The following is a 53,929-nucleotide window of genomic DNA, read 5'->3' on the forward strand; positions in this document are numbered from 1 at the left end:
CCGCGTCTCGCCTCGCCACGCTCGCAGTGAGGATCTGTTTCAGATCACGGGCTATCTGCGGGCAGTGCCGGGTAGTTGGGTGTCGCCGCCAGCTTGCCGGGCGATCAGGCATTCACCCAGGCCACGACCTTGCGTACGTCCGCTGGTCCTACTACTGGCAGGGTCAGGTTAGGGTGCGTCCGCCCATGGATACTCAAGTGATGGACGCACTCCCCGAACCGGTGCGCGAGCCCGCCGCCGGCGCCTTGGACCCGCGTGTCGAGCTCAGCGAGTTCCTGCGTACCCGGCGGGCCCGGCTGAAGCCCCAGGACGTGGGGCTCCTGGAGTTCGGGCGGCGTCGCCGGGTGCCGGGGCTGCGGCGCGAGGAGCTGGCGCAGCTGGCCGGGGTGTCGGTGGCGTACTACACGCGCCTCGAACAGGGCGACGGGCGAAACGTGTCGGCGGAGGTCCTCGACTCCATCGCCCGCGCGCTCAGGCTGAGCGAGGCCGAGCATGCCCACCTCACGCACCTGGCCAAGCCAAAACACAAGCAGCCGGGCGCCCACGGCCAGCAGGTGCGGGGCACCCTGCGGACACTGTTGGACGCCATGGACGGCGTCCCGGCGATCGTCGTGGGGCGGCGTTCGGACATCCTCGCCTGGAACCAGTTGGCCGCAGCGGTCTTCGGCGACTGGGCGGAACTTCCGGCTCAGGAGCGCAACTGGGCGCGGCTGGTCTTCCTACGGCCCGAGTTCCGCGACCTGATCGTGGACTGGCAGCAGAAGGCCATCGACACCGTCAGCCAGCTACATATGGACGCCGGCTCCCATCCGGACGACCCCCAGCTGTCCGCGCTGGTGGGCGAACTGTCCGTGAAAAGCGAGGAGTTCCGGCGGCTCTGGGCCACCCACAACGTCAAGGAGAAGTGTCACGGCATCCAGCGCCTGCGGCACCCGCTCGTCGGCGACCTCGATCTGCGCCTCGAGTCGTTCCACCCGGCCGACGACCACGAACAGCAGCTGCTGACCTACCACGCCGAACAGGGGTCACCGTCGGCGGAAGCGCTGCGCCTGCTCGCCAGCTGGGGCACGGACGCGACACAGGCAGGAATGGGCACGTCACCGGCGGGCAGGGATCGATGAGTCGACCGCACGTCATCCACATCGTGCTGGCCGCCCTCGTCGCCTCCGCTTCTTGGATGCTGGTCGAGGGCTGTTGAGGTCATGGCTGGCCGTCCGACCGCGACCGATTGGGCCAGGACCGCCGAGGTGGGCGGTAGCTGCGTAGCCGTGGACGTCACCGCGCAGGAGCCGGCGGACGTGGCCGGCGTGGTGGCCCGCGAGCACGGTGCCGGCCTGGTCGGCCTGGGCGAACCGAACCGCAGCGTGCAGGTCCCGCAGGTCTGGGTGCCGGATTCGTCGATGTGGCGGCTGCGGCTACAGGCCCAGGCACCGAACTTCCAGCCGGCGGACACGACGTCGATCGCGGCCAGCCCGGTGGTGCTGGCGATGCCGCAGCCGATCGCGACCGGCCTGGCGCCGGCCGGAACGGCAGTGACGTGGGAATCGGTGGTACGGCGGATGCAAACTGGTTGTTGCGCGACGTTCGGCATGAGCATGACGGCGACATTGCTTTTGAGCAGGAAGTAGAGCTGTTTGGTGCTCGTGCTGTCGGCGTGCCGCTCGTGGTGTCGCGGGTCGTGTTCACGCTGTCGCGGTGCCGCTCGTGGTGTCGCCGGATCACGGACGCAGACGTGCCGCGACGGTCGTCCTCGATCAGCCCGCGGGTGCCGTAGCGAGCAGCCGGCCGCGGACGAGCACGACAATCAGCTCCCCCTGGCGCCGCGCATGAGAGCCATCAGCCCGGACTGCACGCGCTCCCCGGCAACGACGCAGACCCCCTCCACGTCCTCATCCTGAGCGTCGTTCAACAACTGGTACCCGGTTGAGCGCCGGTACCGTCGACCCGACCATCACCAGGTTGCGGACCATCTGAGTCACCCACGCGGCGGTGGGATGCGCGGTCGCGCCGAGGATCCGGACACGGCGGCTCCTCGTCGACGCGCCCCTGCCCGGCAAGCACCCCACCAGTCGCTCGGCGGCAACCTATCGCGGGAGAGATGCTTCGGAGTCGGCCATGCGGCCGGTCTGACGCAGCACGTGAGCGATGAGGTCGGCGCACCGGATGTGAGCTCGACGTACGGCGGCACGTGGTTCTTTCTTACGTACGACCACAGGGGGTGTGACACGCTGGTTGGTTATCACTCCCAGGGGAGATCTTCTTGGGAGTGTATGTGCCACCCGTCGGACCGCTTGACCAGGACGAAGGCGGTAGGCTCCACAGTGTCGTAGTACCCGGAGTCCGGGTCATGGCCGGATGTGTACCAGCGCGCTACGACCCGCGCCGTGTCCACGGTCTCGCTGACGACGGTCACGTCTTCCAGCACGGACATCTCGCCGAATTCATCCTTTTTGTCGCGGCTGGGGGCTTTAGCGTACTCGGCGCAAAAGTGGGCAGGGCTCTGATAAAGCATCGGAACCTCTCGGGTGCGGTTCGCGGCCGGTTTATGAGCATGATGGCATCCCGTGTCGCAACAGGCAGGCCGCCGCTGTCGTAACCCACCGCAGGATCGGCTGCAGGATCTCGTGATACCGGGTGATCGTGGCCTGTGGACAGCCGAACACCTTAGCGACGTACCGGTGCGAGCCATCCGGGCGGCGCATCGTGGTCGCATCGAGCACCTGCCGCGTGGGAGGTCGGGCCGTGGTCCCGGTGTGGCGACGGCCGTCGCCGGGATCGGAGTCAGTGCCTGGCAAGGGTGTCGCCGGTACTCGCAGGTGGCCTGGCTGTGGACCGAGGGCCACAAGGTCAACATCCTTCGGTGCGTCAGTCAGGCCCTGCTGTGGACCACCAGACGCACCCGCGCCGGATCCTCCGCGACTGCCGCAGCTCAGCCGCCAGTTGCGCAACCGGCCCCTCCAGCCCGTCCAACGGCCGCTCCAGCCTCGGCATCCCTGACCTCCCCCGCACCACCCAAGCCATCCATCGGTCACCGTCATTGTCGCCGCGTTATCCAGAGTTGTTTGTCTGACAACCCCGAGCAGGGGCCAGACAACTCTCACCCCGCTAGACAGAGGTCTCGACAACCAGCACTGGCGCAGGTCGCCAGCGAGAAGGAGCTTCATGAAGACACTCAGAAAACTCGGCACACTCGGCGTCGCGATGATCGTCGCGGTCGCCAGTCTCATGCTGGGCGCCACGCCGGCGTCCGCCGCCGGAGACACACACTACGAGAACGTGGGGAATCCCGGCTGGTGCCTGGACGGCGACGGGACCGGCAACAAATTCGAGGCCTACCTCCACCGGTGCGGCTCTGACTTCCAGGTGTGGACCGTGGGGGACTCGGGCTGGATGTTTGTGAAGCAGAAGGTGTCCGGCAAATGCCTCCAGGCTCTGCCGACGACGAGAGTCGCCCTCGGCTTCTGCGGCGAGACGGGAACCAGCTGGTACGCGACGGGCAAGAACGGCTGGGTGAAATTTATCAACTACCAAGTCCCCTACTACCCCAAAGGCCTGTGCCTCCAGCCCACCGGAACCGGGACGGGAGGACAATCGACGTATGACCTCGTCGTGGGCTGGTGCGACCCTAACAACCACGACGCCGACCCAAAGGACATCGAACACAATGTCCCGAATTGGCTCGCCTGGCGGTTCCACTAGGACGAGCCCTTTGGGCTCGGAAGACCAGGAGTAGAGCCCTCCAGGCATGCGACCAACCTCAGCGGGCCTGGACTGCGGAAAAGCGGTTCAGGCCCGCCGTGCTGCCCGTCACTGATGGACGCTGTGCCGCACCGCGCTCTATACCTTTGTAATATAACGATGATATGCTCTACAGGTGAGTCCTCGAACCGCCGACCCCAGGGTGCGGGCAATGCTGGTCGAAGCGGCCGCGCGGGTGCTTGCCGAGGAGGGACCAGCCGCGCTGACCAGTCGCCGGTTGGCCGCCGAGGTCGGTTCCTCGACGATGGCTGTGTTCAGCCGATTCCAGAACATGGCCGAGGTTCGCCGGGCGGTCCGGGAAGAGGGCTTCGCCCGCCTGGACGCACGGCTGGACACGCTGCCGACCATGGACGACCCGGTTGCCAACCTCGTCGCGACCGGCGTGATGTACTTCGCCGCCGGCGTGGCGAACCCGCACCTGTACCGAGCAATGTTCCTCGACCGCCCGCCGCAAGACGACGACCTCGGCGCCGGGACCTACCAGCGGCTGGTTGCGCTGGTACGCCGATGCGTGATCGCCGGCCGCTTCCCGGCTGCACAGGAATCCCTGGTTTCCGTTTGGGCGGCCCAGCTGTGGAGCATGCGACACGGCATGGTCATCATGAGCGTCGCCGAGCTGCTACCCAACGAGCAGGCGCGGTTCGTCCTCGACGACATGACCTTGCGACTGCTGATCGGCTACGGCGACGACCCTGATCAGGCCAGGAGGTCGATAGAACATGGGAACCGCGCCGCGGCCGAAGGCGAGCGGCCATAGCTGACACAAGGCTCCATGAAGGGAGATCCCGATGCGATCCGACAGCGCAGACAGCGATCCCGCTCCGCGGACCTCGGCGACAACGCTGTGGGAGCGCACCGGCGGCCCGACCGGGCTGATCCAGTCGTCCATGCCACCAGTGTCGATCGTCCTGATCGGGTCGATTCTGCTCCGCCGTCCGCTGGTCGGCGTGCTCTGGAACGCCATGCACGGAATCGGCATGTGGTGGCGCCACGACCACTCGTCACTTTCGAAGATCGCGATGAACTATCCACTATGGGCGGCGGCGCTGGTCGTCATCGTGTGGGCCGCACGCCACGCGGACACCGGCTACTGCGGCAAACCAATGAGCTGCGACCAATCCCCGAGCCCAGCACCGGACATGCCACGACACCTCGCGACGTCCGCCGCGAGTGCCCGGCGGCGAACCCGGATGTCGCCTGGGTCAGGCCCGGAAGTTGCGGGACAGCGGCGCCTGGCGTCAGGCAGTTGAAGACAATGGCAACCGTCGCCTTCTTCGCCCCTTCCGCCGCCGGACATGTCAACCCCACCCTGGGCCTCGCCGCCGAGCTGGTGCGGCGCGGTCACCGCGTCACGTACGCCACCACGACGGCGTACGCCGAGCGCGTCGCCGAGACCGGTGCCGAAGTCGTCCCCGTCACCTCCACCTGGGAGGGCCGCGATGACATCGAGACCCCACAGATGCACGGCAAGGAACTCGTCCGTGCCATGAACCTGCTCCTCACCGAGACGAAGGCGATGCTGGCGCAACTGAGCGGCGGCGAGCGGCCCGACATGGTCGTCCACGACGGGCCGATGTGCTGGTGGGGCCGGATCCTGGCAGGCCGGTGGCAGGTCCCCTCGGTGGAGACCTGGCCGAACCTGGTCAGCAACGAACACTGGTCGATGGCCGAGAAGTACACGACGTTCAACCCGCTGAGCCCCGGCTTCCTGTTCATGGCCGTCCGGCTGAGCCGTTTCCTGCGCAAGCAGGGTGCCGGTGGCTTGGAGGCGTTCATGCGCGGCGACGGTGCCTCGCTCAGGCTGGTGACGCTGCCGCGTGCCTTCCAGTACGCCGGGGAGACCTTCACCGATCGGTACGATTTCGTCGGCCCGCTCCTGTCCGAGCGCGGCTCGCAAGGCGGCTGGGAGCCGTCCGGTGATCTCCCGGTGATGCTGGTATCGCTCGGCACGGCCTACAACGACCGGCCTGAGTTCTACCGCACCGTGCTGCGGTCGGCGGCGGACCGGCCCTGGCAGGTGGTGCTGGCCATCGGCGAGGTGGACACCGAGGCCCTGGGAGCGGTGCCTGCCAATGTGGAGATTCACCGGCAGGTGCCGCAACTGGCGGTGCTGCGCCACGCGCGGGTGTTCGTCACGCACGCCGGGATGGGCGGCACGATGGAGGGCCTGCACTTCGAGGTGCCGATGGTGGCGATCCCGCAGATGGCCGAACAGCGGGCCAACGCCGATCGGATCGCCGAACTCGGTCTCGGCACGGTGCTGCCGCCGGACCGGATCACCACGGACACGCTTTGGAACGCCGTCGAAGACGTGGCCAGCGACAAGCACGTACGCGAGCGACTGGCCTGGATGCGCCGGGAGATGACGGCCGCCGGCGGGGTCCCGGCGGCAGCCGACGCGGTGGAGCGGGTCCTCGGCTGACGCAACCGCTCGTGGACCCGAGAGCCCGACGGCAGGACTCGCGAAGATGCGCGGATCGCAGAGGTAGCCGAGGACTGCTACGGCAAGCAGACCGACCATCCCCGAATGCGAGGTAACCCACGGCGCATACTGCGGCCGGCGCATCCTCGGCTATCCCGGCCCGTTGTCACCCCCTCCCCCCCAAGGGGCTGTCGTCACTCATCACCGAGTTACCGGACGAGCCGGTCGGGCTGACCGCCGACGTGGTCGTGGTGGGGTCCGGTGCCGGCGGCACGAGAAGAACTCCGACCTCAACATCCCCCACTAACGGATCGCCGCCGCCGAGCAGCTTGGCTGGAGCTGTTCCCGCGCGAACCGCAACTCCGACCCGGCGAAATACGACGAGGTGTCGGCCGGTTACATCGGATTCGGCGACCAGACAGGCGCCAAACAGTCGGTGGTGCTGACCCATCTGGCCGACGCGGTCGCCGCCGGCGCCGTCGTGATCGCGCCCGGTGCGCCGCTTCTTTGCCGCCCCTTCCTTGATGCGTTGCGGAAAGGTCCGTCTGATGTGCACAAAGGGCGGTCCGACTTCGTCTTCCTGGATGTGTTCACACCCCGAAGAAGATCACTGGCATTGGCATTGGCATTGGCGCTGGTCCTGGCGCTGTCGATGGCAACAGTCCCGGGCAGCCCGGCCGGCGCCGCGCAGGACAACACCGGCGGCGCGACGCGGACCGTCACGCTGATCACCGGTGACCGGGTCACCGTCGCCGGTGGCGCCGTCACCGTGGCTCCCGGGCCCGGCCGCGCCGGCATCCCCTTTGCGACCAGCACTGTCGACGGCCGCACCCGGGTGGTCCCGGCCGACGCCCTGCCATTGCTGCGTGCCGACAAACTCGACGAGCGACTGTTCGACGTGACCGGGCTCATCGCGGCCGGCTACGACGACCGGCGCACCGACCTGCCGCTGATCGCCAGTGGCGGCGCGGCCACGAGCGGCACCCGCGTGCGCAAACTGCCCGACATCGGCGCGACGGCCGTGCGTACGCCGAAGAAGGATCTTGCCCGGGTCTGGAAGGCCCGGACGAACCGGGGCAAGCTCTGGCTCGACGCCAAGGGGAAGTTCACCGCCGCCGAGGGCGTCCAGCAGATCGGCGCCACTTTGGCCTGGCAGGAAGGGCTAACCGGCGAGGGGGTGACTGTCGGGGTCATCGACTCCGGCGTCGATGTCACCCATCCCGACCTGGCCCCGATCGTCGCCGCGCAGACCGACTTCTCCACTGGCGCCCCGACCACCGGGGAGGTGCACGACACCATCGGTCACGGCACCGCGGTCGCCTCGATCCTGGCCGGCAGCGGCGCGGCGTCCGACGGCCGTTACCGGGGTGTCGCCCCCGGAGCGCGGCTGGTCTCGGCCAAGGTCGGCGACTGGGAGGTCACCGAGTCGGCGGTCATCGCCGCCATGGAGTGGACCGCCGGCGTCGAGCACGCCAAGGTCGTCAACATGAGCCTCGGCTTCCCGAACACCGCCGGGAGCGATCCGATGGAGACCGCGGTCGAGGAGATGACCGAGAAGTACGGCACCCTGTTCGTGGTCGCCGCCGGTAATGACGGCAACAACGGCAACAACCCGAACAACGGCGACGACTACCTCATCGGTTCCCCGGCCGACGCCGCGGCCGCGCTCAGTGTCGGCGCCGTCGATCGGGACGACCAGCTCGCGGCCTTCTCCAGCCGCGGGCCGGGACTGGACGGCGACACCATCAAGCCGGAGATCACCGGGCCGGGCGTCGACATCACCCATGCGCTGAGCAGCGACGCCGGCAGCGGGTCGTACGCCTCCGGTAGCGGCACCTCGTTCGCCGCGCCGCACGTCGCCGGCAGCGCCGCCATCCTCGCCCAGCGGCACCCCGACTGGACGCCCGCCCAGCTCAAGGCCGCTCTCATGGGCGCCGCCCGGCCCACCGAGGGCCTCGGCGCGTACGCCCAGGGGGCGGGCCGTGTCGACGTCGCCCGCGCGGTGGGCGCCACGCTGCTGGCCGACCCGCCGAGCCTGAGCATGGGCACCCAGACAGCCGGCCAGGCGATCACGAGGACCGTCGGCTACCGCAACCACGACACCCGGCCGCTGACGGTCGCCCTGCGGGTGACCGCGCCGTTCACGGTGAACGCCTCCACGCTGACGGTCCCCGCCGGTGGCACCGCCACCGCCCAGGTCACCGTCCCGGCCACGACGACCGGCGGCGCCCACACCGGGCGGCTCACCGCCACCGCCGGCGGACAGGTAGTCACCACCCCGGTCGCCGTGGTCCACGAGAGCGCGAAGGTCGATCTGAACCTGCACGTGCTGGGCCACGACGGGCTGCCCACCGACGGGCATTACACCCAGGTGATCGGGCTGGACACGCCGTACCTGCACGACACCGTCTACGACTACCCGTGGACGCCGGACGTCGAGCTGCGCGTCCCCAGCGGCCGGTACGCGATCATCACCCAGTACTTCCGGGAGGCGGCGGACGGTACCTGGGTCAGCGCCACGGTCGCCCAGCCCTCGGTGTCGGTGACCGCCGCGACGGACATCACCGTTGACACCCGCATCGCCAAGCCGGTGACTGCTACCGTCCCGGACCCCGGGGCCCGGTTCGGCGCCGGTTCCGTCGCGTTCGGGGTGCGGACTCCGAACGGCTGGGCCTCCTATGCTGTCAACAGCTACGGTGGCGCGCTGAGCAGCGCACAACTCGGCGGGGACGGCGACGACGCCTTCCTCTCCGTGGTTAGGATGGCGTACACCTCCGGCGCCGACGCGTATCACCTCGCCTGGCCGGTCAGAGGTCGCGTGCCGACCGGCTTCACCGGCGCCGTCACCGCCCGGGACCTGGCGGTGGAGAGCGGCGAGATGCACCGGCAGGCCGCCGACAGCGCGTTGTCCCTGGTCGCGGGCGTGCACGTCCCCGGGAACCCGCTGATCTTCGCCCCGCTCACCACCGAGCCCTCCGCGACCCGCTACTTCAACACCACCGGCGGCATCAGGTGGAGCACGGGGATGTTCGAGTGGCGCGAGGAGGGGAACTACGAGGAGATCCGGACCGTCGGCGAGCCGCGGCGCTACGAGCCGGGCAAGCGCTACACGGCCGGCTACGGCGCCCCGGTCATCGCGCCCTGCCTGACCGGCGACGGCAACACCTGGACCGGTGATCGGTTGCGGATCCGGGTCGCGATGAACTGCGACAGCGCCGGGCACATCGGTACGACGAGCAACGTCCCGGGCAGCACCACGCTGTTCCGCGACGGCAGTCAGGTGGCGCTTTCCGCAATCGGCGGCGAGGCGAACTTCCGGGTGCCGCAGGCCCGCGCCGACTACCGGCTGCACCTGGAACAGAGCCGCCCGGGCGTGTTCGTCACCTCCACGGCCACCACGGTGGACTGGACGTTTACCGACCCGGCTGCGGTGCCGGCCCTCGGCGCGGTCCGCATCGAACCGGCCGGCGCGGCGGTGCGCATGACGGTCCCGGCGGGCGCCAGGTCGGTGGCGCTCGACGTCTCCCATGACGACGGTGCGACGTGGCAGACCGCCACGGTGCACCGCAACACTGACGGCACCTATCGGGCAGCCGTCTCCCGGAACGGGTACACGTCCCTGCGAGTGACCGCGAAGGGCTCCAGCGCCACGGTCGTCGAGACCGTGATCCGGGCACTCCCGCCGACCTGACGGCCCGGCGCCGGGGCGCGGTGGAAGCCGCCCGCGGCTGGACCATCGCCGGATGAACATCGAAGGGGCCGGTCGTCGACCGGCCCCTTCGCTCGTACTCAGCGGATCACTCGGTGTAGGTGAAGTAATTCCAGGCGCCGGCGGAGTTCAGTTCGTCGTCGCCGGACGACCCGCTCAGGTACTCGGCCCTGCGGGTAGCCGCACCGGCCTTCTACCGCCGATGGTGCTGGCGCGGCAGGCCAGTTCAATGCGAAAGGTCGCAGGGTCCGCGCCACGTCCACCGAGGTGATGTAGGGCTTGGACCTTCGCGGGAGTGCCATCGGCGGTAGTGGGGTTGGGGCCGCGAGGGGAACGCTGTACACCTCGAGGCGACCTGGGCCGTGGAGGTAAACCTCGACGGCGATTCGATGACTCTGGAACAGATGTTCGCCTTGCTGCAGGTCGGTGTTGATCGTGGTGTCGTTCGCACTCGTGCAGGGCGTGCAGCAGGTGTGCCTGGTTGAGGATCAGGGTCCGGTCGAGTAGTTCGTGGCGAAATGCCGGGATCCAGGGTTCCATGATCGAATTCATGCGGGGCATCCGGATCCCGCTGAGAAGGTTCCGGGCCACCTGGGTCACCCACACCGCGGTCGGGTGCGCGGTGACACCGAGGACCCGGATCCGACGGGTGGCGTGCCCGATGACCGCCAGGGACGTACAGCCGGGCGCCGGTCAGCGGCGGCCCAGTAGGACCTGCAGTGCCTCCTGCGCGGCGGCCGCCTCAGCCTGGTCCGTCATGGTACGACCGCACAACCTTTGAGTTCGACTGTGCCACCACTTGTATGGTGGGCCGGCGGATCGAGAACCGTGGGAGCCGATCAGTCCGCCGGTACGCCGGTCGGCCAGTAACGTCGCGAGCAGTGGTGACGGGTTAGGATCGGCGACGATGACCGGCCTGAGGGTGGCACGTCTGGGGATCGTGGCGCTCGGCGTCACGGCTCTTGCGGTGCTGGCATCGTTGCTCCTGGTCACCGGTCCGGCGCTGGCGCACGCAAGTCTGAAGTCGTCGACTCCGACCAATGGGGCAAAAGTTGCCAAGGCCCCTCGCGACGTGGTGCTGCGGTTCACCGAGGCGGTCAATCCGGGCAGTGTCGTCGTTGCCGTGCGCGGCTCTGACGGTGTCACCGCGGTGGCAGGCATCCCGCAGGTGACCGGCGCCGTTGTTGAGCAGCCGTTGCGTGCGACGCTGCCCGTCGGGCACTTCACCGTGACGTTTCAGGTGGTGTCCGTCGACGGTCACCGCATCAGCGGGACCCTGCACTTCGCGCTCGTCTCGTCGGGCGCAGCGCCGTCAACCGGTGGCTCATCGGCGCCGGCCGATCATGGGGCGCATCAGCAGCCGGCGCCCGAGGCGGTCGAGCCGCCGCCGGCCGGCAATGATCCGCCCGCCGTCGCCCTGGCGACCGCCGCCGGGACCGCGTTCGGAGCGATCGTGCTGCTGTGGTGGTGGTTGGGTCCCCTGGACCGGGGCCGCCGCCGGCCACCGAAGAGCGCCCATCGCCTCCTCGGCCCGGTGCCCGAGACAGGAACGTTCCTGGCCGCCGCCGGGGTTCTGGCGGCGGCTGCTGCGGCTGTGGCGGGGCTTGCCTTCGGTGGTGGCGCCACCCGAACCGTGCTACCCGGGCTGCCGGACCCGGGGGCGGCCACCGCGTGGCTCGTCCCGGTGGCCCGGCTGGGGATGACGGTTGCGGCAGTGACGACCGTCGGCCTCCTGCTCGCCGGGGTGTTCTTTTCTCCGGTCCGCGCCCCACTGGTGAGGCACCGTCGGGAGTTGACGGCCCGGCGAGGGCTGTCCGACAGCGGTCAGGGCTGGCTGCGGGCCGCGGGCTGGGCCGCGGCGGCGTGGTGCGCGACCGCGGTGGTCACGCTGTGGCTGTCCTGCGCCGACATCGCCGGTCATCCAGCGGCCCAGGCACCGTCGATGTCGCAGCTGGCCACCTTCGCCACCGGCACACCGATCGGGCTGGCACTTGCCGCCGTCGCGGTCCTGGCCGGGCTGCTCGCATGGGCCTGCCGGGTGGTGCGGGGTCCGGCGGGCGTCTTCGGGGCGCTGGCACTGGCGCTACTGGCCGTGGTGCCGCCGGTGTTCACCGGGCACACCGCGTCGGGCCGCTTGCCGCAGGTGGCCACCTCCGGACTGGTGCTGCACGTCGTGCCCGTCACGCTGTGGGCTGGTGGCCTGCTCGCGTTGGCGCTGTCGATGCGGGCGCCGGTCGGCAACCTCGCGCTGGCGGTGAGTCGGTTCTCTCCCCTGGCCGGGACGTGTTTCGTGGCGGTCGGCGTGTCCGGACTGTTCGCGGCGTGGTTGCACCTGCCCGATCTCGGTTCGCTCACCGGGACCTCGTACGGGCGTCTGATCTTGGCGAAAGCAGGGCTCCTCGCGGTGATCGCGGCGGTGGGGTGGTGGCACCAGCGATGGTCGATGCCCGCGTTGCGGGGCGGTAGCCGGCGCGGTTTCGCCCGGCTCGCCGCGGTCGAGGTTCTGCTGTTCGGCGCTGTGGTCGGCCTGGCGATGGCGTTGTCGCGGACCGCTCCGCCCCGGCCGACGCTCGCCGGCCAGACAGGCCATGCCGGGCATGTCATGGCCACGGGTGATCACCCGCTGCTCGGGTACCCGATGCCGCCCCGGCCGTCGGTGGGCTCGCTGTTGTCCTGGTGGCTGCCGGAGCCGCTGTTCGTCGTCGCCGCTGTCGGCGCCGCCGGGTTGTATCTGGCCGGGGTGCGGCGGCTCCGCCGTCGCGGCCCGGGGTGGCCGCTGCGCCGGACGGCGGCCTGGGTGGCGGGCTGCGCGGTCGTCGTGGCAGCCACGAGCACGGGCGTGGCTCAATACGCCCCGACCATGCCCAGTGTGTACTTGATCCGGCACGTGCTCATCGCGGTCGTGGTACCGCTGCTGCTCATCCTCGCGGCACCGACCGAGCTGGCCCGGGCGGTGCTGCCGCTGTCCGACGACGTCGAGTGGCCCGGGCCGCGAGAGTGGTTGGCGGCGGCGGTCCACTCGCGTGCCGTGCGGCTGATCGACAGACCCGTCCTCGTGGTGGTGGCCTTCGCGGCCGGGTTCCCGGTCGTGTATTTCGGCGGGTTGTACGAGGCGGCGTTGCGTTCGCCGGCCGTGCATCTGGGACTGCTGTTGTGGTCTGCGCTGGCCGGGATGATGTTCTTCCGAGTGCTACTTCCGGTCGGCTCTGTGCGGATGCCCGCTCCACGGTGGCTGGCGTTCGCGGGCGCGGGTGTGTTGGCGGCCGTCGGCGTGATTTTCCTGGCATCGGGTGTCAACCCGGCCGCTGGTTGGTTCGCCGAGCTGGCGCGGCCGTGGTACGTGCCCGGCGAGCGCTACCGCGCCGGGGCCGTGGTGCTGATCCTCGGTGCGCTTCCCGTGCTGATCACCGGCGTGGCCACGACGGTGCGGCGAAGGACAGCGATCTCGGCGACGGCCTCAGCGATCCTGCCCGCCCAGCGCGACCCGGTTCGCGCAGGCCTCGACGAGGTCTACCGGCCTGACGGCGCGATGCAACCGCTGTCGATCGGGCGACGATAGCGTCGCATGCCGCCCTTGCCGATGGCTAGCCCGTGGGCGGTGGGGTGCCCGGTCACAGATCTCCCCACCCCGACGATCAGCTTTGGCAGCCTTGAGCTTGTCGACATCCTCGGTTGACATCACTCCGGGCGTGCTCTGGCCGCAGTAGCCGCCGGCCAGACGGTGGGCTTGCCCGGGGGCAGAGACGGTCGGCCCGACACGGTGGGCCACGCGCCCCTACCCCGTGCGGGTATCGCGGCTGACACTGGGGATGAGCCGGTCATCCGGCGGTGCGCAACGTGGAGGTGAGCGGTCATGACCAGCACGGTGACTCCGGCAAGCGGTAAGCCGGTCGCGGCGACGCCGGGTTACACCGACCGCAGAGCTGATCATCTGGCCCGGTTGCACAAGGTCGAGGGTCAGGTCCGCGGGATCGCCCGGATGGTGGAGCAGGACCGGTACAGCATCGACGTGCTCACCCAGGTCAGCGCAGCCACCCGGGCGTTGCAGCAGGTCGCCCTGGGCCTTCTCGACGATCACCTGCGGCACTGCGTCGTCGACGCGGCAGCCGCCGGGTCGGTCGAGCGCGACGCGAAGCTCGACGAACTCGCCGAAACGCTGCGCCGGGCATTTCGCCTGTAGCAGCCCACCGTCCCGCGGGCTGACGGGCACCGTCAGTCCCGGCCGATGCGCGCGTGGAAGAAGCCGGCCGCGAACACCGCGAACAGGGCGGTGTTCACGACCACCAGAGGCCACAGCCCATACCCGGCACCGGCGTCCAGGTCAGCCGCCGGGCCCGCGGGTCGGTGCCGTCTCGTTGAGAACCTTCAGGTTGCGGGTGTACTGCTCTTCGTCGATGTCGCCGCGGGCGAACCGGTCGGCGAGCGTCCGCTGCGGCGTCGGCCCATGAACAACAGGCTCGCCGCGCAATCCGGCGCGACTGGCGTAGCGGACGGAGACGATGATGCCGGCGATGACCAGCCCCCAGAACAGCAGGCCACTCAGGCCCATCAGCGCCATGCCCCAACCGCTCATACCGGTGCCGTAGTACATCATGATGATCGATCTCCTTGGTCACCGTCCCGGCGGGCTACCGCCGGACGATGGGGTCCTGGTCTTCGGTTGTCCGGGTGCGCTCGTCGGGGTCGGCGCTGCCGTGTCCGCCGTGCATGCCGCCCATCATGAACATCATCATCAGCGGGCAGACCAGCACGAACGCCCCGAACAGCAGGGTGTTCGCCGGTACGCCGAAGGCGATCAGGCCGACGACGAGGATCGCCGCGGCGATCGCGTACATCCCCCAGGGTTGCCGTCTCATGACATCCCCCTTCCGTTTGCGGGATATCTCCACCCTGCGCCCCGCTACCTCCCGCGGGTACCGGCGAACGGCACCTCAACGAGGCCGAAGGTCCCTACCCCCTGCCGGTAGGGGGCATCACTCTGAAGGCAGACCTATCAGGGAGGACATCATGGGCGTCGCCGACATCACCGTCCTGCTCGCCTCATTGGCCGCCGTAGCCGGGCTCGGCTGGTACTTCTTCGCACCCCGCCGCGCCAGCATCGCCGAAGTGCGCGACGGTGTGCAGCGGATACAGGTCACCGTGCACGGCGGCTACCGCCCCGACCTGATCCGGGTCCGCCAGGGCGTCCCCGTCGAGCTGGTCTTCGACCGGCAGGAAAGCGGCGACTGCACCTCCCGGGTGGTCTTCGGCGACCTCGCGGTCAGCGCCGCACTTCCCGCCTTCACCCGCACCACCGTCCGGCTGCAGCCGGACCGGGCCGGAACGTTCGGGTTCGCCTGCGGCATGAACATGATCCACGGCAGCCTCGTGGTCGAACCCGCCGACCAACCCGTCACGCAGCCACCGAACCCGCCACCATCGGCCGGGCATCCTGAGGTGCCACAGATTCTGACTGCGGCCGACGCCGAAGCCGGACAGGTCGCCGAGCGGCGCACCGAGTTGCGCGACCTGAACCGCCGGGTCATCCTCGGCGCGGTGCTCACCGCCCCGGTGCTGCTGGCGGTGATGGCACACGAATTGTTCAAGGCCGACTGGGTGCCGGCGCTGCTGCTCAACCACTGGCTGCAACTCGCCCTGATCACCCCGGTGATGCTCTACACCGGCGCGCCGATCCACCGCACCGGCTGGCTGGCCCTGGCCCACCGCAGCGCCGACATGAACAGCCTGATCACCCTCGGCACGACCGCCGCCTACGGCTACAGCCTGCTCGTCACCGTCGCGCCCGGGGTGCTGCCGGCGGATATGCGGGAGGTGTACTTCGAGGCGGTCGGTGTCATCCTCACCCTGATCCTGCTCGGCCGGCTCCTCGAGGCCCGCGCCAAGGCCGGCACCGGTGAGGCGATCCGGGCCCTGCTCGGCCTGCGAGCCCGCACCGCCCGTGTCATCCGCGACGGCATCGAACAGGAAATCCCGGTCGAGGACGTGGCCGTCGGCGACGACGTGCTCGTGCGCCCCGGGGAGAAGATCCCGGTCGACGCGACCGTGTTGTCGGGCAGTTCGGCAGTGGACGAATCCATGGTCACCGGCGAGCCTATGCCGGTCACCAAACGGGCCGGGGACATCGTCATCGGTGCCACCATCAACGGCACCGGCTCGCTGCGGGTCCGCGCGGCGAAGGTCGGCGCGGACACCATGCTCGCGCAGATCATCCGCATGGTGCAGCAGGCCCAAGCCTCCAAGGCACCTATCCAACGCCTCGCCGACGCCACCTCCGCCTACTTCGTCCCCGCGGTCATCGCCATCGCGATCGCCACCTTCACGGTCTGGTTCATCGCCGGACCACCGCCCGCGCTGACCCTCGCCCTGGTCTCCGCGGTCGCTGTGCTGATCATCGCCTGCCCGTGCGCGCTCGGCCTGGCCACCCCACTGTCGATCATGGTCGGGACCGGTAAGGGCGCCCAGGCGGGCATCCTGATCCGCTCCGCCGAGGCCCTGGAGACCGCGCACAAGCTCGACACCGTCGTGCTGGACAAGACCGGCACCATCACCGCGGGCAAGCCCGCCCTCACCGACCTGCACACCGTCGGCGACACCGACGACGACACCCTGCTCACCCTGGTCGCGGCCACCGAAGCCGACAGCGAGCACCCGCTTGCCGCGGCGATCGTGGCCGAGGCCCGCCGCCGTGGCCTGAGCCTGCCACCGGCGACCGGGTTCGACTCGATCACCGGTAAAGGCGTCCAGGCCACCGTCGCCGGACACGCTGTCCTGATCGGCGCCGCGCGGCTGCTGACCGACGCCGGGATCGACACCAGCACCCTGGATCCGATCGCCGTGCGACTGTCCGAGCAGGGCAAAACCGCGATCTACGCCGCCGTCGACGGGCGTCCGGCCGGGGTGTTCGCCGTGGCCGACACCGTCAAGCCCGACTCCTCGGCCGCGATCGCCGCGCTGCACCGCCTCGGCATCGAGGTTGTCATGATCACCGGCGACAACGCCCGTACCGCTGCGGCCATCGCCCGCCAGGTCGGCGTCCGCCGAGTGCTGGCCGAAGTCCTGCCGCAACACAAGGCCGACGAGATCCGCCGCCTGCAAGCCGACGGCCGCCGCGTCGGCATGGTCGGCGACGGCATCAACGATGCCCCCGCACTGGCCCAGGCCGATGTCGGCCTGGCCATCGGCACCGGCACCGACGTCGCCATCGAAGCCGCCGACATCACCCTGATCTCCGGCTCGCTGTCCGGCGTCGTCACCGCGATCCGGCTGTCGCGCGCCACCATGCGCAACATCCGGCAGAACCTGTTCTTCGCTCTGGCCTACAACGGCGTCGGCATCCCGATCGCCGCTGGGCTGCTCTACCCGTTCCTGGGTCTGCGGCTCAGCCCGATCATCGCCGCCGCCGCGATGGCACTGTCGTCGCTGTCGGTCGTCGGCAACGCCAACCGGCTGCGCCGCCACCACACCAGCGCGCTACCAGCCGCCGAACCGGCCACCGTCGAACCCCAGGTGCACACCGCAACCGAACACGACACGCAACGAGGCGCACCCGGCACGCCCGAGATCGTAACCTCGGCGGAACCCGCGACCGAGGCCACCGATCCCGTGTGCGGGATGCGGATCACCCCGCAAGCCGCCGCCGCGCGGCGGGACACCGACGACGGCGTCGTCTACTTCTGCTCCACGCACTGCGCGGCGAGCTTCGACGCCGATCCTGCTCGCCGCCCGTCGGCCCGTTCCTCCTGACCCGGCTGGCACCTCGTCGCCCACCGAACTGATCCGTCGGTGGGCGACGATGGGTGAACGGCATGCTGCGGGCCCTGACGTCACCGTGGTGGCAGCCGGTCTCCGGCCGCGGGCAGGGTGACGGTGAAGGTAGTTCCGCGTTGTGGGCCGGCGCTGTCGACGGTGACGTGGCCGCCATGCTCGGCGACGATCGCGCGCACGATGGTCAGGCCGATGCCGGAGCCGCCGTGGACCCGGTCGCGGGCCGTGTCAGCGCGGTAGAAGCGTTCGAAGACGTGCGGCAGGTGCGCGGCGGGAATCCCGTCACCGGTGTCGCTGACGGTGATCCGTACCCCCGCGGGATCCCGGTCGCCGGCCAGGGTGACGGTCCCACCGGACGGGGTGTGCCTGAGGGCGTTGTCGAGCAGGTTGGCGAGGACCTGCCCGACGCGCTCGGGGTCGGCGTCGATGGCGGGTAGGCCGGCCGGGACGCGCTGGTGCAGGTCGACGTGCTTGCTGCCGTATTGGGGGCGGACCGCCGCGGCGGCGGCGTCGAGTAGCTCGGGCACGCTCACCCGGCGCGGGTGTAGGTCGAGTTGGTGTTCCTCGGCGCGGGATACCGCGGCGATGTCCTCGGCGAGGCGGCGCAGCCGGGTGCACTGGGCACGCATTACCGCCCAAGTGTCCTCGTCGGTGACGCTGATGCCATCCTCGGCTGCGTCGACATACGCCTCGATGGTGGCCAGCGGGGTACGCAGCTCGTGGCCCAGGTCTGCCAGCAGCCGGCGGCGGGTGACCTCCACGTCGGCAAGGCGGTCAGCCATCGCGTTGAACGCCGCCGCGACCGTGTCGAACTCGCGACCCAGACCGGGCCTGGCCACTCGGGTCGCATACCGGCCGTCGGCGACATCGGCCGCCGCGGCGGCCAACTGAGCGACCGGACGAGCGACCCGCCGAGCCACGTAGGCACTCACCGCCACGGCGGCTGCCAGCGCGGAAAGTAGAGCCACGCCGAGCGACAACGCGCTGGCCGACGCGTACGCTTCCTCGACATGGCGGGTCGTCGCCGCGTCCACGTGTCCGGAGACCTCCCGCAGATGCCGCCCGAAGATGGCCGGGCCGACAGCGACGGCGACCAACCCCAACGTGGCGGCGCCGGCCAAGACCACGAGAACTTGGGCACCGAACAGCCGGCCGGCCAAGCCCAACCGCACCCGGCGCATCAGCCCTCACCCATCCGGTATCCGACGCCGCGCACCGTACGGATGAACCGGGGCGCGGCCGGGTTGTCGCCGAGCTTGCGGCGCAGGTGCCCGACGTGCACGTCGACGAGGTGCTCGTCACCGACCCACCCCTCACCCCAGACGGTATCGATGAGCTGCCTGCGGGAGAACGCCATCCGCGGCCGGGCGGACAGCGCGGCGAGCAGGTCAAACTCCGTACGGGTGACCTCGACCGGCCGACCCGCGACGGTGACCTCCCGGGCGGTGACATCGACCCGCAACGGGCCGAACGCACGCGCCGGCTCCTCCCGCACCACGGACCCGGTGGTCCGTGGACGGCGCAGCATCGCCCGGACCCGCGCCACCAACTCCCGCGGGCTGAACGGCTTGACCACATAGTCATCGGCGCCCACCCCGAGCCCGACGAGTCGGTCGACCTCGTCGCTGCGCGCCGTCAACATCACGATGTAGCAGTCAGTGAACGTACGCAGTTGCCGGCACACCTCGATGCCGTCCAGCTCTGGAAGCCCCAGGTCCAGCACCACCACATCGGGTGGCCGCGCTCGGGCGGCATCCACAGCGGCCGGACCGTCGAAGACGCACTCCACATCGTGGCCGTCACGTTCCAGGTAGCTCGCTATCACCTTGGCCAGGCTCTGCTCATCGTCGACCACCAACACCCGCGTACTCATCGCCCTATCCTGCCGACCCGGCGCGGCGGCTTCATCAAACCTTCAGCAAACGTCGCGGGTTTCCTCATCGCCGCCGAGAAGCCTGGAGTCAGCACCGCCCCGGCCCGACCGCTTCGACGAGGAGTACCAATATGTCAGTCGCTGTCACCCGACGCCGCCTGCTGGCCGGCATCGCCGGCGCGGCAGGTCTGGCCGGCACCGCCGGAACGGCCGCCTGGGCCAGCGGCCTGTTCAGCACCGACCCCACCCTGGTGACCTCCGACTCCGCCCTGGTCGCGGATGCAGAGGCAGCCCGAAGCCGGGTCGGCGCCGCCACGGTCACCGCCACGCTCACCCCGCGACCGGTCACGCTCGACCTCGGCGGCACCACCGTGCAAACCTGGGGCTACGCCGAGAACGCGTCGGGCCCGTTGATCCGGGCCCGCGCCGGCGACCTCATCCGCGCCGAGGTGGTCAACCAGCTCCCCGTCGCCACCAGCGTGCACTGGCACGGCATCGCCCTGCGCAACGACATGGACGGCGTGCCCGGCCTCACCCAGCAGCCGATCGCGCCGGGCGGGCGGCACACCTACGAATTCACCGCACCAGACCCGGGCACCTACTTCTACCACCCGCACTCCGGCGTGCAACTCGACCGCGCCCTCTACGGCGTCCTGGTCGTCGACGACCCGGCCGAGCCCGGCCGCTACGACACCGAATGGATCGTCGTACTCGACGACTGGGTCGACGGCACCGGCCGCACCCCCGACCAGATCCTCTCCTCCTTGCAGTCCATGGGCGGTGCGGGCCACATGGGCGGCATGGACATGGGCGGCATGGACATGGGCGGCATGGACATGGGCGGCATGGAAACGATGAACTCGCCGCTGCTGGGCGGGGCCGGCGACGTCGCCTACCCGCACTATCTGATCAACGGCCGGGTCCCTACCGCACCGGCAGTGCTGACCGCGAAACCCCGCCAACGCGTACGCATCCGCATCGTCAACGCCGCGTCCGACACCGCCTTCCGCATCGCGCTCGGCGGGCATCGACTCACCGTCACCCACACCGACGGCTTCCCGGTCACCCCGGTCACCACCGACGCGCTACTGCTGGGCATGGGCGAACGCGCCGACGTCACCGTAGAACTCAATGATGGTGTGTTCCCGCTCGTCGCCGCGGCCGAAGGCAAAACCGGGCAGGCCCTCGCCATCGTGCGTACCGGCACCGGGGTCCCACCCACCGCGACCGGCCGCCCGGCCGAACTGGACCGCCAGGTGCTGTCCACCGGCACGCTCGACGCCACGGACGCGGTGCGACTTGCCGACCGCGACCCCGACCGCACCCACCGACTCACCCTCGGCGGAGCGATGATGCCCTACCGGTGGACCATCAACGGCACCACCTTCGACGAATCCGAACCCCTGCTGGTCCGGCAAGGAGAGCGAGTCCGGCTGGAATTCGTCAACCGCACCACCATGTTCCACCCCATGCACCTGCATGGACACACCTTCGCCGTCGCGGGGACCGGCGTCCGCAAGGACACCGTGATCGTCCTGCCGAATCAGACCGTCACCGTGGATCTGGACGCTGACAATCCCGGCCAATGGATGACCCACTGCCACAACATCTACCACGCCGAAACCGGGATGATGGCCAACCTGGCGTACCAGGCATGAGCACACCGTGCCGCCCGCGCGCCTGCGAGATGCCGGCGGGGTGTCGCGGCGACAGTGCCGCTGTCCGATCCCCCCGGTGTGCTTGGCGGTAACTCGTGTGGTTATGCGGGGGAGCCCGATGGTCATCGGCAGCCTGGATCGCATGGGCGCCGGATTCGCTTGGTGTACCCTAGGGGGGTAAGGTATATCCCGACGCTGGGAGCAGAGTGATGGCGCACGGCTACATCAAGGACAAGGACGACTACCTCAAGCGGCTACGCCGGGTGGAAGGCCAGATCCGCGGCTTGCAGCGCATGGTCGATGACGAGGTCTACTGCATCGACATCCTCACGCAGGTGTCCGCGGCCACCAGAGCCCTGGAAACAGTGGCGCTCGGCCTGCTCGACGACCACCTCGCGCACTGCGTCGTCGACGCGGCCCGCGAAGGCGGCCCGGACGCCGAGGTGAAACTGAAGGAAGCCTCCGACGCGATCGCCCGGCTCGTACGGTCCTGACCCCGCACTCCCCCATCACCGGCACCCACCAACGACGAAGGGAAGATGCAATGTGCACCAGTGAGACCGGCTGCTCCTGCGCGACGACGACCGCGACCCCCATGGGCGAGACCGCCGGGCTGCGTACGGTCTACCAGGTCGCCGGGATGACATGCGGCGGCTGCGCATCGCGGGTCAGCAAGCAACTCGCCGAGGTTCCCGGCGTCAGGGACGTCAACGTCGACCTCGCCACCGGCGCAGTCACCGTCACCAGCAGCGCCAAACTCGACGACGACGCGATCAGCGCAGCGGTAACCCAGGCCGGCTACCAACTCGCCAACTAACCACTGCGTTCAGCCGGGGAAGGTGCCAAGCGCGATGATGCAAGCGGCGCGAGCCCGACCTGTGTCTGGGCGCTGCCGCAGCTCTGAAGGAATGCAACACCATGTCCGGTCCGATGAGCACTCGGACGCCGCTACTCGGCGATGGCAGCTCTGGTGATCGTTGCGGTCCCGCCACCGATGCTGGTAGATACGGGTATGGGGTACGTTGCCGGCTATGGACGAGGCGACACCGGCCGGGCCGCACGGGTACTCCGCCGACAAGAAGGCGCTGCTGGCGCGTTTGAAGCGGATCGAAGGACAGATTCGTGGCCTGCAGCGGATGGTGGACGAGGACACGTACTGCATCGACGTGCTGACGCAGATCTCCGCGGCGACCAAGGCGTTGCAGGCGGTCGCGATTGGTCTGCTGGAGGATCATCTGCGGCACTGCGTGGTGCAGGCTGCGGCCGAGGGCAACGCGGACGCGAAGGTCAAGGAGGCGACCGCGGCGATCGCCCGTCTCGTCAAGTCCTGAGACACCAGGACGCCGCCCGCCCGCGCTCGGCAGGGGCGGACGGCGTCCGTTCTCGTTACTTGAAGCGGCGCAGGCGCAGGCTGTTGCCGACCACGAAGACCGACGAGAACGCCATCGCGGCGCCGGCGATCATCGGGTTCAGCAGGCCCGCGGCGGCCAGGGGTAGGGCGGCGATGTTGTAGGCGAAGGCCCAGAACAGGTTGCCCTTGATGATGCGCAGCGTGCGCCGGGACAGCCGGATCGCGTCCGCCGCGGCGCGCAGGTCGCCGCGGACCAGGGTCAGATCGGAGGCTTCGATGGCCACGTCGGTGCCGGTGCCCATGGCCAGGCCGAGGTCGGCCTGGGCGAGCGCGGCGGCGTCGTTGACACCGTCACCGGCCATCGCGACGACCTTGCCCTGCTCCTGCAGGCGTCTCACCACGTCGACCTTGTCTGCCGGCAGCACCTCCGCGATCACCTCGTCGATGCCGACCTCGGCGGCGACCGCCCGGGCGACAGTCTCGTTGTCGCCGGTGAGCAGCACCGGGTTGAGCCCGAGCCGGCGCAGCATGGTGATGGCTTCCCGGCTGGTCGGCTTGACAGCGTCGGCGACCGCGAGCACGCCGCGGGCGGCGCCGTCCCAGCCGGCCACGACGGCGGTCCGCCCGGCCTGCTGCGCGCCGGCCACGGCGTGCTCGATCTCGGGTGGCACGGTGTAGCCGCGCTCGTGCAGCAGCCGCGGCCGGCCGACCAACATCTCCCGGCCGTCCACGGTGCCACTGACGCCGAGCCCTTCGAGGTTGGCGAACCCGGTCACCGGTAGCAGCGGCGCACGGTCGGCGCCGGCGCGGGCGATGGCCTGTGCGATCGGGTGTTCGGAGGCTGCCTCGACCGCTGCGGCCAGCCGCAGCAGTTCCGCCTCGTCCTGCCCGCCGGCGGGCATGGCCGCGACGAGGGTCATCCGGCCGGTGGTGACAGTGCCGGTCTTGTCCAGCACGATCGTGTCCACCGTACGGGTCGACTCGAGGACTTCCGGGCCTTTGATCAGGATGCCGAGCTGGGCGCCGCGCCCGGTGCCGACCAGCAACGCGGTCGGCGTGGCCAGGCCCAGCGCGCACGGGCACGCGATGATCAGCACGGCGACCGCGGCGGAGAAAGCGGCGGTCACGCCGCTGCCGGTGCCCACCCACCAGCCGAGCGTGGCCACGGCCAGGGCGATGACGATCGGGACGAAGACGCCGGAGATCCGGTCGGCGAGGCGCTGCGCGGCGGCCTTGCCGGTCTGTGCCTGCTCGACCAGCTCGGCCATCTGCGCCAGCTGGGTGTCGGAGCCGATGCGGGTGGCACGGACGATCAGTCGGCCGCCGGCGTTGACGGTGGCGCCCACGACGGTGTCGCCGGGGCCGACCTCGACCGGCACGGACTCACCGGTGAGCATGCTGACATCGACGGCCGACGCGCCGTCCTCGACAATCCCGTCGGTGGCGACCTTCTCCCCCGGCCGGACCACGAACCGGTCGTCCACCCCCAGGTCGGCGACCGGGATCCGCACCTCAGTGCCGCCGCGCAGCACGGTGACGTCCTTGGCGCCCAGCTCCAGCAGGGCGCGCAGGGCGGCGCCGGCGCGGCGCTTGGCACGGGCCTCGAAGTAGCGGCCGGCCAGGAGGAAGGTGGTGACCCCCGGCGGCGGCCTCGAGGTAGATGGCGCCGGCGCCGTCGGTGCGGGTGATGTCAAGGGTGAACGGGTGCGTCATCCCGGGCGTACCGGCCGTGCCGAGGAACAGCGCCCACACCGACCAGCCGAACGCGGCCAGGGTGCCCAGCGAGACGAGGGTGTCCATGGTCGCGGCGCCGTGCCGCAGGTTGGTCCAGGCCGCCTTGTGAAACGGCCAGCCGCCGTAGCCGACGACCGGCGCGGCCAGGGTGAGCGACAGCCACTGCCAGTTGGTGAACTGCCAGGCCGGGACCATCGCCAGCAGGACGACCGGGACGCTGAGCGCGATCGCGGTGACCAGCCGGGTCCGCAGCCCGTGCAGTTCGTCGACCGGCTCGGCGGGGTCGGTCGCCCCGTCGGCCTGCGATGGTGGGGGCAGGGCTGCGGTGTAGCCGGTCTGCTCCACGGTGGAGATCAGGTCCTGGGTGGTGATCTCACCGGCGTAGCTGACCGAGGCCTTCTCGGTGGCGTAGTTGACGGTGGCGGTGACCCCGTCGAGACGGTTGAGCTTCTTCTCGATCCGGGCGGCGCAGGAGGCGCAGGTCATGCCGCCGATCGACAACTCGATCCGGTTCGGCGCCGTGTGCAGCGGTCGCACTGTCGCCATTCGCGCGTCTCCTTACTCGTGGGTGTGGTCGTCGGCGCTGTGCGACGACGCGCTCGGCTGCGGGCTGGACGGCGTGACCGTCGACGGCTGCGTCTCGGCGGGGGACGGCGGGCCGGCGACCGCGGTGAATTCGGCGGTCCGGACCACACCGGCGTGTTGGAAGTCCAGGTAGAGCCGGTAGCTGCCGGCCGAGGGGACCTCGGCGTGGAAGGTGACCCCGGGTCCGGCCGGGGTACGGCCGTCGCCGGGGGCGCCGTCGGGGTGGACGTGCAGGTAGGCCAGATCGCCGTCGCGCAGGACGACGAGGTGGCCGTACGCGCCGAGGTAGGGCTGCAGGTCGGTGACCGGCCTGCCGTCCTTGCGCACCGACAGGGTGAGTTTCGACGAGCCGCCCGGGGTCAGGTCGCCGGCCAGCGTGACCTGGTAGCCGTCGACGGTGCTGCTGCGGGCCGGGGCCGGCAGCGGGCGCGGCTGGAAGTCGCCGGGCGCCGAAACGTCGACGCCGAGGGTGAGCCCGTCGGCGTGCCCGGCCGGCTGGAAGTCGGCGAAGACCCGGTACTGCCCCGGTGCCGGGACAGCGAGCGGGATCGACCAGGTGCCGTCGGCGGCGAGGGTGGGGTGCACGTGCTGGAAACCGGCCAGGTCGCGGCGGACCACGATCAGATGCAGGTCCTTGTCGTGGCTGGTGGTGTAGCGCGTGACCGGGGCGCCGTCGGGGCCGAGGATTCGGAACGCGAACGGTCGCGGGCCGGTGCTGGACAGCACGGTGGTGACCGGCAGCAGCCGGTAGCCGTCCTGGGCGACCTGCAGCCCGGCCGGCACGGAGTCGACTGCCTCGCTGCCGGCGGTTTCGGCGTGTTCGTTGTGGGTGGCGGCGGGCGCCGGAGCCGGGCCGACAGTGCGGCCCAGGCCGAGGGCGGCGGTGAAGACGACCGCCAGCCCCAGGCCGAAGGCACCCAGCTTGAGTGGGGTTCTCATGACTACCTCGCGAGTTCGTAGCCGGCCTCGTCGACCGCCGCGGCCACCGCGGTGTCGTCGACGGGCTGGTCGCTGGTGACGGTGACCGCACCCGAGGCCAGGTCGACCTCGACGTCGGTCACACCGGGGATCCGCTGGATCTCGGAGCTGACCGAGTTGACGCAGTGCGCGCAGGTCATGCCGGTCACGGTGTAGGTCTGAGTCGCCATGACGATCTCCCTCGGGATGGGGGCAGTGGGATCACCGCCGACAACCCACACCATACTCATACCCCCTAGGGGTATCAAATTTTGAGGGGATGACCGCGCTCACATGTGCCGACCACGTCGGCACGCCGAGCGGCGTTTACGGTCGGGTGGGCGCGAATCAGGCGCATGGGTCCTGCCTCGACGACGCCGCGCCGTTGCTGCCGACGTTTGTCGATCGGCCGGAGGAACGCCACACAGTCGGCACCGCGGCCCAGGCCGAGCTGGTGGCGATCGTCCGTCCATGACCTCGCTCAGAGTTGCAAGGCCATGCCCACCGACGCCGGCGCGGTCTGCGCGAAGCCGTACTTGGTATAGAGGTGGTGTGCATCGCCGTCCGCGATCAGTGAGACATACGCGGTTCGTGGCGCACGGTCTCGTAGTCGCCGCATCAAGGCGCTCATGATCGCCTTGCCGACGCCCCGGCCCTGGTGCTCGGGCAGGACGCACATGTCGACGATTTGGAAGGCGGTGCCGCCGTCACCGATGACGCGGCCCATGCCCACCGGCCGCGCGTCGTAGTAGGCGACGACGGCATGCCATGTGCCGGCCAGTCCCGCCGTGGCCGCCTCGGGCAACTTGGGACTCAGCCCGGAGGAGGTCCGAAGGCGCCGGTAGACCTCGGCTGTGGGGGTCTCGGCACGGATGACGTAGTCCATGGTGCTCCTGTGAAGTTCGGCGCCCGCGCCGGTTCGTGCGCTGACCGGGGTCCAGCTGCGACGGGCCGCCCGCGGGCCGGTTACCGAGTTCGGGGACTCGGTCAGGGTTTCCCGCGACAGGTCGAGCTCCGCGCCCAGCTGGGGCAGGGCGACCGCCACGACGGTGACGTCCAGGGGATGGGGCTCGAATCGGTCGCGGTCAGGGATTCGGACACAGGATCACCTCCGGGTTAAGTCGTACAGCCGTTGTTCAACTTAGGTCCGGGTACCATAACCCGTACAACCGCTGTTTGACTTAAGGAAGTTGCATGGCTCACTCCGCTGCCCGGCCGGCCCGCCGGGCGGACGCGCGCCTGAACGCCGAGAAGATCGTCCAGGCGGCCGTCAGCTGCCTCGGGCGCAGCGCCGAGGCGAGCATGAACGACATCGCCCAGGAGGCGGGCGTCGGCAGGGTGACCCTGTACGCGCACTTCCCGTCCCGGGAGGCGCTGGTCGAAGCCACGTTGATCCGGCTGCTGGCCGAGGGGGACGAGGTGCTGGCGGCCGTCGATCTCACCGGCGATCCCCGCGACGGGCTGCGGGCGCTCATGGAGTCCGGCTGGCTGCTGATCGCCCAGGCGGCCTCGATCCTGCAAGCGGCGCAGACGGCCCTGCCGCCCGGCCGGGTACAGCAACTGCACGCGAAACCCGAGCAACGGGTCCATCACCTGATCCGCCGCGGTCAGGCCGAAGGCGTCTTCCGCGGCGACTTTACGGCCGACTTGCTGGCCGGCGTCCTGCACCACCTCCTGCACGGCGCGGCGACCGACGTCGCGGCCGGGCGGCTCGCCGCGCCAGATGCGCCGCGCCTGGTCGCTGAGATGGCCTTGGCCGTCTGCGGGAACCCACCTGCCGCACCCGCGGAGGCGCGGGCTGAGCCCACGCCACGGCGTTGATCGCCACTCGACAGTGCGGCACGGCCCGCCGGTAAACCGAGTCCACGATCGCGTATTCGGACGGCACAGATCGGCACGGCCTTTCCCCAAGCCCGGCGCCGGATTTCGCACTGGAGGTCAGGCGTGGTCCGGCTGCGTGCCTGCGGCATACGACGAGGTCCGGATCACCGGCCGCGGGTCGGTGATCCGGACCTTCACCCCGGGCCGGGCCCAGGCTGCCAAGGCTTGTCCCGGCGGGTTACTGCTCGTGCGGGGCCAGCCGGACCCGGCGCAGCAGTTGGGCGTTGAGCGCGACCACGATCGTCGAGGCGCTCATCAGCACCGCCCCGATCGCCGGGCTCAAGGTGATCCCGGCCCAGGCCAGCACGCCGGCGGCGAGGGGGATGGCGATCACGTTGTAGCCGGCCGCCCAGGCCAGGTTCTGGATCATCTTGCGGTAGGAGGCCTTGGACAACCGGATCACGCCGGTGACCCCGCGCGGGTCGGAGGAGGCCAGGACCACGCCAGCCGACTCGATCGCCACGTCGGTGCCAGCGCCGATGGCCAGGCCCACGTCGGCGCGAGCCAGGGCCGGCGCGTCGTTGACCCCGTCGCCGACCATCGCCACCTTCAGCCCGCGGGCCTGCAGGTCGGCCACCGCGCGGTCCTTGTCGGCGGGCAGGACCTCGGCGAACACCTCGTCGATGCCGGGGCGGAAGCCCAGGTCGGCGGCGACGGCCTCGGCGACCGGCCGGGCATCCCCGGTGATCATGACGATCTTCCGGATGCCGTTGCGGCGCAGCTGGTCGATCGCCTCGCGGGCCTCGGGGCGGATCTCGTCCTCCAGCGCGAACGCGCCGATCACCTGCACCTGCCCGCCGCCGTCTTCCTGGTCGAGGAGGAGCAGGTGCAGCACGGCGGCGCCGCGCCGTGACCACTGCTCCGCAGGACCGGTGAGTTCGTGCGGCACGGTCGCGCCGAGTTCGCGCAGCAGGGCGGGGCCACCTACGGCATAGGTGTGCCCGTCGACCTGCGCCTGCACGCCGCGGCCGGTCAGGGATCGGAAGGCGGTGGCCGTGGCCGTCAGGCCGCGGTCGTGGGCGACCGAGGTGAGCGCGCGGGCGAGGGGGTGTTCGCTGTCGGCCTCGACCGCGCCGGCCAGGCGCAGCACCTCGTCCTCAGTGAAACCGTCCGCCGGGGCGGTCGCGGTGACCGTGTGGGCACCCTTGGTGAGGGTGCCTGTCTTGTCGAACAGGACGGTGTCGATGGTGCGCATCCGTTCCAGGGCGAGCCGGTCCTTGACCAGGATGCCGGCCTTGGCCGACAGCGCCGTGGACAGCGCGATGACCAGCGGGATGGCCAGGCCGAGGGCGTGCGGGCAGGCGATCACGAGGACCGTGACGGTGCGGACCACGGACTGGTCCAGGCTGCCGAGCGCCCACCAGACCACGAACGTCACCATGGCTGCGGCGGCGGCGATGTAGAACAGCATGGCCGCGAACCGGTCGGCGAGGACCTGCGCCCGGCCGCCGGCGGCCTGTGCTTGTGCGACCAGGCGGCCGATGCCGGCCAGGGCGGTGTTCTCGCCGATCGCGTCGACGCGGACCCGGATGGCCGAGTCGGTGGCGACCGTGCCGGCCACCACCCGGTCGCCGACCGTACGGGCCACCGGCCGGGACTCTCCGGTGATCATGGATTCGTCGAGTTCGGCGGTGCCGTCGACGATGCGGCCGTCGGCCGGGACGCGGGCGCCGGATCGCACCAGGACCGTGTCGTCGACGGCCAGGTCGGCGACCGGTACGCGCTCGACCGCGCCGTCCGGTGTGAGCCGTTCGGCGTCATCGGGCAGCAGCGCCGCGAGGGCGGCCAGGGCACCCTGGGCCTGGCCGATGGCCTTCATCTCCTGCCAGTGCCCGAGCAGCATGATGGTCACCAGCGCGGCCAGCTCCCACCAGAAGTCGAGGTCGAACCAGCCCAGGCTGGTCGCCAGCGATGCCAGGTACGCGACGGTGATGGCCATGGAGATCAGCAGCATCATGCCGGGTGCCCGGTCCCGGACCTCACTGACGGCGCCGGCCAGGAACGGCCAGCCGCCATAGCAGAACACGACGGTGCCCAGCACCGGCCCGACCCAGGTGATGCCGGGGAAGTCCAGGGTGTAGCCGAACCAGTCCATGATCATGTGGCTGGTCGCGACGATCGGGATCGTCAGGGCCAGGCTCAGCCAGAACTTGCGGCGGAACGCCTCAGGGTCGTGCCCGGCGTGCTTGTCGTGCCCCTGGTGACCTCCGGCGTGCCCACCGGTGTGGCCTGGCATGTCGTGCCCGACGGGGTGGTGTTCGTGCGCGGGCATCGGGCGAGCCGCTGATTCCGGCGCGCCGGGGTGGCCCGCTTGGTCGTGCGTGGACACGCCACCGGCCGCGTGGGGTGCACCGCCGTCGCGGACCTCGTGCTCGTGTTTGTCGGCTTGCATGTCGACCACCTCCGACGCCAACATATACCCCCTGGGGGTATCCGGCAACCGTTCCGAGCGTCACACCGCCGTCGGTGAGCCATCGTTTACCCCCAGGGGTAAGCGGTAACGGGGAACAGCAGATGTGATGTGATCAACCGGGCGACGGTGCTCTCGGGATCGCGCGCTAGCGTGAACCTGTGAATGGGCAGCAGACGCTGACGGCCGGGCGGATCGCCCGGTGGGTCCTGCTGTCCTGCACGCTGTTCGGCCTGACGGTGATGCACACGCTCGGCCACACCGGTCCGCGGGCGGGCGCGCACCACACTCCCGGCACTGCCGCGATGGCCGCGGCGGGCGGGCCCCACGCCTCCGGGGCCATGCCGGCTCTGGTCCCGGCTGAATGCCCTGGTGGTCATTGCGACGGTCATGGCTCCGGTGGGATGAGCGGGTGGAGTGTATGCCTGGCCGTTCTGGGCGGACTTATCACACTTGTACTGCTTGTGGCGCTTTTGTCGTGGATGGTGTCCAGCCGAAGGCGGACGCGGGAGAAGCAAGCCGGGCGTTCGCCGGTGCCCCGCGGCCCGCCGCGCCGGAGCGCGGGATTGTCTTTGGTGTCCGTGGCGGTGCTGCGCATATAGCGGCCCTACCTCGGCATGCCGCCGGACCAGCCGGCGGGCCGAGGCGCTCGCGCACGCATTCGTTCATGACATCGAAAGGCTTTTCACGCAATGATGCGTTCACCCATGCTGCCCTCCACCATGCTGCGTCGTGGCCTAATGGCTGGCGCCGCCGTCACCGCCACGCTGGTGCTGTCCGCCTGCGGCGGCGCAGACTCGTCGTCCGATATCGGCATGAACCACGGCGGGACGGCCCCGACGACCTCCGCCGCGCCGGCGTCAGCGAACGCGGCGTTCAACGACGCCGACGTCACCTTCGCCCAGATGATGATCCCGCACCACCAGCAGGCCGTGGAGATGGCGGCGATGGCCGACGGCCGCGCCGCCAGCACCGAGGTCAAGGACCTCGCGGCGAAGATCAAGGGCGCGCAGCAGCCCGAGATCGACACCATGAACCAGTGGCTCACGGCCTGGGGCAAGCCCGCCGCGGCAGCTGACCAGGGCCACGGCTCGCAGTCTCACGGCATGATGTCGGACGCCGACATGGCCAAGATGATGGACGCCAAGGGCGCCGAGTTCGACAAGCAGTTCCTCACCATGATGATCGCCCACCACGAGGGTGCCATCACCATGGCCAAGGACGAGACGGCCAAGGGCTCCAACACCGAAGCGAAGGCCCTCGCCGGAAAGATCGTCACGGATCAGCAGGCGGAGATCACGACGATGCAGGGCCTGCTCAGCTAGCTGTAGTCACAGGCATGCGCGGCCGGGACACGGGTTCCGGCCGCGCACCGCTGCGCCTCGTGCCGCAGGCGTGCGCAGCGGCCGGGTCGCAGCGAATGACTACGGTGACCGCCACGGCGATGGCGACCTATGACCCACGCTGGCACCGGATCATCGGCGAAGCGCTGCGCATCCGCGTCCGCGGGCCTGCCCGGTACCGCAACCCGTGGCGGCGCCGCGCCGACCTGGTCGGGTTCGTCGACGAGGCATTGCGGCATTGATCGGCCGCCGGCCCGGATCATCGGGTGTGTAGGAGCGGCAGCCGCCGGCCGGGACAGGCAGCGCGGCGGCGAGGTTGTCATCGGCCCGCTGGTGACGGGCTCGCCTCAGAGGGCGCACCCGGCGTGGCGTGCGCACCATGATCGCCGACTTGGGCGTCGAACCAGTCGTGCAGGGCGGCCACGACCGTGGTGTCGCCACTGTCGTAGGTGATCCGGGCGCCGGTGCCGGTCGTCGCGTACTCGACGGTGACCCCGCCGGGGCTGTCGCGTAGAACGGCGAGCCCGGGCATCTTCTCGCCGTGGATGCTGGCCGGGTCGGTGAAATCGCCGAGGCGGAACCGGTCGGCCTCCTGCTGCAGGTGCTGCCGGATGAGGGCGACCTGGCCGGCGTCCTGCGGGTCGTCGGCGACGACGGTCTGCACACCGCCGCTGCCCTGATCCACACCGCCGCCGACGAGATCGAGGCCGGCCGGCTCGACGCGGGCACCGCACCCGACCCGCTGATCGCCACCCTGCACGCCGCGCTGCGTACCCCCACCGAGTAAACACATGCCGAACCGGTGACGCGGGTCCGCAGCGAATTCGCCGCCGCAGCGACCGGCCCACCCGCGATGTCGTAGCCTTGTCCGGTGAGCCGACCCCAGCCGTGCACAGCAGCGCCGTGGCTGCTGCGCGCGCTGCTGGTCCTGCTCACCCTGACCGGGCTCGGCATTTGGCAGGGCGGGCACTGCATCGGCGACACGTCCGCCCCACAAACGACGAAGGTCGCCGCGCTCTCGGTCGCGTCGGCCACCACCACGGCGATGTCCGCGCAGCACCATGACCCGCACGCCTCAGGAATGTCGAGCACGACCGCGGACGAGTGCTCCAGCGCGCCGACCATCGTCACCCGCACCACGATGACGGCCACCTCCGTGCTCCCGGCCGTTGAACGCACCGCACCCGTAGCGTCATCGTCGCGTCCCTCCACGCCACGATGCTTCGCGCCCAGCGTCGTCCTGACTCGCCTCGGCGTCAGCCGCACGTAGGACACCCCGGCCGGTCGCCGCAGCCTGATCGCTGCGCGTCCGCATCCGGTAGACCGCGCTTTCCGCGCCGTTTCGCCGCCTTCACGCGGCGAGTGCCCACGTACGTCTTTCCCCGCGTCGAAAGTCGACCCATCGTCATGAATCTGTACGCCATCCTGCTCACCGGCCTGTTCGCCGGCGGCGTGTCCTGCGCCGCCGTGCAAGGCGGACTCCTCGCCGGCCTCGTCATGCGGCAACGCCAACACACCACTGCCACCTCCGGTCGGCCGGGGCTGGCCGCCCGGCTCGCCGACGACCTCGCCCCCGCGGCCGGGTTCCTCACCGGCAAACTGCTCTCGCACACCCTGCTCGGCGCCCTGCTCGGTGCGTTGGGCGCGACGGTGCAGCTGTCGGTCACCGTCCGGACCATGACGCAGATCGCCGCCGGTGTGCTCGTGGTCGTCTTCGGGCTCGCCCAGCTCGGCGTGCCCGGCTTCAGCCGCGTCATGGTGGAACCACCCGCCTCCTGGTCCCGGCTGGTGCGCGGCCGTGCCCGGTCGACCAGCGCCGCCGCGCCCGCATTGCTCGGTTTCGCCAGCGTCCTCATCCCGTGCGGGGTGACCCTGTCAGTGGAAGCGCTCGCCCTCGCCTCCGGTTCCGCGGCCGCCGGCGCCGCCATCATGGCGGTGTTCGTGGCCGGCACCGCCCCGCTGTTCACCGCGCTCGGCTACCTGGCCCGCAAGGCCGCTGGCGCCTGGCGCGGACGACTTAGCATCGCCACCGGCGTCGTGGTGCTCGCCATGGGCGTGTACACCCTCAACGGCGGCCTCGAACTGTCCGGCTCACCCCTGGCCGCCTCCCGGGTCGCCGAAACCCTCGGACTCGGCGACCCGCCGGTGACCAGCCGCGCCGCCCCCGACGACGCGCCGCCGCTGTCCACCACCGCAGACGGCACCCAGCAGGTCATCGTCACCGCGGTCACCGGCGCCTACCGGCCCGGCAACATCCGCGTCACCGCCGGCACACCCACCACCCTGATCGTCCGCTCCCGCGATGCCGACGGCTGCGTACGCGCGTTCGTCATCGCCGACCGCGACATCCAGCGCATCCTGCCGGCCGACGGAGACACCGTCATCGACCTCGGCGTTCTCAAACCGGGCCGGCTCGACTACTCCTGCGGCATGGGCATGTACACCGGCCACCTCACCATCGTCGCGGCGGGAGAAACCGCATGAACCCCACCGGAGCCGACCAGCCGCTGCCTCCGCAACGCACCACCCACACCTGGCGCAGTCCCGCCGGCGTGTGGAGTTACGACACCTGGGGCAACCACGGCCGCCCGATCGTGCTGATCCCCGCGGTGATGTTCGACCGGGCCATGTGGTGGCCTACCGCCGCCGAGCTGCGCCCGCACGCCACCGTCATCGCCGTGGACCTGCCCGGGCACGGCGGCTCCTCGGCCCGGGACCGGTACGACCCCGACGACCTGGTCGGCGAGCTGGCCCTGCTGCTGCACACCCTCGGCGTGCGGCAGGCCCCGATCGTGGTCGGGCACGCCTCGGCGGCACCTTTGGCCGTGCACTTCGCCGTACGCTGCCCGGTCCACGCCGTCGTCATCATCGACCCACACGACTCGGTGCCGGAGCTCGACCAGTACGTCAACGGGTTCGATCTCGACGCCGTTCCCGCCCACTACCGGGACCTGGCCACGCCGGCCACCGACCCGCGGCTGCTCACCGCCTACGCCCGCGTCATGCGCATCGCCGATCCGGCCGGCCACCCCGCCGCCGCGGGCCAACCGGCCCAAGTGGCGATCCACAGCCAGCAGCCGCCACGATCCCTCGTCGCCGACGCCCGGTGGCGCCACCACGTCTACAACCTGCCGGGCCGATTCGCCCACCTCACCGCCATGCCCAGGTTCGCCGACGACATCCTCGCCCTGCTGCGACCCGACCAGCCCGCCGCCCAGCGCCAAGGAAGCCACCTGCGATGAGCACCACCACCTACACCCTCACGGTGACCGGCATGCACTGCGGCAGCTGCGGCCTGCTGATCGACGAGGCGATCGAGGAAACCGCCGGGGTCCACCGATCCCACACCTCGGTCCGTGCCGGCCGCACGGTCGTGGACGCCGACCCCACGGTCATCGACCACCACGTTCTCATCGCCGTCATCGGCACGCTCGGCTACACCGCCCGCCTCGAGCCGGCCTGACCTCATGAAGGACCGATGAGCCCCCCACCTCCCCAGCACCACCCACCCATCGCCCCGCACCCGGCCCCGGCGTGGGCGCGCCGACCGACACTGCTGCTGATTCCCGCCGCACTGCTCACTGCCGCCGGCATGCTGCTGCTGTGGCCACCCGACACACCCGACCCGGCCGCCGTCTGCGGCACCGTGACGCTGACCAGCGGCGGGCAGGACTACTCGATCGTGGACTGCCAAAGGTCCACGCAACTGTGGCTACTCGGCGCCGCATTCGCCCTGGCCGTCGTCGCGTTCGGCCGCTGGCGCGGCCTGGCCGCCCTGCTTGTCAGCCTCATCATCACCGCAGCACTGTCCGGCTTCGTCACCGCCTCGGTCCACCTGTCCGGCATCGCCGACGAGACGGCGAACCACCTCACCATCACCCCGGGCGAGGTCAACATGCGCGGGCTGCTGCCGGCGGGCATCGTCATGGGCACCATCGTCCTGATCACCGCCGTACCGATCGCCACCGCACTCGCCGCCGTGTCGGCCGTCCACCACCACCGCCCAGTGGACGAACAGCACGACCATGACCCCCGACCAGTCATCGAATCCGCTCAGCCGGCGACGCGACCGCAGGCGGAGGACCCGTGGGCCGCGTTCGTCGAGCGGCACCCAGGCTGGCGAAATGAATAGCCCCCTCGTCGGCCCGGGCATGCCCGGCCCGACACTGCCAAAAGCGAGGCACCGATGACGTCAGCCGAAGACCAGAAGGTCGTCGAGGACACCGCGCCGACGGTCAAACTGCCGGCCCAACGACGATCCCCGCAAAGTCCCGCCGCACCACCGGGCACACCCCAGCGGCGGAGACACCGGCGGTGGATCGCCGGTGGTGTCGGGCTGGCGCTGGTTGTCGCCGCCACGGCCGGCGCCGGCGCGTACACGCTGCGCGGGGACGTCCCACGCGGCGTCACCGTCCTCGGACTCGACCTCGGCGGCAACAGCCGCGCCCAGGCGACACAGGCGCTACAGGAACACCTCGCGGCCCGGTCGAGCACCCCGGTGCCGGTCCAGGCCGACGGAGGCACCGGCACCATCCGCCCGCAGGACGTCGGCTTGCAAGCCGACGTCGCCGCCACTGTCGACGCCGCGACCCGCGGCCGGCCCGCGCTGTTCGGCCACCGCGACGTCGCGGTGGTCAGCCGCGTGGACGCCCAGCGTCTCGACGCCGCGCTGCGCCGTACCCTTGCCGGCGCGGGCCGGCAGCCGCGCATGCCCGCCATCACCTTCACCGGCACCACCCCGAAAGCGGTCCACCCCAAGGTCGGGCGCGGCCTGGACGCCGAACAATCCGCACACGCGGTGCGGGATGGCTGGCTCACCGGCCTCACCGTGGCCATCCCCCTCGTCGAGATACGGCCGGCCACGACGGCCGCGGACGTCGACCGGCTCCTGGCCACCCTGGCGCGGCCGGCCGTCGCCGCACCGGTCACCGTCACGACCGAACGCGGCACGCTCACCATCACCCCGGCCGCCATCGCGAAAAGCCTGATCCTGACCGCCGACCGCACGGGCATGATCACCCCACGGATCGACGACAAGAAGCTGCGCGCCGCCCTCACCGCCCAGCTCCGCACCGTGGAGAAGGCACCGGTGAACGCCCGGTTCACCTTCGCCGCCGGGCGGCCACGCATCGTCGCCGACGTCGCCGGAGACACTCTGGACCTGGCCGTCCTCGGCCCGCAACTGCTGGCCGTGCTGCCCCGCAGCGACCGACGCACCATCGCGGCGACCCTGCGCCCGGCCACTGCGAAAGTCACCGCCGCACAGCTGGCCAAGCTCGGCGTCACCGCACGGGTGTCGACGTTCACCACCACATTCCCCGGCGGCCTGCGCTCACCGCGCAGCCAGAACATCGTGCAGATCGCCAAAGAGGTCGACGGCGCCCTGGTCCTGCCCGGCAAGACGTTCTCCCTCAACGGCCACACCGGCGAGCGCAGCTACGCCCAGGGATACAAGGACGCACCGGTCATCCTCGACGGCAAACTCACGCCGGGCGTCGGCGGCGGGGCGTCACAGTTCACCACGACGCTGTTCAACGCCGCCTACTACGCCGGCCTGCAGGACGTCGAGCACAAACCACACTCCTACTACTTCAGCCGCTACCCCCCGGTCATCGAGTCCACGATCTTCTACCCGAATCTCGATCTCAAGTTCAGGAACAACACCAAGTACGGGGTACTGCTCGACACCTCGCACACCAGCAGCACGGTCACCGTCTCGGTGTGGAGCACCAAGGTCTACGACAAGGTCACCACCGAGTGGGGGCCACGCCGCGCCATCACCAGCCCGCGGTCGATCACCCTCGAAGCCGGCCCGAAGTGCATCGCCACCAACGGCATCGACGGCTTCACCCAGGACGCGTTCCGCCTCTTCCACACCGGCGGCAAGGTCGTCAAGCGGGAGAAGTTCACCTGGAGGTACGGCGCGGAACCACGTTACGTGTGCGGCCCGAAGTCCTGAGGCGAAACGGGAGGCCGGTGTAGTACAGCGATGGTTGCTGTCTCACTCCGCGGGTTCGTCACGGAATCCACGGCGGATCACCACACGAGCTCCGACCAGCCCCACGACGGCGAACGTGATCGCGGCGAGCGTGGAGACGATGAAGGCGGGCGAGGTAGGGCGCATGGCGTTCGCACCCAGGTTCGCGAAGATCACCGTGCTCGGCCCGATACCCAGAGCCGTAGCGGTCAGGAACGGCAACCGTCGCACCGCAGTCGTCCCGAAGGCGTAACTGGCCAGGCCGAACGGTGCCACGGGAATCAGGCGAACGATCAACACCGCGATCACACCGCGGCGCTGCAGGACACGGTCCACCGTGGCCAGCCACGGACGCCCCCGCAGAAAGTCACGCCCGAGCCGGTGACCGATCTCGAACGAGACCACAGCGCCCAGCAAGGCCCCGACGATGACGTAGGCACTGCCGGCAGCCGCGCCGTACAGCAGGCCTGCCGCGGCGGCGACGACACTACGAGGCACCATCGCCGACACCAGCAGCGCCGTGGCCGCGATGGCACCGACCGGACCAGCGTGCTGCAGCGTCGTGGCCATGCTCGCCAGATCGGGCAACCCGCCGGTGACCGCGGCCGCCGTCAGCGCGGTGAGGAGACCGACGAGCAGGACGAATCGTGTGCGTCCTGACGTGGATGAGGGACGAGGCGGATCCGCGGGCGCCGGGGGCGGGTCGGTCCTCACCACGGGTCGCCGCTTCAGAGCCAATGTGTCTACATCCGATTCTGTGGTGGTGGACGTGGAGAAACTACCCTGTGCGTCCCGCCCTCTCCCCACCCAGCGTCGGACATTCGCGCCGGCATGGACCGCCCGCGTCGAGACATGGAGCCTGCCGCGCCTGGGATCCACGGTGCCCACCTTGGACGCGGACTCGGTACCTGATCGCTCGTCGGTCTCTCGGTCAGGGGATGACGATGCTCTCGCCCTGCACAGAGACCGAGATTCTGGCGAGCCGGCCGGTCGCCGGTCCGCTGATGCGGGCGCCGTCGCTCTCCTGGAACCGGGAGTTGTGGGCCATGCAGGTGATGACACCGTCGCTGGGCGGGCTGACCCGCACTCCGCGGTGGGGGCACGTGGCGTCGAACGCGCGGAACTTGCCCGGCCTGGGCTGAGTGACGAGCACCCCATCGACGACGATTCCGCCACCGAGGGGACGCTCGCCGTGGTCGTCAGTACGAGGGGATCGGCAGCGCTGGGCGGCAGAGTGCCGGGTGGCTCATGCGGTGCCGGCGGCGGTTCCGCGCTCGCGCACCCGGTGAGCGCGAGCGGCAGCGACGCCGATCAAGCCAGGCGGCAGGTCCCGACGCGGCACCGAGCATAGATGCAATTGAAACACTTGCTACGGATGCTCTGTTCATCCGGAAAGCCTGGCGCCAGGTGCTCGCCACCGCTCGTTCCTGCTGTTCTCGGTGGCGATGATCGGCTCCTACGTGCTGAACTTCCAGGTCTATCTCGGGCTGCCCATCGAGGTGCGGCGGGTCACCGGCGGCGAGACCGGCGTGGCGATCCTGTTCGCCGTCTCCGGGTTGCTGACCGTGCTGGGTCAGGTGCGCCTCACCGGCTGGGTGACAGCACGGTGGACACCCGCCCAGGCCATCACCAGAGGCCTGCTCGTGATGGCAGCCGCCTTCGTACCATTGGCTTTGGCTGCCCTGGGTCGCACTGGTCGCGACCGGCCTGATCCGCGCGACCGGGATCGCGGTCCTGGGCCGGCAGGGGCACTTGGGCCCCCGCGAGCACCCGCCACAGGCCACCGGGCGGCCTGCTGTGGCGGCGACCCGCTGACCGCACAGCACTGAGGCAGTGACCCTTGAGCGGGCTGATCCACCGTCGTTCAGCCCGCTCAAGGGTCCACATTCACGTGCTCCGTGCGAGCTGCACCCCCGGGGCTGTCGCTGCGCGGCATCGGTTTGGCCCTGTGGACGTAACGGTTCACCCACCGCCCGGCCGCGCCCTCCACCGAACGGATGATCTCCACCCCACCGCCCGGCGCCGAGTTTCCGCCGCTGGGGGCGTTTACGGCCACATTCTCCCGACCTTGACTCAGGCCATGATCGACCTCGATGCGGCTTTTTGTGTGTTGTGTTTCACCCGTAACCCTCGACGAATGGTGATCACTTCAACACGGTAAGTACCGGCATTTGTCACAGCGCGGTTACAAACCGGACAGTGTTCCATGTGCCAAACACGTTCGGTAGTCGAAACCACCCCAGCGGTCCGGCCGGAAATCGGGTAGCAAGGGTGAGCCGGTAAGCAACCGCTCGCCGCTCGCACCGCCACGGACCACGCCGAGCCCTGCCCCGGTCCGAGCGGCGCGATCGTGATCGCGAACAACGACACAGGCATACGGGGGCAGGGACGGGGGACCCAGATTCGGTCCCACGGAACGCCGCTCGCGGCGAACCGATGAGGACCTCGGGGTGAAGCCACCATTGCGGTGGCCGGGCAACCTTCCCGCCCGAACCCGACAGCTAACCTCGCAGGCGTGCCGGAGGGATATCTCTACCGTGCACGAACGCACCTCGCACCGGCGCCCCCGCAAGACCGGCACCGGTTCCATCGCTCTGTCCCTGGGTCTCTGCCTCTGCGCCGGCCAGCTGGTCGCCACCGCGCCGGCATCCGCCGCGCCGGTCCCCGTCACGGCAGCGGCAGCGGCAGCGGCGACCGTCAAGCCCCGCATCACGAATTCCTACAACAGGAAGTCGATCGCGGCGGGCAAGACGGTTCGGGTGACCACCAAGCTGATCAACCCGAAGACCGGCAAGGCCGTCACCGGCAAGGTCAAGCTGCAGATCCGTGGCGGCAAGGCGTGGAAGACCTGGGTGACCAAGTCGACCAACTCCAAGGGCGTGGCGTCCTTCCTGACCAAGCCCGGCGGCTCGCTGTACTACCGGACCGTCTTCGCCGGCACCAAGGGCTTCGCCTCGGTGCGCAGCAGCCAGACGAAGATCACTGTGAAGAACAACGCGGCCAAGGTGATTGCCGAGGCCGCGAAGCACAGGGGTGCCCGTTACGTCTTCGGCGCCGCCGGCCCCAGGCAGTTCGACTGCTCCGGCTACACCATGTACGTCTACAAGAAGGCCGTCGGCAAGAAGCTGCCGCACAAGGCCAACTCGCAGCAGAAGTACGGCAAGGCCGTCAGCAAGGGCAACAAGAAGGCCGGCGACCTGCTGGTCTTCCGCTCCGGCTCCTACGGCACCCACGTCGGCATCTACGCCGGCGGCGGCTACATGTGGGCCTCCCCCCGCGCCGGCAAGACCGTCCAGAAGCAGAAGGTCTACAGCAACAGCTACGTCGTACGGCGCCTCGTCTCCGCCTGACGATAACTGCCGACTCATGAAGTGGAGCGCGCCCTTTCGGTCGTGCTCCACTGGCATTCCCCAAATGAGCAACGTGCGGCAGGGGAAGCGTTGTCGCCTCATGCGAATGGCAGCGCCAGCGAAGCGCGGGCCCGGCCGACGGACCACTTCGATGTGGTCGGCGCGGGCCTGGGGTGGCGCCGACGTCATGTCCTTCGATCCCCGCACGGCACTTCCTCGAGCCGCCCTTCACGACTTGCAAGCTGTGAAAGAGCACCCCAGGCCGGCAGGACCGGACGGCGCATGTCTGCTGCCGTCAACACAGTCGCCGACCCAGACCGTTATGCCCAACCCGCCGCTGAGGTGCACGCCGGCAGAAACACCACATGAATCGCCCGGCGTGTCCTTTCCGTCGCGCACCATCGGTCCAAGGGTGCTCTTCGTCATGGCGCGGGAACCGCGTCGGTAGCGATGTCCTTTCATCTCGGCAACCCCGCGGTTTGGGAGATCAGGTCGCGTCGGGCTTCACGCTGCCCCTGCGCGTAGGTCGCAGCCCGGTCAGGGCTACCGCGACAAGTCGGTTCACTGCCGCTTCGGACGGCAGACTGCCGGCTGCGCCGAGCGCGTGGAGGCAGTAGGTCGCAAGCTCGTCAGGCGCGACATCATCGCGCAACTCCCCTGCGGCGGCGACCTCGGCCAGCAGGTCTTGAAACAGGTCGATGAGCTGCTGTTCCGCACCGGAGACCCGCTCCCCGCGGTGGAGGAGGGCCGCGAGTTCCTCGGTTCCGTGTCGCTTGCGGTAATAACAGATGAGCGCGTACCGGCCCAGTACTGCTTGGAGCTTGTCGTACGGCTTGCTCGGCTTGGCCCGCAGCTCGGCGAGTTCGGTCAGGTGACCGGCAACGTGACGTTCGTGATGGGCGGCCAGGATCGCCTCGACGTCCGGGAAGTACTTGTACAGCGTGGCGCGACCGACGCCGGCCTGCTTGGCGATCTGACTCATCGTGACCGACATCAACCCGTGCTCTCTCACCAAGGCCCACGTGGTTTCCAGGATCGCCTCGCGCACCGTGCGACGGTGCGCCTCGATCGTCGTGTCCCACAGCTTCGGCACCCGCAAACTATAACACCACGTCGATACCGCGACAGTGTGCTTTGATATATACATAGTGTCTCGCAAACGATGATCGATGACGGAGGATTGTCATGGTGGACCCGCCCCGCTCCCCGGCCGCAAGTGACGGATCTGACGCGAAACCCGGCCATGGGTCGCCTTCCGGCGGGCAGCCCAAGACGCCACGGTGGGTGAAGGTATCCGCGATCGTCGTCGGTGCCTTCGTCCTGCTGGTGGTCATCGCGAAACTCACCGGCCTTGGGGGAAGCCACGGCCCCGGTCGGCACAGCGGTGCCGGCCGGCCGGCGGCGCTCAGTAGCGTCGACCTGCCGGTCTCCCCGGGCGGCGACCGGCACAGCCGGCCGGCCAGGGCGAGCAGCTACCGATGACCATGCCGCCCCGCCTACGCAAAGTCGTGCTCACCGCGCACGTCACCACCTCGGTCGGCTGGCTCGGCGCGATCTTGGCCTACCTTGCGGTCGACATCACCGCCGTAACCAGCCAAGACATCCAGACGGTGCGGGGCGCGTACGCCACAATGGAGGTCATCGTCACGTCCGTGATCGTCCCGCTGGCCCTCGCGTCAGTGCTCATCGGGATCGTCAACGCGCTGGGCACGCCGTGGGGTCTCCTACGGCACTACTGGGTGCTGGCGAAACTGCTGCTGACCGCCTTCGCCGCCGCCGTCTTGCTGCTCGAGACGCAGACCGTGACCCACCTGGCAACGACCGCGGCGACCAGCGCCGACCCCCGCGGATTGCCCGGCACACTGCCCCACTCGGCCGGCGGCCTGGTGCTGTTGCTCATCGCCGTGACTCTCTCGGTGTTCAAGCCGCAAGGCGTGACCCGGTACGGATGGCGTAGACGCAACGAACTGCGACGTGACAAACGGGCTTTGCGCACGGCGCCCATGGCGTAGATGCACGGCAGCATCGGCGTCACGCCGTGGAGGCTTTCCCGCTGCCACCGTTGCCGCAGTGAGTGGCGTGGGCAGGACTCGCAGAGTGAGGCCGATGCGGGCGAGGCTGGCCGGGATTGCCGCGAGCATGGGCCACACCAGGGTTGGGGCCACCAGCAACACGGCGGTCACCATGACGGCGTTGACCTCCCGTGCTCCAGAGTCGACGTCTCTCGCTCTACCCGCCAGCCGGACGATCAACGTCGTGCTCCGCCCGACGAGCACGGCGGGCCCTCGCCCAACCATGCCCTCTCGCCTGTGGCAGAGACTGCTGGTGCGGCCGCCCGGTGATCAGGGCTCGTAGTCGTCGTCGCTACCACCGACCGATCATGGGGTCGGGATGATGGCCTTGCCGCACCGGTCTTCCAGGGCCACCCAAGCCTTCCCGCCCGCGGCGAAGACTTCCGGATTGGCCAGCTCGACCTGGTCGTAGGCCTTGCCCGGTTTCTGGTCGGCGAGGACGGAGATCTGGGTCGCGATGGCCTTCAGTTGCGCGGAGACGGCCGGGTCGGTGGCTCGATCAGCCAACTTCTTCATGTCAGCGGCGGCGATGGCGTTGAAGGAACGGACATCCTGGCTGCCACCCGCGTCCGCTGACGCGGCCGGAGCCGGCTGGTCGAGGTGGTCCACCTCGAAGTGCCGGAAAGCGTCACAGACCTCGGCGGTGTTGCCGGCAGCGGCCCGGCCGGCGCCAGCGGCGGCCGGTACGTCCTCGGCTTGGTTCTGGCATCCGGCGCCGAGAACGGCAAACGTGGCGACAGCCAGCGAAAGGGCGACCGAGCGAGTCTTCAACATGGTGGTGTTATCTCCTTGACCAGGGTGTCGTGCTGTGGCGACACCTATCCTCTGGCCGAAGGCCGACAACGGACCTGAGTACAACTACCCATTTCGGAGGCCGCCCCGACACCAGAAGCCCTGAGTCGCCTACACCTCGGTGTCGGATGCCTTGCGAAACCACAGATAGACGCCGGCCAGGGTGCATGCCACTCCTACCAGGACGATGGCCGACTCCACCACGCCGGGCATGTCGTCAAGGAACGGGAAGGCCTGGGAGACGGCCAATGCCAGGAAGGCGATCAGAAACAGTACGACTGCGACAAGACGATGTGGATTCACGACACCATTGAATCATGCGGGGTTGAGCGGAATTCCCGGCATCGAACGATAGGGTATCGTCGAAACGCCCTATCTGCCGGACATCTTCACCGAAGCTGACGGGGTGGGCACTGACCTCGCCCAGCATATTGGCTCGGACATCCTGTACCGGTCGGATGTGCCTTCGCTGCCCGACAATAGGCCGTGCTGATCCGCTCGAAGCGGGCGCCGGCATTCGGTGAGCTGGCATGTCGAGGATTCGGCGTGGGCCCGGAGGGCAGGGGAACTCAGAACCCCGGGGGGACCTCCGGTTGACACTGCTGGGTAGCCGGCTTGTGGACCGCTAGCCGTAACCGACAAGGCGCTCGCTCGTTGCGTTTTGATCCTGTTCTCAGGCCTCTATGGAGAGGTCTGTCCACAGGAAGGCATCAACATTAAATCTACCCAGGGATCGGATGACCAGCGGTTCATTCTTCTTTGCCTTGCCGCCATTCTAGCGCTGAGGTGGCTGGGTTTGAGGCGGCTCGGCCGCGCCCACAAGTGGAAGCATGCGGTGATGGAGGAGGCTGAGCCCCAGCCGACACCCCCGTCGCATGGCGCGTCGAGGCGTGTCCGGTCAAGGTGGAGGTCGTCTTCGGCATCCGGGGCCCGTGCGAGATGGGCCTCATCTGGGGGCCGTCTCCGGGCGGCGTGGAGTCGCCCGGCGGCCACGGTATGCGTGGCGCGGGCCGATCTCACCGGGCTATCGGATCGCCCACAGGTGCAGCCAATCCTTGGAGTAGATGACGAGGTTCCCGTCGGACTGGATCGCCAGCTGACCCTCGGCTGCCCGGGTCGGCCGGTGCGACACCCACAGCTCGGTGTCCGTGGCGTCGTAGGTGCTCAGCCGGCCGTCCGTCGTGAACACCGCCCGATCGGTCTTCGCCCCCCTGCGGCTGAACCAGCCTGACTTCCACTCCACGTCCCGGTGGCCGACGATGCGGACGGTCAAGCCGTCCTCCTCCACCGTCACGTACGCCCTGCCGATCTGACAGACCTCGCCGCGCTTCAGGGTGCCGCCGGGGTCGATGACGAAGGCTTCCATCCACAGGGCCTTCCCTAATCTGCTGTGGCTGAACTGGCACTTCGGTGAGTCGGACACAGGAGGTACGAACGCCGCGGCGGCACGCTCCCGGGCGAAGCGGTCCTCCATCGACGTGATTGTCAGCTGGCGCACCACGAGTCCGGTCGCCGCCATCAACGTGATCACCCCGAATGCCGCTGCTGCTATCCAGATCGATCGCCGCCGCAACACGCTGGGTTGGTCGGAAGGTGTCACAGCCACCGACACGGCACGGTCCGGATGCCCCGAGGACTGCGGCGATGGTCCGCCGGCCGATCGCTGAGTAGACCCCTGGCTCTGCAGCTTGTCCAGGATCCGGACGCTGCGTGCCTGGTTCCACAGCGCCTTCACCGTCCCGGGATCCTCGCCGGCGGCGCCGCACAGCGTCTCTACGGTGCGCCATGGCGGCACGACCTGCCCGGTCAGGTAACGGGAGAGGGACGAGTCGCTGCTGTGCGTGCAGACAGCCAGCTCTCGTAGACTCTTTCCGGATCGGACACGCAGCCGCTGCAGCTCTTCAGCCAGTTCCTGTTTCGCGTCTGCACGGGGAGCCCCGCCGTTGGGTTCATCGGTCATGTGCGGCGGCTACCCCTCTCCGACAGGTGTAGGTACGGCTCAGCAGCCTACCGATCCACCCGGACCGCGGAGCCGCTGTTAGCAGTTAGCCGACACTCGGCTTGAAGATCAACGAAGTTGACCTTGACTAGATCCAAGGCCACTATTCGTCGCCTGACAACCCTTGCCCCGAATCCGCCCCGGAACCGTCCCACAGGGTCCAGCAGCCCTTCTACGGCGCCTGGCGCAACGGCCAGACTCTGCACAGTGGCACTCCAGCGGCTGGCCTTCCGAGACACCAGGCCTGAATTCATCCATGGGGGAGATATGTCCGTCAGATGGCGTTCGCGCGTGTTCACCCGGCCCGACTCAGGAAATCTCTCGAAAGGGATCGCGGCCGCCGGCGCGGCCGTCCTGCTGTTTACTATGACCGACCAGGTCGTGCTGCCGCCGGCCGCGGCCGCGCCCGCCTGCCCGGCGTCCCGGGCCGACGAGCTGTCGGCAACGCTGGCGGCCCGGGCCTGCGGCGGTCGCGTCGAAGTGCTGTCGCAGCGCAACGAGACCACCCAGGTGTGGGCGCGCCCCGGAGGCGGCTTCAGCACCGAGATCTACGCCGGGCCGGTCCGATTCCGGCAAGGCGGCGCCTGGAAGGACGTCGACCTGACCCTGCGACCGACCGGCGACGGCGCGATCGAGCCGGTCGGCCACCCTCGCGGCCTGCGTTTCGCGGGCGCCGCCACCGGCACCGGCGAGCGGGTGCTGGCGCGTGTGGAGACGGCCGGTGACTCGGTCGGCATGCTGTGGGACGGGCCGCTGCCCGCACCCGTGCTGGCCGCCAACACGGCCACCTACCGCGAGGTGCGGCCCGGCGTCGACCTGCTGCTCACCGCCACGCGGCTCGGCTTCGAGCAGTCGCTGGTGGTCAAGGACCGTGCGGCGGCCGCCCGGGTGGCGACCATGACCGTGCCGCTGCGCAGCGAGAACCTGCGGTTCGTCGCCGACAGCCCGGCGTCATTCGCGATCCGCGACGCCGCGGGCCGGACGGTCGGGCGGGTGCCCACGCCGATGGCCTGGGACTCCTCGGTCGGTGCCAGCGGTGAGCGGGTGCGGGAGACCGCGTTGACCGTACGGATCGGAGCATCGGCGCCGCGCAAGGGCGCCGACGTGTCCCGCGGCACCGGCGACGTCGATCTGCGGCTCGCCGCCGACACCGCCTGGCTGCAGGACCCGAAGACCAGGTACCCGGTGACGCTCGACCCGCAGATCGAGCTCGACCCGGCGGGGGACACGCTGGTCCGCAGCGACGAGCTGTCCACCAGCGGCAAGGCCGACCACTCCGGCGCCGACTACCTCGCGTACGGCAAGGCCACCAGCTACCTCGCGCGGTCCTTCATGCAGTGGCCGGCGGCGCAGTTCTCCGGGGCCAGGATCACCAACGCCACGCTCAGTCTGTGGAACTGGTACTCGGGAAGCTGCGCGCAGACCGGCTGGCTGGTCTGGGACACCGCGCCGTACACCAACCCGATCTGGTGGGACACCGCGCCGGCGCTGCTGACCAACGACGGCTACTCCACCCAGACGGCCGGCTTCAACTCCTCCTGCAACGACGCCTGGGTGAACGCGGGTGTCGCGCCGCTCTTCCAGCGCGCGGCCAACGCCGGCAAGCCCACCGTCTACATGGGCCTGACCTCGTACAACGAGAGCAACCCGAGCCTGAGCTGGAAGCAGGTGCGGTCGCTGCAGGCGCCCAACCAGGCGCAGATCCCGGTGGTGCGCGTCGACTACGAGTACCCGGAACAGGGTGGGCTTTTCCGGTACGGCAAGAACTACCCGTACGGTCAAGCTGCGGTCGATTACATCTACTCCGACGAGGGCATGTGGAAGGACCTGAACGGCCTCGTGTACAAGTCCAACCGATATGGAGTTGAATATCTGGAAGATCCGGAGAAGTGCGACGGGGAGGTCTACCTGCCGGAACCTGAGAGGTTCGAACATGAGGGGCACGCTTGCGACAAGCGCGCGCTGATCGGCGAGGTCAAGCTCGAGAGCGCGCGCCAGACCGCCCTGGATATCAATAAACACCTGTTGTTCGACTACGACTACGACCTCAAGGTGGACCCGGCGGCGGGTGGGCACGCCTTCCACGAGCACTTCGCCCAGGGCCAGGGCGGGGCAGAGTTCGGGGACCCGTACATGAACTTCTGGTTCGACGACAACTGGCTGGCCCGCCACATGGCGCAGGCGTACAGCCGGCCGCAGCCCAACGGACTGAGCGACAACGGCTCCCACATCCGGTGGAAGGTCCTGTCCGGCGACCAGAACTGGAAACCGTACGATCAGCTGGCGATCCCGGAAAAAGACAAGAACCACCTGGACCGGCTCGCCATGGACGGCCTCTACTACCTGTCCGCCGGATCGCAGCAGACGGCCCTGGGCAAGTGGGACGCCTTCCGGGCCAAGACCGGGTTCATCTTCAACTCGAGCACCCGGATGTACACCTATCCGAGGCTGGAGCATTGGGACGAGGACATCGACCCGGCCGAGAACTACCACATCGGACTGGCCAAGCTCCTGATCGATCAGATCCTCATCCACCACACCGGCCTGACCCCCGTCCAGCGGGGTGACCTGAACCTGCACTCGGTCTCGCTGCGGGCGCTGATCATCAAGAACCAGCAGCGCAAGGGCGGTACGGGCCCGCTTCTCGGCTGGACGACCGATGCGGATCTGACCCACAATCCCCAATCGCTGATGAACACCGAGACGATCGCGGTCAACTCGCTGGCTTTGGCCGCGGGCGCCAAGCAGGTGTACAGCGCCGGGCAGGCGCCGCTGCAGACCCCCGCCGCGGGCAACTACACCCGGACCAACACCGGGCTGCTCCAGGCCGTACCCGGCACCAGCAGTCCAGGCCACATGTCGTTCGGGCCGAACCAGACCTTCGCTACCGGCTCGTACAACGCGGAGTTCGTGATGCGGTCGAACAACCCGGTCGCCGGCACCCAGGTGGCCAACATCGAGGTGTACGACGCCCGGACCGGCACCTCGATCGTCCCGCCGACGGTCCTGACCGCCGGCAGCTTCGCCGTCGACGGCACCTACGACAGGTTCCTCCGCTTCACCCTGCCGTTCACGGTCTCGTCGGCCAACAACAGCCTGGAGTTCCGGGTCTGGTGGTACGGCGGATCCAACCCGTTGGACATCGCCGAGATCCGGGTACGCTGACCACGAGGACCCGGCCCATCCGGCCCCGGTCCACACGGACCGGGGCCTGCGGCGTTCTCGCCCTCCGCTTGGACGCAGTCGTCGAGTGAGAGGATCAGGTCGGGTTCGGTAAACGTGTGGATACTGGAGTGCGTGAAATCCGGGTCGGTGACCGGCTCACGGTTCGTCAGCCAGAACACGACCGCCCGGATAACGGATCCGTCGAAACCCTCTGGGCACCGGACGGTGCCCTGCAACGCGCTGCAGCATGCCCTCGGCGATGTCGCCGGGATGCGAGAGGTGGCCGCGGCGGTCGGAGTGGATGAAGCAGATTTCCGCGGGATACGGCCACGCGTCCAGACGACTGGCTACGGCCGGGCCGGTACCTTCGGAAACCCGGCCGCGTAGTAGGCCGGCTCGATGGCTTCGCCTGGCTCGTCGCCGGTTGATCAGCATCGTCACAACCTCCTCCGTTGCCTCGTGCGCTCAGCACTCAAAGAAGACTGACGAGAGCCGATGCTCGCCGCCGGACGTCACCAGAGTGGCCGACGCCACTTGGCTAAAGATATTAGGCAGATGCATAGTGGGTTTAGGGAAGGGAGGTGATCGACTGTGACTCGACAAGGTGTGACGCCGGAACGCCTGGTGCGGGCCGGCGCCGAGCTGGCCGACGAGGTCGGCTTCGACGCGGTCACCGTCTCGGCCCTCGCCCGGCAGTTCAACGTCAAGGTGCCAAGCCTGTACTCGCACGTCCGGAACTCCCACGACCTCAAGACCCGGATCGCCCTGCTCGCCCACCAGGAACTCGCCGACCTCAGCGCCGCGGCCCTGGCCGGCCGGGCCGGCAAAGACGCGCTGATCGCCCTGGGCGACGTCTACCGCGACTACGCCCGGGACCACCCCGGCCGGTACGCCGCGGCGCGCATGCGGCTCGACCCGCAGACCGCAGCCGCCAGTGCCGGGCCCAGACACTCCCAGATGATCCGCGCGATCCTGCGCGGTTACCACCTGAGCGAGACGGACCAGACCCACGCCGTCCGGCTGATCGGCAGCACCTTCCACGGCTACATCAGCCTTGAACTGGCCGGCGGCTTCGACCACAGCAGCCCCGACTCCCAGCAGTCCTGGACACGCATCATGGACGGCCTCGACGCCCTGTTGCGCAACTGGCCCACGGAGTAACTCTCACTCCTTCTCAACGTGAGGTGACGTCATCAAACCCTGGACCACCACACCGATCACTCCCGACCTCGTCCGTGGCGCCGCCGAGCTGGAACGCACCGAGCACGGCCTACTGCCGCACCGGCTACCCGCCTGGGCCCGAGCCCAAGGCCCCGGTCCGCAACTCGACATGGTCGAGGCCCAACCCTCCGGCGTACGCATCCGGTTCCGCACCCGCGCCACCGCGGTCGAGCTCGACGCCGTAGCCACCCGGCGCGTCTACGCCGGCCTGCCGGCCCGCCCCGACGGCGTCTACGACCTCCTCGTCGACGGCCGCCTGGCCGGCCAGCAAAGTGTGCCCGGCGGCAACACCCTGACCATCGACATAGCCACCGGGACCACCGATCACCAGCCCGGCCCGGTGGGCACCGTCTCGTTCACGGGCCTGCCGGACATCGACAAAGACCTTGAGATCTGGCTGCCTTGGGACGAGATCACCGAACTCGTCGCCTTGCGCACAGACGCCCCCGTCGCCTCCGCCACCGACGACGGCCGGCGCGTCTGGCTGCACCACGGCAGTTCGATCAGCCACGGCTCCAACGCCGCCAGCCCTTCGACCACCTGGCCGGCGCTCGCCGCCGCCCACGGCGGTGTGGAGCTGATCAACCTGGGCCTCGGCGGCAACGCCCTGCTCGACCCGTTCACCGCCCGCACCCTGCGGGACACCCCTGCCGACCTGGTCAGCATCAAGATCGGCATCAACCTGGTCAACGCCGACCTGATGCGCCTGCGAGCCTTCGCCCCGGCCGTGCACGGCTTCCTCGACACCATCCGCGACGGGCACCCCACCACTCCCCTGCTGGTGGTCTCCCCCATCTACTGCCCGATCCACGAGGACACCCCGGGCCCCGCCTCCTTCGACCCCGAGGCCCTACCCGCCGGGGAGGTCAAGTTCGTGGCCACCGGCGACCCCGCCGAACACGTCGCCGGCAAATTGACGTTACGGGTGATCCGTGACGAGCTGGCCCGCATCGTCGAACAACGCGCCGCGAGCGACCCGCACCTGTACTACCTCGATGGGCTCGACCTGTATGGCGAACCCGACTTCGCCGAGCTCCCGCTACCCGACCGGCTGCACCCGGACGCCGCGACGCACCGCCGCATCGGCGAACGCTTCGCCAAACTCGTCTTCGCGAGCGACGGCGCCTTCGCCGCTACCCGCAGCGCCTGACGCGACGGGTCCGCCACCAACCGAAGCACCCGACCGGCCGAGCCCGCACGGCCTGTCGATACGTGTTCCGCACGTCTCACCATCGAGCTGGCCGTAACCGCGATCGCCGAGCGCCCACCAGCCGACGACGTTCTCCTGTCCGCCTGGGACCACCTCCTCTGCCGTCCCAGGGAAGTGCAGGCGGTGCTCGCCCTGATCGGGCCGAGCTTGAGCGTCCTGTTGCTCGACCGGCTCGTCCGGCGCGGCGACCTACGCCGGCCGTCGAGCGAAGAGTTCGGCTCCGTCGGCCTCCACGAGCTTCAGGAGGGAGGATCGGGCCGCCGGGATCGCGTGCTCTCCACCGTACGGAAAGCGCTTGTCGACGAGGCTGAGGCGCCGAACTGGACTGTCGCGCTCGCGGCGTTGTTGTCCGGAAGATCCCCTGGACGCCTACGGTCGTTGCTCGCGCGGCGAAGCTCGAGCGAGACGTCTGGGAAGCCCGGGCCGTCGCCGATGCGGCCGGCCGACGGCGAACTCGCGGCCGAACCCGAGCGGCTGCACCGGGTCCGCTTCGACATCGCCGTCCTCCTGTGCGGCGATGGCGGGGATCCGCACGTTACGTCAAGGGCAGGCGCTGTGCCGGGCGAGTTCACCTTCGTTCGATGATTGTTTGGGCGGTTATCGCGTGGCGCGGTATTCCTGTCTGGCCGCGACCGAGCCGGCAACCAGGGCAACGAGTACACCGACCAGCTGAATTGCGGTGCCGATCACCCCGCCGATGCCCGCGTCGCCGGTGAGGTTGCCGGTGCCGGCCCCGCTGACCACACTGGACAGGACGAACCCGACGATCACGAACAGTCCCAGGAACGCGCCGACGCTCGGTGCCCAGGCCCACTTCGCCAGACCGACGAACGCCGCGCCGATCGCCAGGATCAACAAACCCGGCGGCGGGTAGAAGGGGAACTCGACCCCCGACGCCCACAGCATCGCGATCCCGATGGCGCCGGCCACGAGGCCCCAGACAGTGAGGCCGCGTGGTGTTCTTGGCGATACATTGCCGGGCATTTCTTCCTCCTGGGTTCTGCTTCTGGTGGATCTAGGATGGCGATGCACTGACGGGAGGGCGTCGGCTGGGAAGCGGTGATCGGCGTACGCAAGCGGGCGTAGGCCACGGCCGCCAGCCCGACGTCATACGTGTCGTGCCCGACGACGATGATGTCCACGGTCGGTCGGCTGCACGGATCTGCCGCGGGTCGCGCTCGGTCCGGCCGTCACGCTGCGTACGGCTCGCTCGCGACGACACCGCTTCTGCGGGGAAGAATATAGGTCGACCGGCGATGGGTGCGCGTGTCAAAGGTGCGGCGGTGATCGAAAGACCGGATATCCCTGACGCAATGCTGGGCGACGGTGTGCGCGATGGCTGGGGCTTGTCCGTCGAGGAGATCGTCTTCATGCCGGTGGGCCTGGATGGCTCGGCGTGGGCCTACGAGGTACGCATAGTGGGCGGCGGCCGCCGTTTCCTGAAGGTGCGGACGGGCAAGTTCACCCGGCCGGCCCTACCCCTGCCGTCGTACCTTTTCGATCATGGATTGCCGCAGGTCGTCGCGCCGATCGGCGGAGTCCGCACAGTGCACGGCCTGCGGTTGGCGCTGTATCCGTTCATCGACGGACCGAGCCTGTGGAGCCAGGGCCTGACCGATGCGCAGTGGACGGCCTACGGTCGGTTCCTGGGCATGCTGCACACGATGGAACTGCCGGGCGAAGTTGCGGGGTTGCTCCCGACGGAGACGTACGCGAGCACGGCACCGCACCGTGTTCGGGCGCTGGCCGGCCCGGCGGCCGCCGATCCGGCGCTGGGACCGCTGTGGCGCCGGCATCGGGAGAAGCTGTTGGCCTGGGCGGACGAGGTTGAGCGGCTGGCACGCGACGCGTCGGCGGATCCTGCGCCGACGGTGGTGTGCCACGCCGACATTCATCCGGGCAATCTGCTGGCCGACGGCGACGATCTGCGTGTTGTCGACTGGGATGCGCCGATTCGCGCCCCGAGGGAACGTGACCTGATGTTCGTCTTCGGGGCTGACTTCGGCGAGCATCCGATCAACGTTCGCCGGGAGGCGTTGTTTCGCGCCGGGTACGGCCCGCTGGACCTGGACGACGCTCTGCTTCGCTACTACCGCTTGGAACGGCGGCTCGACGACGTGGCCCTATGCGCGGCGACCGTCCTCGACGAATCGGCGACCGAGGCGGCCAAGGCTCACGAGCTCGAGCCGCTTACCCGGATCCTCGAATCCTGACAGTCGATCCTGATAACGCCAGAGACCGCGCCTGCCTCGATCGACTGCACGCTCATGGCCGCGAGCAGCGCGTCGAGCGGAGTTGACCGATTGTCGCTGACGGCGGTGGTGTGACGGCTCGCTCAGTCGCCGACGAACAGGAGCGCGACGAGCCGGCCATCGAGCATTGGCGGCGTCATCAGTGGCCCGCGACAAAAGAGTCGCGCGCAGGCTGGGTGCGTGGATCTGTTTCGTCGACGAGTCCGGACTGTCGCTGAGACCAGCCAGGGCCCGTACCTGGGCCCGGCGCGGCAAGACCCCGATCGTTCGCGTCGCCGATCGTGGCGGGCGCTCTCGCCTTGACAGTGTTCCTGGAACACCGGTTGAACTGGGAGACACGACAGGGGGAGATCACATGAGCATGGAGTTTCTGCACCCGGACGAATTGCTACGGCCGACCGACTACTGGCCGGCCGCTGTCGCAACCGGATCCCGGCTGATCCTG

53 protein-coding genes, 2 pseudogenes and 1 riboswitch are annotated in these 53,929 nt (G+C 69.6%); of the genes and pseudogenes, 35 read left to right on the forward strand and 20 right to left on the reverse strand.

What is annotated here, in order from left to right; translation table 11 throughout:
- The first annotated feature begins 200 nt into the window (after positions 1-200).
- Together DMB66_RS22780 and DMB66_RS22785 are read left to right on the forward strand one after the other, a co-directional pair.
- On the forward strand, positions 201-1,121 hold the full coding sequence (locus DMB66_RS22780) for a helix-turn-helix domain-containing protein (RefSeq protein ID WP_125806152.1): 921 nt from the start codon (positions 201-203) through the stop codon (positions 1,119-1,121).
- A gap of 177 nt (positions 1,122-1,298) precedes the next feature.
- Positions 1,299-1,628 (forward strand): substrate-binding domain-containing protein, encoded by a 330-nt coding sequence (locus DMB66_RS22785; protein ID WP_233624780.1) that lies wholly within the window; start codon positions 1,299-1,301, stop codon positions 1,626-1,628.
- 611 nt (positions 1,629-2,239) lie between these two features.
- On the opposite strand, the gene DMB66_RS22790 is transcribed toward DMB66_RS22785, so the two are convergent.
- Positions 2,240-2,431, reverse strand: a complete 192-nt coding sequence (locus DMB66_RS22790) for a hypothetical protein (protein ID WP_125806154.1) — start codon at positions 2,429-2,431, stop codon at positions 2,240-2,242.
- Positions 2,432-3,162: 731 nt separating this feature from the next.
- On the opposite strand from DMB66_RS22790, the gene DMB66_RS22800 reads away from it, so the two are divergent.
- The 4 genes from DMB66_RS22800 (at position 3,163) to DMB66_RS22815 (ending at position 6,181) form a co-directional block, all read left to right on the forward strand.
- Positions 3,163-3,699 (forward strand): hypothetical protein, encoded by a 537-nt coding sequence (locus DMB66_RS22800; RefSeq protein WP_125806155.1) that lies wholly within the window; start codon positions 3,163-3,165, stop codon positions 3,697-3,699.
- Between the two features lie 211 nt (positions 3,700-3,910).
- Entirely contained in the window at positions 3,911-4,516 is a 606-nt protein-coding gene (locus DMB66_RS22805; RefSeq protein WP_233624783.1) for a TetR/AcrR family transcriptional regulator, read from the forward strand.
- 31 nt (positions 4,517-4,547) lie between these two features.
- Positions 4,548-5,009 (forward strand): hypothetical protein, encoded by a 462-nt coding sequence (locus tag DMB66_RS22810; protein ID WP_125806157.1) that lies wholly within the window; start codon positions 4,548-4,550, stop codon positions 5,007-5,009.
- Positions 5,010-5,014: 5 nt separating this feature from the next.
- A complete protein-coding gene (locus DMB66_RS22815; protein ID WP_125806200.1) occupies positions 5,015-6,181 on the forward strand; it encodes a macrolide family glycosyltransferase in 1,167 nt (388 codons plus the stop codon).
- Positions 6,182-6,347: 166 nt separating this feature from the next.
- Here DMB66_RS22815 and DMB66_RS22820 read toward each other — a convergent pair whose 3' ends face one another.
- Positions 6,348-6,737 carry a hypothetical protein gene (locus DMB66_RS22820; protein WP_125806158.1) on the reverse strand — a complete coding sequence of 130 codons (390 nt, stop codon included), beginning with the start codon at positions 6,735-6,737 and terminating at the stop codon, positions 6,348-6,350.
- On the opposite strand from DMB66_RS22820, the gene DMB66_RS22825 reads away from it, so the two are divergent.
- The 3 genes from DMB66_RS22825 (at position 6,732) to DMB66_RS22840 (ending at position 14,070) form a co-directional block, all read left to right on the forward strand.
- The gene (locus tag DMB66_RS22825; RefSeq protein WP_158647324.1) at positions 6,732-9,872 is read left to right on the forward strand and encodes a S8 family serine peptidase; all 3,141 of its coding nucleotides are present in this window, start codon (positions 6,732-6,734) and stop codon (positions 9,870-9,872) included. The genes DMB66_RS22820 and DMB66_RS22825 overlap by 6 nt on opposite strands.
- A gap of 925 nt (positions 9,873-10,797) precedes the next feature.
- Positions 10,798-13,449, forward strand: a complete 2,652-nt coding sequence (locus tag DMB66_RS22835; protein WP_125806160.1) for a cytochrome c oxidase assembly protein — start codon at positions 10,798-10,800, stop codon at positions 13,447-13,449.
- Between the two features lie 294 nt (positions 13,450-13,743).
- Positions 13,744-14,070: a metal-sensitive transcriptional regulator gene (locus DMB66_RS22840; protein WP_125806161.1), complete on the forward strand. Its 327-nt coding sequence runs from the start codon at positions 13,744-13,746 to the stop codon at positions 14,068-14,070.
- A gap of 141 nt (positions 14,071-14,211) precedes the next feature.
- On the opposite strand, the gene DMB66_RS22845 is transcribed toward DMB66_RS22840, so the two are convergent.
- Complete coding sequence (locus DMB66_RS22845; RefSeq protein WP_125806162.1) at positions 14,212-14,484, reverse strand: SHOCT domain-containing protein; 273 nt, start codon at positions 14,482-14,484, stop codon at positions 14,212-14,214.
- Positions 14,485-14,518: 34 nt separating this feature from the next.
- Positions 14,519-14,746 carry a DUF2933 domain-containing protein gene (locus tag DMB66_RS22850; protein WP_125806163.1) on the reverse strand — a complete coding sequence of 76 codons (228 nt, stop codon included), beginning with the start codon at positions 14,744-14,746 and terminating at the stop codon, positions 14,519-14,521.
- A gap of 151 nt (positions 14,747-14,897) precedes the next feature.
- Between DMB66_RS22850 and DMB66_RS22855 the strand changes: the two genes are divergently transcribed.
- Complete coding sequence (locus DMB66_RS22855) at positions 14,898-17,633, forward strand: heavy metal translocating P-type ATPase (protein ID WP_125806164.1); 2,736 nt, start codon at positions 14,898-14,900, stop codon at positions 17,631-17,633.
- An 80-nt stretch (positions 17,634-17,713) separates the two neighbouring features.
- Here DMB66_RS22855 and DMB66_RS22860 read toward each other — a convergent pair whose 3' ends face one another.
- Together DMB66_RS22860 and DMB66_RS22865 are read right to left on the reverse strand one after the other, a co-directional pair.
- Entirely contained in the window at positions 17,714-18,835 is a 1,122-nt protein-coding gene (locus DMB66_RS22860; protein ID WP_125806165.1) for a cell wall metabolism sensor histidine kinase WalK, read from the reverse strand.
- Entirely contained in the window at positions 18,835-19,527 is a 693-nt protein-coding gene (locus DMB66_RS22865; RefSeq protein WP_125806166.1) for a response regulator transcription factor, read from the reverse strand. Before DMB66_RS22865 ends, DMB66_RS22860 begins: the two co-directional genes overlap by 1 nt.
- Positions 19,528-19,658: 131 nt before the next feature.
- On the opposite strand from DMB66_RS22865, the gene DMB66_RS22870 reads away from it, so the two are divergent.
- From DMB66_RS22870 to DMB66_RS22885, 4 genes are all read left to right on the forward strand, one after another.
- The gene (locus DMB66_RS22870; protein WP_125806167.1) at positions 19,659-21,185 is read left to right on the forward strand and encodes a multicopper oxidase family protein; all 1,527 of its coding nucleotides are present in this window, start codon (positions 19,659-19,661) and stop codon (positions 21,183-21,185) included.
- A gap of 209 nt (positions 21,186-21,394) precedes the next feature.
- On the forward strand, positions 21,395-21,679 hold the full coding sequence (locus DMB66_RS22875) for a metal-sensitive transcriptional regulator (RefSeq protein WP_125806168.1): 285 nt from the start codon (positions 21,395-21,397) through the stop codon (positions 21,677-21,679).
- A gap of 50 nt (positions 21,680-21,729) precedes the next feature.
- On the forward strand, positions 21,730-22,002 hold the full coding sequence (locus DMB66_RS22880) for a heavy-metal-associated domain-containing protein (RefSeq protein WP_370318992.1): 273 nt from the start codon (positions 21,730-21,732) through the stop codon (positions 22,000-22,002).
- A 214-nt stretch (positions 22,003-22,216) separates the two neighbouring features.
- Positions 22,217-22,516, forward strand: coding sequence for a metal-sensitive transcriptional regulator (locus DMB66_RS22885; protein WP_125806169.1), 300 nt, complete (start codon positions 22,217-22,219; stop codon positions 22,514-22,516).
- Positions 22,517-22,571: 55 nt separating this feature from the next.
- Here the strand turns inward: DMB66_RS22885 and DMB66_RS22890 are convergent.
- From DMB66_RS22890 to DMB66_RS22900, 3 genes and pseudogenes are all read right to left on the reverse strand, one after another.
- Positions 22,572-24,816 (reverse strand): annotated as a pseudogene (locus tag DMB66_RS22890) (heavy metal translocating P-type ATPase).
- Between the two features lie 12 nt (positions 24,817-24,828).
- Complete coding sequence (locus DMB66_RS22895; RefSeq protein ID WP_125806170.1) at positions 24,829-25,794, reverse strand: hypothetical protein; 966 nt, start codon at positions 25,792-25,794, stop codon at positions 24,829-24,831.
- 2 nt (positions 25,795-25,796) lie between these two features.
- Positions 25,797-26,003 (reverse strand): heavy-metal-associated domain-containing protein, encoded by a 207-nt coding sequence (locus DMB66_RS22900; protein ID WP_125806171.1) that lies wholly within the window; start codon positions 26,001-26,003, stop codon positions 25,797-25,799.
- A gap of 89 nt (positions 26,004-26,092) precedes the next feature.
- On the opposite strand from DMB66_RS22900, the gene DMB66_RS22905 reads away from it, so the two are divergent.
- Positions 26,093-26,287, forward strand: a complete 195-nt coding sequence (locus DMB66_RS22905; protein ID WP_125806172.1) for a hypothetical protein — start codon at positions 26,093-26,095, stop codon at positions 26,285-26,287.
- A gap of 6 nt (positions 26,288-26,293) precedes the next feature.
- Here DMB66_RS22905 and DMB66_RS22910 read toward each other — a convergent pair whose 3' ends face one another.
- Complete coding sequence (locus DMB66_RS22910; RefSeq protein ID WP_125806173.1) at positions 26,294-26,698, reverse strand: GNAT family N-acetyltransferase; 405 nt, start codon at positions 26,696-26,698, stop codon at positions 26,294-26,296.
- Between the two features lie 308 nt (positions 26,699-27,006).
- On the opposite strand from DMB66_RS22910, the gene DMB66_RS22915 reads away from it, so the two are divergent.
- On the forward strand, positions 27,007-27,633 hold the full coding sequence (locus DMB66_RS22915) for a TetR/AcrR family transcriptional regulator (protein ID WP_125806174.1): 627 nt from the start codon (positions 27,007-27,009) through the stop codon (positions 27,631-27,633).
- Between the two features lie 238 nt (positions 27,634-27,871).
- On the opposite strand, the gene DMB66_RS22920 is transcribed toward DMB66_RS22915, so the two are convergent.
- Positions 27,872-29,965 (reverse strand): heavy metal translocating P-type ATPase, encoded by a 2,094-nt coding sequence (locus DMB66_RS22920; protein ID WP_125806202.1) that lies wholly within the window; start codon positions 29,963-29,965, stop codon positions 27,872-27,874.
- Between the two features lie 845 nt (positions 29,966-30,810).
- On the opposite strand from DMB66_RS22920, the gene DMB66_RS22925 reads away from it, so the two are divergent.
- Positions 30,811-31,428 carry a DUF305 domain-containing protein gene (locus DMB66_RS22925; RefSeq protein WP_233624781.1) on the forward strand — a complete coding sequence of 206 codons (618 nt, stop codon included), beginning with the start codon at positions 30,811-30,813 and terminating at the stop codon, positions 31,426-31,428.
- Between the two features lie 95 nt (positions 31,429-31,523).
- Complete coding sequence (locus tag DMB66_RS61305; RefSeq protein WP_158647325.1) at positions 31,524-31,688, forward strand: hypothetical protein; 165 nt, start codon at positions 31,524-31,526, stop codon at positions 31,686-31,688.
- A gap of 77 nt (positions 31,689-31,765) precedes the next feature.
- On the opposite strand, the gene DMB66_RS22930 is transcribed toward DMB66_RS61305, so the two are convergent.
- Positions 31,766-31,978, reverse strand: a complete 213-nt coding sequence (locus DMB66_RS22930) for a hypothetical protein (protein ID WP_125806176.1) — start codon at positions 31,976-31,978, stop codon at positions 31,766-31,768.
- Positions 31,979-31,987: 9 nt separating this feature from the next.
- Between DMB66_RS22930 and DMB66_RS22935 the strand changes: the two genes are divergently transcribed.
- The 7 genes from DMB66_RS22935 to DMB66_RS22965 all read left to right on the forward strand — a co-directional run bounded on the left by DMB66_RS22935 (position 31,988) and on the right by DMB66_RS22965 (position 37,405).
- The gene (locus tag DMB66_RS22935) at positions 31,988-32,233 is read left to right on the forward strand and encodes a hypothetical protein (protein WP_125806177.1); all 246 of its coding nucleotides are present in this window, start codon (positions 31,988-31,990) and stop codon (positions 32,231-32,233) included.
- An 84-nt stretch (positions 32,234-32,317) separates the two neighbouring features.
- A complete protein-coding gene (locus DMB66_RS22940; RefSeq protein ID WP_125806178.1) occupies positions 32,318-32,716 on the forward strand; it encodes a hypothetical protein in 399 nt (132 codons plus the stop codon).
- Positions 32,717-32,853: 137 nt separating this feature from the next.
- Complete coding sequence (locus DMB66_RS22945; protein WP_125806179.1) at positions 32,854-33,930, forward strand: sulfite exporter TauE/SafE family protein; 1,077 nt, start codon at positions 32,854-32,856, stop codon at positions 33,928-33,930.
- The gene (locus DMB66_RS22950) at positions 33,927-34,688 is read left to right on the forward strand and encodes an alpha/beta fold hydrolase (protein ID WP_125806180.1); all 762 of its coding nucleotides are present in this window, start codon (positions 33,927-33,929) and stop codon (positions 34,686-34,688) included. Before DMB66_RS22945 ends, DMB66_RS22950 begins: the two co-directional genes overlap by 4 nt.
- On the forward strand, positions 34,685-34,909 hold the full coding sequence (locus DMB66_RS22955; RefSeq protein WP_125806181.1) for a heavy-metal-associated domain-containing protein: 225 nt from the start codon (positions 34,685-34,687) through the stop codon (positions 34,907-34,909). The genes DMB66_RS22950 and DMB66_RS22955 overlap by 4 nt, the downstream gene beginning before the upstream one ends.
- Positions 34,910-34,924: 15 nt before the next feature.
- Positions 34,925-35,578 carry a hypothetical protein gene (locus DMB66_RS22960; protein WP_125806182.1) on the forward strand — a complete coding sequence of 218 codons (654 nt, stop codon included), beginning with the start codon at positions 34,925-34,927 and terminating at the stop codon, positions 35,576-35,578.
- A gap of 54 nt (positions 35,579-35,632) precedes the next feature.
- Positions 35,633-37,405 carry a VanW family protein gene (locus DMB66_RS22965; RefSeq protein ID WP_125806183.1) on the forward strand — a complete coding sequence of 591 codons (1,773 nt, stop codon included), beginning with the start codon at positions 35,633-35,635 and terminating at the stop codon, positions 37,403-37,405.
- A 42-nt stretch (positions 37,406-37,447) separates the two neighbouring features.
- Here DMB66_RS22965 and DMB66_RS22970 read toward each other — a convergent pair whose 3' ends face one another.
- Both DMB66_RS22970 and DMB66_RS22975 read right to left on the reverse strand, forming a co-directional pair.
- A complete protein-coding gene (locus tag DMB66_RS22970) occupies positions 37,448-37,993 on the reverse strand; it encodes a TVP38/TMEM64 family protein (protein WP_125806184.1) in 546 nt (181 codons plus the stop codon).
- 361 nt (positions 37,994-38,354) lie between these two features.
- Entirely contained in the window at positions 38,355-38,576 is a 222-nt protein-coding gene (locus DMB66_RS22975; RefSeq protein WP_158647326.1) for a Rieske (2Fe-2S) protein, read from the reverse strand.
- A 292-nt stretch (positions 38,577-38,868) separates the two neighbouring features.
- Here DMB66_RS22975 and DMB66_RS62665 point away from each other — a divergent pair, with 292 nt between their 5' ends.
- Both DMB66_RS62665 and DMB66_RS22985 read left to right on the forward strand, forming a co-directional pair.
- Positions 38,869-39,252: a hypothetical protein gene (locus tag DMB66_RS62665; RefSeq protein ID WP_199752579.1), complete on the forward strand. Its 384-nt coding sequence runs from the start codon at positions 38,869-38,871 to the stop codon at positions 39,250-39,252.
- A 578-nt stretch (positions 39,253-39,830) separates the two neighbouring features.
- A riboswitch (cyclic di-AMP (ydaO/yuaA leader) is annotated at positions 39,831-39,954 on the forward strand.
- 6 nt (positions 39,955-39,960) lie between these two features.
- Positions 39,961-40,773: a C40 family peptidase gene (locus DMB66_RS22985; protein ID WP_125806186.1), complete on the forward strand. Its 813-nt coding sequence runs from the start codon at positions 39,961-39,963 to the stop codon at positions 40,771-40,773.
- Between the two features lie 487 nt (positions 40,774-41,260).
- Here DMB66_RS22985 and DMB66_RS22990 read toward each other — a convergent pair whose 3' ends face one another.
- Entirely contained in the window at positions 41,261-41,866 is a 606-nt protein-coding gene (locus DMB66_RS22990) for a TetR/AcrR family transcriptional regulator (protein WP_125806187.1), read from the reverse strand.
- A 191-nt stretch (positions 41,867-42,057) separates the two neighbouring features.
- On the opposite strand from DMB66_RS22990, the gene DMB66_RS22995 reads away from it, so the two are divergent.
- Positions 42,058-42,255, forward strand: coding sequence for a hypothetical protein (locus tag DMB66_RS22995; RefSeq protein WP_125806188.1), 198 nt, complete (start codon positions 42,058-42,060; stop codon positions 42,253-42,255).
- Positions 42,252-42,785 (forward strand): DUF2269 domain-containing protein, encoded by a 534-nt coding sequence (locus tag DMB66_RS23000; protein ID WP_125806189.1) that lies wholly within the window; start codon positions 42,252-42,254, stop codon positions 42,783-42,785. The genes DMB66_RS22995 and DMB66_RS23000 overlap by 4 nt, the downstream gene beginning before the upstream one ends.
- Before the next feature lie 366 nt (positions 42,786-43,151).
- Here the strand turns inward: DMB66_RS23000 and DMB66_RS23005 are convergent, their stop codons facing one another.
- From DMB66_RS23005 to DMB66_RS23015, 3 genes are all read right to left on the reverse strand, one after another.
- Entirely contained in the window at positions 43,152-43,688 is a 537-nt protein-coding gene (locus tag DMB66_RS23005; protein ID WP_125806190.1) for a hypothetical protein, read from the reverse strand.
- A 60-nt stretch (positions 43,689-43,748) separates the two neighbouring features.
- Positions 43,749-43,940 carry a hypothetical protein gene (locus tag DMB66_RS23010; protein WP_125806191.1) on the reverse strand — a complete coding sequence of 64 codons (192 nt, stop codon included), beginning with the start codon at positions 43,938-43,940 and terminating at the stop codon, positions 43,749-43,751.
- 721 nt (positions 43,941-44,661) lie between these two features.
- Positions 44,662-45,597 carry a helix-turn-helix domain-containing protein gene (locus tag DMB66_RS23015; RefSeq protein WP_125806192.1) on the reverse strand — a complete coding sequence of 312 codons (936 nt, stop codon included), beginning with the start codon at positions 45,595-45,597 and terminating at the stop codon, positions 44,662-44,664.
- Positions 45,598-46,002: 405 nt separating this feature from the next.
- On the opposite strand from DMB66_RS23015, the gene DMB66_RS23020 reads away from it, so the two are divergent.
- Positions 46,003-48,801, forward strand: a complete 2,799-nt coding sequence (locus tag DMB66_RS23020) for a DNRLRE domain-containing protein (RefSeq protein WP_158647327.1) — start codon at positions 46,003-46,005, stop codon at positions 48,799-48,801.
- Between the two features lie 156 nt (positions 48,802-48,957).
- On the opposite strand, the gene DMB66_RS23025 is transcribed toward DMB66_RS23020, so the two are convergent.
- On the reverse strand, positions 48,958-49,242 hold the full coding sequence (locus DMB66_RS23025; protein ID WP_125806194.1) for a hypothetical protein: 285 nt from the start codon (positions 49,240-49,242) through the stop codon (positions 48,958-48,960).
- A gap of 150 nt (positions 49,243-49,392) precedes the next feature.
- Here DMB66_RS23025 and DMB66_RS23030 point away from each other — a divergent pair, with 150 nt between their 5' ends.
- From DMB66_RS23030 to DMB66_RS23040, 3 genes are all read left to right on the forward strand, one after another.
- On the forward strand, positions 49,393-49,962 hold the full coding sequence (locus DMB66_RS23030) for a TetR/AcrR family transcriptional regulator (RefSeq protein ID WP_125806195.1): 570 nt from the start codon (positions 49,393-49,395) through the stop codon (positions 49,960-49,962).
- A 169-nt stretch (positions 49,963-50,131) separates the two neighbouring features.
- Positions 50,132-51,172: a GDSL-type esterase/lipase family protein gene (locus DMB66_RS23035; RefSeq protein ID WP_233624782.1), complete on the forward strand. Its 1,041-nt coding sequence runs from the start codon at positions 50,132-50,134 to the stop codon at positions 51,170-51,172.
- A 102-nt stretch (positions 51,173-51,274) separates the two neighbouring features.
- On the forward strand, positions 51,275-51,817 hold the full coding sequence (locus tag DMB66_RS23040) for a GPP34 family phosphoprotein (RefSeq protein ID WP_255440891.1): 543 nt from the start codon (positions 51,275-51,277) through the stop codon (positions 51,815-51,817).
- A 12-nt stretch (positions 51,818-51,829) separates the two neighbouring features.
- Here DMB66_RS23040 and DMB66_RS23045 read toward each other — a convergent pair whose 3' ends face one another.
- Positions 51,830-52,162 carry a hypothetical protein gene (locus DMB66_RS23045; protein WP_125806198.1) on the reverse strand — a complete coding sequence of 111 codons (333 nt, stop codon included), beginning with the start codon at positions 52,160-52,162 and terminating at the stop codon, positions 51,830-51,832.
- Between the two features lie 353 nt (positions 52,163-52,515).
- Here DMB66_RS23045 and DMB66_RS23050 point away from each other — a divergent pair, with 353 nt between their 5' ends.
- Together DMB66_RS23050 and DMB66_RS63945 are read left to right on the forward strand one after the other, a co-directional pair.
- The gene (locus tag DMB66_RS23050) at positions 52,516-53,445 is read left to right on the forward strand and encodes a phosphotransferase enzyme family protein (protein ID WP_125806199.1); all 930 of its coding nucleotides are present in this window, start codon (positions 52,516-52,518) and stop codon (positions 53,443-53,445) included.
- A gap of 140 nt (positions 53,446-53,585) precedes the next feature.
- Positions 53,586-53,755: pseudogene (locus DMB66_RS63945) on the forward strand (IS630 family transposase); the annotation flags it as partial.
- Between the last annotated feature and the right edge of the window lie 174 nt (positions 53,756-53,929).

Source organism: Actinoplanes sp. ATCC 53533, from assembly GCF_003947245.1.

Excerpts from the sequence above, each read along its gene's own strand:
- DMB66_RS22910 (WP_125806173.1), bottom strand. The coding sequence starts at position 26,698 with ATGGACTACGTCATCCGTGCCGAGACCCCCACAGCCGAGGTCTACCGG.
- DMB66_RS22875 (WP_125806168.1), top strand. The coding sequence starts at position 21,395 with ATGGCGCACGGCTACATCAAGGACAAGGACGACTACCTCAAGCGGCTA.
- DMB66_RS22810 (WP_125806157.1), top strand. The coding sequence starts at position 4,548 with ATGCGATCCGACAGCGCAGACAGCGATCCCGCTCCGCGGACCTCGGCG.
- DMB66_RS22815 (WP_125806200.1), top strand. The coding sequence starts at position 5,015 with ATGGCAACCGTCGCCTTCTTCGCCCCTTCCGCCGCCGGACATGTCAAC.
- DMB66_RS22865 (WP_125806166.1), bottom strand. The coding sequence starts at position 19,527 with ATGAGTACGCGGGTGTTGGTGGTCGACGATGAGCAGAGCCTGGCCAAG.
- DMB66_RS22850 (WP_125806163.1), bottom strand. The coding sequence starts at position 14,746 with ATGAGACGGCAACCCTGGGGGATGTACGCGATCGCCGCGGCGATCCTC.
- DMB66_RS22885 (WP_125806169.1), top strand. The coding sequence starts at position 22,217 with ATGGACGAGGCGACACCGGCCGGGCCGCACGGGTACTCCGCCGACAAG.
- DMB66_RS22920 (WP_125806202.1), bottom strand. The coding sequence starts at position 29,965 with ATGCCCGCGCACGAACACCACCCCGTCGGGCACGACATGCCAGGCCAC.
- DMB66_RS22800 (WP_125806155.1), top strand. The coding sequence starts at position 3,163 with ATGAAGACACTCAGAAAACTCGGCACACTCGGCGTCGCGATGATCGTC.
- DMB66_RS23015 (WP_125806192.1), bottom strand. The coding sequence starts at position 45,597 with ATGACCGATGAACCCAACGGCGGGGCTCCCCGTGCAGACGCGAAACAG.
- DMB66_RS22930 (WP_125806176.1), bottom strand. The coding sequence starts at position 31,978 with ATGCCCGGGCTCGCCGTTCTACGCGACAGCCCCGGCGGGGTCACCGTC.
- DMB66_RS22915 (WP_125806174.1), top strand. The coding sequence starts at position 27,007 with ATGGCTCACTCCGCTGCCCGGCCGGCCCGCCGGGCGGACGCGCGCCTG.
- DMB66_RS22895 (WP_125806170.1), bottom strand. The coding sequence starts at position 25,794 with ATGAGAACCCCACTCAAGCTGGGTGCCTTCGGCCTGGGGCTGGCGGTC.
- DMB66_RS22900 (WP_125806171.1), bottom strand. The coding sequence starts at position 26,003 with ATGGCGACTCAGACCTACACCGTGACCGGCATGACCTGCGCGCACTGC.
- DMB66_RS22960 (WP_125806182.1), top strand. The coding sequence starts at position 34,925 with ATGAGCCCCCCACCTCCCCAGCACCACCCACCCATCGCCCCGCACCCG.
- DMB66_RS22870 (WP_125806167.1), top strand. The coding sequence starts at position 19,659 with ATGTCAGTCGCTGTCACCCGACGCCGCCTGCTGGCCGGCATCGCCGGC.
- DMB66_RS22855 (WP_125806164.1), top strand. The coding sequence starts at position 14,898 with ATGGGCGTCGCCGACATCACCGTCCTGCTCGCCTCATTGGCCGCCGTA.
- DMB66_RS22905 (WP_125806172.1), top strand. The coding sequence starts at position 26,093 with ATGACCGCGCTCACATGTGCCGACCACGTCGGCACGCCGAGCGGCGTT.
- DMB66_RS23000 (WP_125806189.1), top strand. The coding sequence starts at position 42,252 with ATGACCATGCCGCCCCGCCTACGCAAAGTCGTGCTCACCGCGCACGTC.
- DMB66_RS22835 (WP_125806160.1), top strand. The coding sequence starts at position 10,798 with ATGACCGGCCTGAGGGTGGCACGTCTGGGGATCGTGGCGCTCGGCGTC.
- DMB66_RS62665 (WP_199752579.1), top strand. The coding sequence starts at position 38,869 with ATGATCGGCTCCTACGTGCTGAACTTCCAGGTCTATCTCGGGCTGCCC.
- DMB66_RS22780 (WP_125806152.1), top strand. The coding sequence starts at position 201 with ATGGACGCACTCCCCGAACCGGTGCGCGAGCCCGCCGCCGGCGCCTTG.
- DMB66_RS22970 (WP_125806184.1), bottom strand. The coding sequence starts at position 37,993 with ATGGCCACGACGCTGCAGCACGCTGGTCCGGTCGGTGCCATCGCGGCC.
- DMB66_RS22805 (WP_233624783.1), top strand. The coding sequence starts at position 3,911 with ATGCTGGTCGAAGCGGCCGCGCGGGTGCTTGCCGAGGAGGGACCAGCC.
- DMB66_RS22925 (WP_233624781.1), top strand. The coding sequence starts at position 30,811 with ATGCTGCCCTCCACCATGCTGCGTCGTGGCCTAATGGCTGGCGCCGCC.
- DMB66_RS22790 (WP_125806154.1), bottom strand. The coding sequence starts at position 2,431 with ATGTCCGTGCTGGAAGACGTGACCGTCGTCAGCGAGACCGTGGACACG.
- DMB66_RS22945 (WP_125806179.1), top strand. The coding sequence starts at position 32,854 with ATGAATCTGTACGCCATCCTGCTCACCGGCCTGTTCGCCGGCGGCGTG.
- DMB66_RS61305 (WP_158647325.1), top strand. The coding sequence starts at position 31,524 with ATGACTACGGTGACCGCCACGGCGATGGCGACCTATGACCCACGCTGG.
- DMB66_RS22880 (WP_370318992.1), top strand. The coding sequence starts at position 21,730 with ATGTGCACCAGTGAGACCGGCTGCTCCTGCGCGACGACGACCGCGACC.
- DMB66_RS22955 (WP_125806181.1), top strand. The coding sequence starts at position 34,685 with ATGAGCACCACCACCTACACCCTCACGGTGACCGGCATGCACTGCGGC.
- DMB66_RS22845 (WP_125806162.1), bottom strand. The coding sequence starts at position 14,484 with ATGATGTACTACGGCACCGGTATGAGCGGTTGGGGCATGGCGCTGATG.
- DMB66_RS22860 (WP_125806165.1), bottom strand. The coding sequence starts at position 18,835 with ATGCGCCGGGTGCGGTTGGGCTTGGCCGGCCGGCTGTTCGGTGCCCAA.
- DMB66_RS22950 (WP_125806180.1), top strand. The coding sequence starts at position 33,927 with ATGAACCCCACCGGAGCCGACCAGCCGCTGCCTCCGCAACGCACCACC.
- DMB66_RS23020 (WP_158647327.1), top strand. The coding sequence starts at position 46,003 with ATGACCGACCAGGTCGTGCTGCCGCCGGCCGCGGCCGCGCCCGCCTGC.
- DMB66_RS23035 (WP_233624782.1), top strand. The coding sequence starts at position 50,132 with ATGGTCGAGGCCCAACCCTCCGGCGTACGCATCCGGTTCCGCACCCGC.
- DMB66_RS22840 (WP_125806161.1), top strand. The coding sequence starts at position 13,744 with ATGACCAGCACGGTGACTCCGGCAAGCGGTAAGCCGGTCGCGGCGACG.
- DMB66_RS22965 (WP_125806183.1), top strand. The coding sequence starts at position 35,633 with ATGACGTCAGCCGAAGACCAGAAGGTCGTCGAGGACACCGCGCCGACG.